Annotated in this window: 57 protein-coding genes (1 of these 57 running past the window's edge); 36 read left to right on the forward strand and 21 right to left on the reverse strand. The window is 37.7% G+C overall.

Features of this window, described 5'->3' with window-relative positions:
* Nucleotides 1-233: 233 nt before the first annotated feature.
* From A9996_RS09650 to xrtF, 5 genes are all read right to left on the reverse strand, one after another.
* Nucleotides 234-596, reverse strand: a complete 363-nt coding sequence (locus A9996_RS09650; protein ID WP_066433821.1) for a heavy-metal-associated domain-containing protein — start codon at nt 594-596, stop codon at nt 234-236.
* A gap of 130 nt (nt 597-726) precedes the next feature.
* Complete coding sequence (locus tag A9996_RS09655; protein WP_066433824.1) at nt 727-2,979, reverse strand: TonB-dependent receptor plug domain-containing protein; 2,253 nt, start codon at nt 2,977-2,979, stop codon at nt 727-729.
* Between the two features lie 77 nt (nt 2,980-3,056).
* Entirely contained in the window at nt 3,057-3,467 is a 411-nt protein-coding gene (locus A9996_RS09660) for an HYC_CC_PP family protein (RefSeq protein ID WP_066433827.1), read from the reverse strand.
* A 50-nt stretch (nt 3,468-3,517) separates the two neighbouring features.
* Entirely contained in the window at nt 3,518-3,955 is a 438-nt protein-coding gene (locus A9996_RS09665; RefSeq protein ID WP_066433831.1) for an exosortase F system-associated membrane protein, read from the reverse strand.
* Complete coding sequence (xrtF, locus tag A9996_RS09670; RefSeq protein ID WP_066434009.1) at nt 3,948-4,499, reverse strand: exosortase family protein XrtF; 552 nt, start codon at nt 4,497-4,499, stop codon at nt 3,948-3,950. The genes A9996_RS09665 and xrtF overlap by 8 nt, the downstream gene beginning before the upstream one ends.
* A 91-nt stretch (nt 4,500-4,590) precedes the next feature.
* Here xrtF and A9996_RS09675 point away from each other — a divergent pair, with 91 nt between their 5' ends.
* Nucleotides 4,591-5,046 carry a GAF domain-containing protein gene (locus tag A9996_RS09675; protein ID WP_066433834.1) on the forward strand — a complete coding sequence of 152 codons (456 nt, stop codon included), beginning with the start codon at nt 4,591-4,593 and terminating at the stop codon, nt 5,044-5,046.
* A gap of 141 nt (nt 5,047-5,187) precedes the next feature.
* Here the strand turns inward: A9996_RS09675 and A9996_RS09680 are convergent, their stop codons facing one another.
* Nucleotides 5,188-6,444: an ABC transporter permease gene (locus A9996_RS09680; RefSeq protein ID WP_066433842.1), complete on the reverse strand. Its 1,257-nt coding sequence runs from the start codon at nt 6,442-6,444 to the stop codon at nt 5,188-5,190.
* 206 nt (nt 6,445-6,650) lie between these two features.
* Here A9996_RS09680 and purH point away from each other — a divergent pair, with 206 nt between their 5' ends.
* The 3 genes from purH to mreC all read left to right on the forward strand — a co-directional run bounded on the left by purH (nt 6,651) and on the right by mreC (nt 10,232).
* On the forward strand, nt 6,651-8,180 hold the full coding sequence (gene purH, locus A9996_RS09685) for a bifunctional phosphoribosylaminoimidazolecarboxamide formyltransferase/IMP cyclohydrolase (protein WP_066434011.1): 1,530 nt from the start codon (nt 6,651-6,653) through the stop codon (nt 8,178-8,180).
* A 189-nt stretch (nt 8,181-8,369) separates the two neighbouring features.
* Entirely contained in the window at nt 8,370-9,398 is a 1,029-nt protein-coding gene (locus A9996_RS09690; protein WP_066433846.1) for a rod shape-determining protein, read from the forward strand.
* A gap of 9 nt (nt 9,399-9,407) precedes the next feature.
* Nucleotides 9,408-10,232: a rod shape-determining protein MreC gene (mreC, locus tag A9996_RS09695; RefSeq protein WP_066433851.1), complete on the forward strand. Its 825-nt coding sequence runs from the start codon at nt 9,408-9,410 to the stop codon at nt 10,230-10,232.
* Between the two features lie 199 nt (nt 10,233-10,431).
* Here the strand turns inward: mreC and A9996_RS20955 are convergent, their stop codons facing one another.
* On the reverse strand, nt 10,432-10,593 hold the full coding sequence (locus A9996_RS20955; protein WP_157487204.1) for a hypothetical protein: 162 nt from the start codon (nt 10,591-10,593) through the stop codon (nt 10,432-10,434).
* Nucleotides 10,594-10,727: 134 nt separating this feature from the next.
* On the opposite strand from A9996_RS20955, the gene A9996_RS09705 reads away from it, so the two are divergent.
* Complete coding sequence (locus A9996_RS09705; RefSeq protein ID WP_066433862.1) at nt 10,728-12,665, forward strand: peptidoglycan D,D-transpeptidase FtsI family protein; 1,938 nt, start codon at nt 10,728-10,730, stop codon at nt 12,663-12,665.
* A 6-nt stretch (nt 12,666-12,671) separates the two neighbouring features.
* A complete protein-coding gene (rodA, locus tag A9996_RS09710; RefSeq protein WP_066433864.1) occupies nt 12,672-13,949 on the forward strand; it encodes a rod shape-determining protein RodA in 1,278 nt (425 codons plus the stop codon).
* 120 nt (nt 13,950-14,069) lie between these two features.
* Here rodA and A9996_RS09715 read toward each other — a convergent pair whose 3' ends face one another.
* Nucleotides 14,070-16,700 (reverse strand): valine--tRNA ligase, encoded by a 2,631-nt coding sequence (locus A9996_RS09715; RefSeq protein WP_066433866.1) that lies wholly within the window; start codon nt 16,698-16,700, stop codon nt 14,070-14,072.
* A gap of 196 nt (nt 16,701-16,896) precedes the next feature.
* Here A9996_RS09715 and A9996_RS09720 point away from each other — a divergent pair, with 196 nt between their 5' ends.
* Nucleotides 16,897-17,322 (forward strand): DUF1573 domain-containing protein, encoded by a 426-nt coding sequence (locus A9996_RS09720; protein ID WP_066433869.1) that lies wholly within the window; start codon nt 16,897-16,899, stop codon nt 17,320-17,322.
* Here A9996_RS09720 and A9996_RS09725 read toward each other — a convergent pair.
* Nucleotides 17,309-18,664, reverse strand: a complete 1,356-nt coding sequence (locus A9996_RS09725; RefSeq protein WP_066433871.1) for a PDZ domain-containing protein — start codon at nt 18,662-18,664, stop codon at nt 17,309-17,311. The genes A9996_RS09720 and A9996_RS09725 overlap by 14 nt on opposite strands.
* A gap of 145 nt (nt 18,665-18,809) precedes the next feature.
* Between A9996_RS09725 and A9996_RS09730 the strand changes: the two genes are divergently transcribed.
* The 10 genes from A9996_RS09730 to A9996_RS09775 all read left to right on the forward strand — a co-directional run bounded on the left by A9996_RS09730 (nt 18,810) and on the right by A9996_RS09775 (nt 28,897).
* On the forward strand, nt 18,810-20,003 hold the full coding sequence (locus A9996_RS09730) for a pyridoxal phosphate-dependent aminotransferase (protein WP_066433874.1): 1,194 nt from the start codon (nt 18,810-18,812) through the stop codon (nt 20,001-20,003).
* Complete coding sequence (gene murB, locus A9996_RS09735; RefSeq protein WP_066433877.1) at nt 20,003-21,016, forward strand: UDP-N-acetylmuramate dehydrogenase; 1,014 nt, start codon at nt 20,003-20,005, stop codon at nt 21,014-21,016. Before A9996_RS09730 ends, murB begins: the two co-directional genes overlap by 1 nt.
* A gap of 226 nt (nt 21,017-21,242) precedes the next feature.
* Nucleotides 21,243-21,773: an RNA polymerase sigma factor gene (locus tag A9996_RS09740; protein ID WP_066433878.1), complete on the forward strand. Its 531-nt coding sequence runs from the start codon at nt 21,243-21,245 to the stop codon at nt 21,771-21,773.
* 211 nt (nt 21,774-21,984) lie between these two features.
* On the forward strand, nt 21,985-22,593 hold the full coding sequence (locus A9996_RS09745; RefSeq protein WP_248912339.1) for an anti-sigma factor: 609 nt from the start codon (nt 21,985-21,987) through the stop codon (nt 22,591-22,593).
* A gap of 133 nt (nt 22,594-22,726) precedes the next feature.
* A complete protein-coding gene (locus A9996_RS09750) occupies nt 22,727-22,930 on the forward strand; it encodes a membrane or secreted protein (RefSeq protein WP_066433880.1) in 204 nt (67 codons plus the stop codon).
* 6 nt (nt 22,931-22,936) lie between these two features.
* Entirely contained in the window at nt 22,937-24,049 is a 1,113-nt protein-coding gene (locus tag A9996_RS09755; RefSeq protein ID WP_111625919.1) for a glycosyltransferase, read from the forward strand.
* Nucleotides 24,040-24,588, forward strand: a complete 549-nt coding sequence (locus A9996_RS09760) for an RNA polymerase sigma factor (protein WP_066433883.1) — start codon at nt 24,040-24,042, stop codon at nt 24,586-24,588. The genes A9996_RS09755 and A9996_RS09760 overlap by 10 nt, the downstream gene beginning before the upstream one ends.
* Nucleotides 24,589-24,739: 151 nt before the next feature.
* A complete protein-coding gene (gene lipA, locus A9996_RS09765; RefSeq protein WP_066433886.1) occupies nt 24,740-25,618 on the forward strand; it encodes a lipoyl synthase in 879 nt (292 codons plus the stop codon).
* Complete coding sequence (gene gap, locus A9996_RS09770; RefSeq protein WP_066433893.1) at nt 25,618-26,613, forward strand: type I glyceraldehyde-3-phosphate dehydrogenase; 996 nt, start codon at nt 25,618-25,620, stop codon at nt 26,611-26,613. The genes lipA and gap overlap by 1 nt, the downstream gene beginning before the upstream one ends.
* Before the next feature lie 52 nt (nt 26,614-26,665).
* Nucleotides 26,666-28,897, forward strand: coding sequence for an ATP-binding protein (locus tag A9996_RS09775; protein WP_066433896.1), 2,232 nt, complete (start codon nt 26,666-26,668; stop codon nt 28,895-28,897).
* On the opposite strand, the gene lpxK is transcribed toward A9996_RS09775, so the two are convergent.
* Complete coding sequence (gene lpxK, locus A9996_RS09780) at nt 28,890-29,897, reverse strand: tetraacyldisaccharide 4'-kinase (RefSeq protein WP_317047116.1); 1,008 nt, start codon at nt 29,895-29,897, stop codon at nt 28,890-28,892. The two genes, A9996_RS09775 and lpxK, sit on opposite strands and share 8 nt — an antisense overlap.
* Before the next feature lie 52 nt (nt 29,898-29,949).
* On the opposite strand from lpxK, the gene A9996_RS09785 reads away from it, so the two are divergent.
* The 3 genes from A9996_RS09785 to msrA all read left to right on the forward strand — a co-directional run bounded on the left by A9996_RS09785 (nt 29,950) and on the right by msrA (nt 32,602).
* Nucleotides 29,950-31,044, forward strand: coding sequence for a Nif3-like dinuclear metal center hexameric protein (locus A9996_RS09785; protein ID WP_066433898.1), 1,095 nt, complete (start codon nt 29,950-29,952; stop codon nt 31,042-31,044).
* 2 nt (nt 31,045-31,046) lie between these two features.
* The gene (locus A9996_RS09790) at nt 31,047-31,829 is read left to right on the forward strand and encodes a zinc ribbon domain-containing protein (protein WP_066433901.1); all 783 of its coding nucleotides are present in this window, start codon (nt 31,047-31,049) and stop codon (nt 31,827-31,829) included.
* A 122-nt stretch (nt 31,830-31,951) separates the two neighbouring features.
* The gene (gene msrA, locus A9996_RS09795) at nt 31,952-32,602 is read left to right on the forward strand and encodes a peptide-methionine (S)-S-oxide reductase MsrA (protein ID WP_066433903.1); all 651 of its coding nucleotides are present in this window, start codon (nt 31,952-31,954) and stop codon (nt 32,600-32,602) included.
* 59 nt (nt 32,603-32,661) lie between these two features.
* Here the strand turns inward: msrA and A9996_RS09800 are convergent, their stop codons facing one another.
* Nucleotides 32,662-33,462, reverse strand: coding sequence for a class I SAM-dependent methyltransferase (locus A9996_RS09800; protein ID WP_066433906.1), 801 nt, complete (start codon nt 33,460-33,462; stop codon nt 32,662-32,664).
* A gap of 67 nt (nt 33,463-33,529) precedes the next feature.
* Here A9996_RS09800 and A9996_RS09805 point away from each other — a divergent pair, with 67 nt between their 5' ends.
* The 10 genes from A9996_RS09805 to A9996_RS09850 all read left to right on the forward strand — a co-directional run bounded on the left by A9996_RS09805 (nt 33,530) and on the right by A9996_RS09850 (nt 44,483).
* The gene (locus A9996_RS09805) at nt 33,530-34,198 is read left to right on the forward strand and encodes a hypothetical protein (RefSeq protein ID WP_066433910.1); all 669 of its coding nucleotides are present in this window, start codon (nt 33,530-33,532) and stop codon (nt 34,196-34,198) included.
* A gap of 316 nt (nt 34,199-34,514) precedes the next feature.
* Nucleotides 34,515-35,783, forward strand: a complete 1,269-nt coding sequence (gene kynU, locus A9996_RS09810; RefSeq protein WP_066433912.1) for a kynureninase — start codon at nt 34,515-34,517, stop codon at nt 35,781-35,783.
* Between the two features lie 15 nt (nt 35,784-35,798).
* Nucleotides 35,799-37,247, forward strand: coding sequence for an FAD-dependent oxidoreductase (locus A9996_RS09815; protein ID WP_083993906.1), 1,449 nt, complete (start codon nt 35,799-35,801; stop codon nt 37,245-37,247).
* A 57-nt stretch (nt 37,248-37,304) separates the two neighbouring features.
* A complete protein-coding gene (locus A9996_RS09820; protein ID WP_066433914.1) occupies nt 37,305-37,739 on the forward strand; it encodes a RidA family protein in 435 nt (144 codons plus the stop codon).
* Nucleotides 37,740-37,799: 60 nt separating this feature from the next.
* The gene (locus tag A9996_RS09825; protein WP_245905317.1) at nt 37,800-39,278 is read left to right on the forward strand and encodes an aldehyde dehydrogenase; all 1,479 of its coding nucleotides are present in this window, start codon (nt 37,800-37,802) and stop codon (nt 39,276-39,278) included.
* Between the two features lie 110 nt (nt 39,279-39,388).
* Entirely contained in the window at nt 39,389-40,171 is a 783-nt protein-coding gene (locus A9996_RS09830) for an SDR family oxidoreductase (RefSeq protein ID WP_066433916.1), read from the forward strand.
* Between the two features lie 271 nt (nt 40,172-40,442).
* Nucleotides 40,443-40,979, forward strand: a complete 537-nt coding sequence (locus tag A9996_RS09835) for a 3-hydroxyanthranilate 3,4-dioxygenase (protein WP_066433919.1) — start codon at nt 40,443-40,445, stop codon at nt 40,977-40,979.
* Nucleotides 40,980-41,119: 140 nt separating this feature from the next.
* A complete protein-coding gene (locus A9996_RS09840; protein WP_066433921.1) occupies nt 41,120-42,205 on the forward strand; it encodes an amidohydrolase family protein in 1,086 nt (361 codons plus the stop codon).
* Between the two features lie 126 nt (nt 42,206-42,331).
* A complete protein-coding gene (locus A9996_RS09845) occupies nt 42,332-42,973 on the forward strand; it encodes an O-methyltransferase (RefSeq protein WP_066433923.1) in 642 nt (213 codons plus the stop codon).
* Nucleotides 42,974-43,379: 406 nt separating this feature from the next.
* The gene (locus A9996_RS09850) at nt 43,380-44,483 is read left to right on the forward strand and encodes a transporter substrate-binding domain-containing protein (protein ID WP_066433925.1); all 1,104 of its coding nucleotides are present in this window, start codon (nt 43,380-43,382) and stop codon (nt 44,481-44,483) included.
* A 293-nt stretch (nt 44,484-44,776) separates the two neighbouring features.
* On the opposite strand, the gene A9996_RS09855 is transcribed toward A9996_RS09850, so the two are convergent.
* The 6 genes from A9996_RS09855 to A9996_RS09880 form a co-directional block, all read right to left on the reverse strand.
* Entirely contained in the window at nt 44,777-45,022 is a 246-nt protein-coding gene (locus A9996_RS09855) for a Sec-independent protein translocase subunit TatA/TatB (RefSeq protein WP_066433928.1), read from the reverse strand.
* A gap of 128 nt (nt 45,023-45,150) precedes the next feature.
* Entirely contained in the window at nt 45,151-47,457 is a 2,307-nt protein-coding gene (locus A9996_RS09860) for a M1 family metallopeptidase (RefSeq protein ID WP_066433931.1), read from the reverse strand.
* A gap of 69 nt (nt 47,458-47,526) precedes the next feature.
* Entirely contained in the window at nt 47,527-48,027 is a 501-nt protein-coding gene (locus tag A9996_RS09865) for a DUF6702 family protein (protein WP_066433934.1), read from the reverse strand.
* Nucleotides 48,028-48,089: 62 nt separating this feature from the next.
* Nucleotides 48,090-48,845 carry a hypothetical protein gene (locus tag A9996_RS09870; RefSeq protein WP_066434030.1) on the reverse strand — a complete coding sequence of 252 codons (756 nt, stop codon included), beginning with the start codon at nt 48,843-48,845 and terminating at the stop codon, nt 48,090-48,092.
* Nucleotides 48,846-48,856: 11 nt separating this feature from the next.
* Entirely contained in the window at nt 48,857-49,660 is an 804-nt protein-coding gene (locus A9996_RS09875) for a carboxypeptidase-like regulatory domain-containing protein (protein ID WP_157487205.1), read from the reverse strand.
* Nucleotides 49,647-50,459, reverse strand: coding sequence for a carboxypeptidase-like regulatory domain-containing protein (locus tag A9996_RS09880; protein ID WP_066433940.1), 813 nt, complete (start codon nt 50,457-50,459; stop codon nt 49,647-49,649). The genes A9996_RS09875 and A9996_RS09880 overlap by 14 nt, the downstream gene beginning before the upstream one ends.
* Before the next feature lie 214 nt (nt 50,460-50,673).
* On the opposite strand from A9996_RS09880, the gene pepE reads away from it, so the two are divergent.
* Nucleotides 50,674-51,381 (forward strand): dipeptidase PepE, encoded by a 708-nt coding sequence (pepE, locus tag A9996_RS09885; protein WP_066433943.1) that lies wholly within the window; start codon nt 50,674-50,676, stop codon nt 51,379-51,381.
* Between the two features lie 210 nt (nt 51,382-51,591).
* Here the strand turns inward: pepE and A9996_RS09890 are convergent, their stop codons facing one another.
* From A9996_RS09890 to A9996_RS09895, 3 genes are all read right to left on the reverse strand, one after another.
* Nucleotides 51,592-52,017 (reverse strand): GNAT family N-acetyltransferase, encoded by a 426-nt coding sequence (locus A9996_RS09890; protein ID WP_066433946.1) that lies wholly within the window; start codon nt 52,015-52,017, stop codon nt 51,592-51,594.
* A 3-nt stretch (nt 52,018-52,020) separates the two neighbouring features.
* Nucleotides 52,021-52,146, reverse strand: coding sequence for a hypothetical protein (locus tag A9996_RS20845; RefSeq protein ID WP_262510706.1), 126 nt, complete (start codon nt 52,144-52,146; stop codon nt 52,021-52,023).
* Nucleotides 52,147-52,286: 140 nt separating this feature from the next.
* Nucleotides 52,287-52,667, reverse strand: coding sequence for an ankyrin repeat domain-containing protein (locus tag A9996_RS09895; protein ID WP_066433949.1), 381 nt, complete (start codon nt 52,665-52,667; stop codon nt 52,287-52,289).
* A 260-nt stretch (nt 52,668-52,927) separates the two neighbouring features.
* On the opposite strand from A9996_RS09895, the gene gpmI reads away from it, so the two are divergent.
* Both gpmI and A9996_RS09905 read left to right on the forward strand, forming a co-directional pair.
* Nucleotides 52,928-54,445: a 2,3-bisphosphoglycerate-independent phosphoglycerate mutase gene (gene gpmI, locus A9996_RS09900; protein ID WP_066433951.1), complete on the forward strand. Its 1,518-nt coding sequence runs from the start codon at nt 52,928-52,930 to the stop codon at nt 54,443-54,445.
* Between the two features lie 54 nt (nt 54,446-54,499).
* Nucleotides 54,500-54,907: a BT0820 family HAD-type phosphatase gene (locus tag A9996_RS09905; RefSeq protein WP_066433952.1), complete on the forward strand. Its 408-nt coding sequence runs from the start codon at nt 54,500-54,502 to the stop codon at nt 54,905-54,907.
* A 3-nt stretch (nt 54,908-54,910) separates the two neighbouring features.
* Here A9996_RS09905 and A9996_RS09910 read toward each other — a convergent pair whose 3' ends face one another.
* On the reverse strand, nt 54,911-56,182 hold the full coding sequence (locus A9996_RS09910; protein ID WP_066433954.1) for an acetyl-CoA hydrolase/transferase family protein: 1,272 nt from the start codon (nt 56,180-56,182) through the stop codon (nt 54,911-54,913).
* A 122-nt stretch (nt 56,183-56,304) separates the two neighbouring features.
* On the opposite strand from A9996_RS09910, the gene map reads away from it, so the two are divergent.
* The 3 genes in view from map to A9996_RS09925 are tightly spaced (at most 47 nt apart) and all read left to right on the forward strand, a layout consistent with a single transcriptional unit that may run on beyond the window.
* The gene (gene map / locus A9996_RS09915) at nt 56,305-57,123 is read left to right on the forward strand and encodes a type I methionyl aminopeptidase (RefSeq protein WP_066434035.1); all 819 of its coding nucleotides are present in this window, start codon (nt 56,305-56,307) and stop codon (nt 57,121-57,123) included.
* A 47-nt stretch (nt 57,124-57,170) separates the two neighbouring features.
* On the forward strand, nt 57,171-57,548 hold the full coding sequence (locus A9996_RS09920; protein WP_066433957.1) for a GxxExxY protein: 378 nt from the start codon (nt 57,171-57,173) through the stop codon (nt 57,546-57,548).
* Between the two features lie 37 nt (nt 57,549-57,585).
* On the forward strand, nt 57,586-57,671 hold the beginning of the coding sequence (locus tag A9996_RS09925; RefSeq protein WP_066433960.1) for a class I SAM-dependent methyltransferase. Its footprint extends 688 nt past the window's final position; only the first 86 of its 774 coding nucleotides appear in the window; the start codon lies at nt 57,586-57,588; the stop codon falls past the right edge of the window.

Consider the following 57,671-nt stretch of genomic DNA (forward strand, 5'->3'; position numbering starts at 1 on the left):
TTTTTAATTTGTTTTTTTGAAACGGCTTATCTAAATAAACCGTGTTACAAACTACTTCTTTTTTGGAGCAGCTTGTGGAGCCTTTTTTGCTGGTTGTTTATCAGCAGGCTTAGCTTGTGGTTTCCCACCTGGATTTGATTGTGCCATAATAGTATCTGATTTAAAATCTATCCTAAATATACAACCGGCAGACATGCCGTTATTCTCTCATTAGCAAACATTTAACTAAACGTTTACTGCTTATCGTTTTTATGATCCTCCTTAATGGCTTCATCTCTATAATAACAACAGGCATGTAAACTATTGTAAGCTTCGTCGGTTGCTTTGATTTCTTTAGTATCGTGCCCTACGTCAGCAATACTTTGCTGTATGGCTTTCAAACTAGTTTTACGCTCATCAAAAATCAATTTCAGTTCATGGGTGTTGACGTCCCAATTGGCAATTTTAACCCCTTTGGCCTTTATAGCCGCTTTTTCAATTCGCTCTTTACACATGGTGCACACACCGTCTACTTCAATGGTTGCTTTGGCATTTTTATTCTGTGCGAAGCTTACTGTTCCTATTAATACTGTTAATACAAAGACTATTTTTTTCATAATTTTAATTTTTGTTATTGTTTGTTTTTGCAAAAAATACACGCCTAATTTTTTCTAAATATATTCGTGTATTCGTGGCTTTTTAATAAATTAGTTCGAATGAAGAGGTTCCTGTCTCCGCAGGAATTGGTTACTTTATTTTGAACCGCAACCCTGCGTAATACATACTTCCAAAAATTGGACCGTAAACATAGGTGGTGTCAAAATTTGGTCCAAAAGGATCATCGGCCCCCAAAATTGGGTTGTCTTGTCTCACATTGGTCATGTTTTCTCCACCTAAATATACCTCAAATTTTTCAGAAAACACTTTGGTAATTTGAGCATTCAACGTGCCCACAGTTGGTGTGTATGTTGGTAATTGGTATTGCCGAGGATTTGAAGCGGTTGAAGAAAAACGCTGTTCTCCCAACCAATTGTAGGTAGCATCAAACTTCCACTGTGCAAGATTCTCGTTTGGTTTTGTCTCATAAGACATGTTTGCAAAAATCCGATGCTTGGGTGTCAATGGTTTCTCCAACTTTCCAGAATTGTATTGTGTTTTGATATCATAATATTTATAGGCCGTTCTAAAATCAAACCCTTCAAAAACGTTATAATTCAATTCGACTTGAAAACTATTTGCATAACTAGCGCCGTCAAGGTTGTAGAAATTTATTTCTCGTGGATTTTCATAATCGACCACAATCTGGTTTTGGAAGTCGGTTCTGTAGTAATCCAACGTAATATCTGCTTTATTCCCAAATAGATTAAAACCCTGCAAAAATGAAACACCGTAATTCCAAGCGATCTCGGGATCCAGACCATTGTCATTTCTAGAACTTCCCATAATTGCTGAACGCTCTATGAGTAAGTCCCTTGACGTCGCAAAAATATTCTGGTTTTCAGCAAAAATATTGGCACTGCGCTTTCCTCTACCAAAAGACACTCTAAACGCCGATTTTTCCCAAGGGGTATATCTTCCGTGGAACCTAGGGGTAACAAAGGTTCCCAACACATTGTGTCTATCAATACGGATGCCGGCAGTCAAATTGATCTTTTCTAAATTATCAAAATTATATTCCATAAATGCTCCCACTGAATTTTCAGTCCGCTCAAAATCTTCTGTCTGCACCAGTTCATCATAATGGTCATACGTATAACTCACGCCCGTTTTGATCTTATGTCGTGAATCACTGATGATCGTATTGTAAATACCATTCACATATAAGCTATTATGTAAAATATCATATTGGTTCAACCCAAAATAAGACTCTTGTTTATGGCTGCTGAACGCGGTTTGCACCCCAATACTTTGCCAAGGAATATTAGGATTCACGAAGCCTGATTTCACCGCAACATCAAATCTTCTGGTATCAATTTCACTTCCCCAAGCGTTGGTTGTCAATTTATCAGTATCAGGATTGAAGTTGAGCTGCCCAGTTTGTTTGGAATCGTCCAAATAGCCCAAATTGATAAAACTCACAAAACCTTTTTCTGGGTTGGTATATTGCCAACGGTTCATGATGTTGACTTGTTTGTAGATGGGCATATCCATAAATCCATCGTCATTAACGTCATGTTTTTTATCCTGGGTATTCCCATGCAGATACAAACCGGTACTCCATTTCTCACTGACTTTCGTATTTAAATGCACGTTGCCTTCAAAGCGTTCACTATTTGCGCCATACAGATTGACGAAGAGCTTATTGTCGGTTGTTGGTTTTACAAGCTCCACGTTAATTTGACCCGCAATACTTTCAAATCCGTTGACCACACTTCCTGCACCTTTAGTAATTTGGATACTTTCCACCCAAGTTCCGGGCGTGAAACTCAGTCCGTAGGCTTGCGAAGCACCACGGATAGTAGGAATATTTTCGGCCGTAATCAAAATATAAGGGCTGGTCAATCCCAGCATTTTTATCTGACGTGTGCCAGTCACGGCATCGGCAAAATTAACGTCAATGGAAGGATTGGTTTCAAAACTCTCAGATAGATTACAGCAGGCGGCTTTCAGCAATTCATCACTACTTACAAACATCACATTGGCAGATTGTAAGTACGATTTTGAAGTGGCTTGCTTACGCGATGTCACCGTAATTTCATCGAGTTCACTAGTTGATTTTAACGCGTGTTTGATAAATGTTTTGGCATTAATGCTTAGCGTATCCGTTTTAAAACCTACATAGCTAATCACCAATTTAGTATAATTTTCCTGATAAGGAATACTGAATTTCCCGTTGATGTCCGTAGTGGCGCCAACAGTAGAATCCAACCAATATACATTGGCTCCGGGGAGCGGGATGGTAGTATTCTGTTCAGTAATTTCAACAATAATGCCTTCAATTTTTTCTTGTGAAAAAATAAAGGATGGCACCAATAATAGGATGCAAACTACAATTTTCATGAGGTGATAAGGTATTTGATTTGACAATTCTTAAATAATAAGCGCGTGATGCGCAGCACTACAATATGAATTGCATATCAAATGATGAAGACTTGGTCCAATACCTGAATATCGACGACCAAATTGGGTGGAGTATAATTTTTATGAGGGATCACCTGTTCTGATAATCCTTCAAAGAGATTGATGTAATTATAAAGTAAAGCGGTAAGCGTTAATTGTTGATCGAAGTTGAAGTCTTCAAAAGAAGCTTTTTTCAACTGGTCCTGACCTTTAACATGTTCTACTTCATTTTTGCAGCATGATTGCTCTTCTGAAGTAATTGAAGTACCTTCCACATCCATGCCACAGGTATCTGCTTGAGAGAAAATGGCAGTATCAATTAATGTATCTCCACAGAAATGCTTTTCCATAGTAAAGGAAACAGTAGACAACAGCACTAAAAAGCCTAGTGCTACGGAAAAGATTTTATGACTGCTATTTTGATACATCGCCGCAAAAGTACGGAAAAAAGTAGTGACCAACACAGTTTAGAGACTCCTTAACTTTTTTTCGATTTCAATTTATGATAGTAGAATGCGGGCAGTAATAAAAGCAACAGTAATGGCTGGATTAAGAATCGTCTGATATTGAAGAAAATGTAGTAATCTTCCTGACTTGGATTGATAACGAAATATAAAAAGAAAGCCAACAAAATCAAGAATGAAACCACATAAATAAGTGTTGAAAATTTAACAATGTTCCAATCATTAAAGAAGATAAAAATGATGCCCAATGAAATTGCTGAATTGAGAACATATCTTAAGGTCGTAAACAGAGTGAGCTTTAATATTTCCCTACGCGGATTGTCAACATATAGGTAATCATTCTTAAAAAAAGTGAGATAAGGATCGTAGAACAATTCATTCTCAAAAGCACGAATCAGGATCAACAACCCGAAAAGTACCAACAGCAATATCATCTTGAATACGTTACTCATTTGCCGCTTTTAAACTTGAAAACCTATTGATCCAGAACATCCAAAGCAAAAACACCATTCCGTAAATGATCAACGGAAATATTACCGTGTGCAATTCTTCCCTTCGCCATGGGTAATGATACAGCCCTATGGATAAGATGACGATTCTAAAAAGATTGACCACATATATAAGAACGCTTCCTGCCAAGATATAAAAGAAGGTGGTTTTGAACTTTCCTGCAAATGCGATCACAAAAGACGCAAACAAAATAATAACACTTAAGGAGTTGCATCCTTCCACCACACGCGCCAAATATTTAGAATTAATGATAAGCTTCATGGAGGGCTCATCAGGATGCCGTTCTATCCTGGCCTCATAGCCAAAATTATTCAAAAGCGCTTCCGTTTGTTTAGCGACCAAATTGGTCATGTAATCAGGATAATATTCAGAACCGTCAGAATAGTCCAAATACAATTTATATGCAAATGTCAGCACGGCGTAAACCAATAAAAAAGTCACTATAAACTTGATAACCGATTTGTATTTTTTAACTAATTCCTTCAACAATAAGAGATTTTATAAAGCGTGTTAAAATTATATAAAAAGCCTATTTCAAGCGGTCGTTTTTAAATACTTTTGCCAAAACTTTTAAACAATGACCCTAGAACAACTCAGACCACAAATATCAACAATAATTTCTGAACATACTGCAACCGTTGATGAACGTTTGCTATCCATTTGCGAGGTTCTTGAATCTAACGTTCCCTATTATAATTGGGTAGGTTTTTATTTTAGAAATGGCGATAAGGAAGAATTGAAGTTAGGACCCTATGTGGGCGCCCCAACTGACCATACCATTATTCCGTTTGGAAAAGGAATTTGCGGACAAGTGGCGGTGAGCAACCAGAATTTTGTGGTGCCAGATGTTTCAGCTCAGGATAATTACATCGCCTGTAGTATGACCGTAAAAGCAGAAATTGTGGTTCCAATTTTTGTGAATGGCGAAAACATTGGTCAGATTGATATTGACTCCAACACACCAGATCCTTTTTCAGAAGAAGATGAACGGTTTTTGGAGTTTGTATGTACTCAAGTTGCATCGCTCTTATAAAACTATTCTCGCAGAGACGCTAAGGATTTACTAAAGTCGCTACGTTACTTTCGTAAAATACACTATAAAAATTCCAAATTCCAATACTGAGTAAATGTATTGGAATTTGGAATTTTAGTTTTTTTTACACCTTGTCTTTGATTAAATACCTGTTCTAATTGCCTCTACAGGATCTAACCGTGATGCAGAAATAGCTGGAATCACGCCAGAAATCAGTCCGATAATAGTGGACAATATAAATCCTAAAAACATATTACCTGCAGAAAGAACAAATTTGAAATCCCCCGTAATTTCAGATAGATTTACAATTATGGAAGTGAGCCAAACAAATACTAGTCCAACCAAACCTCCAATGATTGCCAAAATTGTTGCTTCAAACAAAAACTGCAACAAAATAAAACGGTTTTTAGCACCGAGCGATTTTTGAATCCCAATAAGATTGGTACGTTCCTTAACACTCACAAACATAATATTTGCAATTCCGAAACCACCAACCAACAATGAGAAACCACTAATAATCCAACCCATGATATTCATGGTGCCGATAATACCATCAATAGCGTCAGTAAAACCTGAAATTTTGTTGATAAAAAAGTTATCTGGATCTCCAGCTTTTAAGCCTCTGTAGGCTCTAAATTTTTGTTTTAAAACGTCTTCAAAAGCACCAATATCTACCCCTTTTTCAGGTTTTATAAGGATTGCCCCTGGGATACCGTCAACGCCCCCATTTTGAAAACGTCTCACAAAGTTGGCGGGCAAGTATGCTTTATCATCAGGGTTACCGCCAAACCCAGCACCCATTTTTTTCATCACCCCAATCACTGTCAATTTTCGACCGTAGATTCTAATTTGTTTACCTAATGGGCTCACATTACCGAACAAATTTTCAGCAATGGAATATCCCAAAACTACTACTGGAGAGCCATTAATAGATTCTGATTCTGTGTAAAATCGTCCATCTTCAATTTTTATATTCTCGATCTCATAAATTTCGTTGGAGGCCGGATTAACTGAGACTCCAGCAATCGTTTCAGACTCATACCTGACGGTTTCCGAATTTCCAAAAATAACATAGGCGGAGGCTGCAATGTCTGGCACAGTGCGTCTGATATAATCAAAATCATCGTACTCGGTTTGAGGAAAATTATCACGCTGCCAACGTGGCACCTCAGTTGGTCCAAAGGAAAACTTAGTCAAATAAATGGTATTTTTATCTAAACCAGATAATTGATCCTGAATATTTCTATCCAAGGAATCTACGGCTGCCAAAACGGCGATGATGGAGAAAATACCAATAGTGACACCCAAAAGAGATAAAAAGGTACGCAGCTTATTGTTGGTAAGAGCGTTTATGGCAAAGGAGAAACTTTCTTTGAATAGGCGTAAGTAAAGCAACATGTATTTTTGGTGGTTTTAAGACAAATTTAAAGATAGGACGTTTTCAACAATTTTTTGTTACAAAAAACACAAATAAACTCCCCCCGCTTACCTCAAATTGTCTTCTATATATTGTACTTTTGCGGTTAACAAAAAACTTTTTTTATTAATATTTAATTTTCTATCGCTTACATTGCAAAATGGGGCCAAACCATACACAACACAGCATGCATAACAAAACTATTTCTTCTGCCTTGATTTCTGTTTTCAGTAAAGACGGCTTAGAACCTATTGTAAAACAATTAAACCAATTAGGCGTTACAATTTACTCTACTGGAGGCACTGAAAAATTTATTAAAGACCTGGGCATTGACGTGGTTCCTGTAGAAGATGTAACCTCTTACCCTTCCATTTTAGGCGGCCGTGTCAAGACCTTGCACCCAAAGGTTTTTGGGGGAATTTTAAACCGTCAAAATAACTCTAAAGATTTAGCAGAACTGGCAGAGTTTTCAATCCCACAAATTGACTTGGTAATTGTGGATCTTTATCCGTTTGAAAAAACGGTGGCTTCTGATTCAAGTCATGAAGATATCATTGAAAAAATTGACATTGGAGGTATTTCCTTGATTAGAGCTGCTGCCAAAAACTACTCTGATGTGGTTTGCGTTTCATCTGTTGATGATTATAATGAATTTTTGGAGCTTTTAGCGTCGAAAAACGGTGAAACTTCAGAAGAAGATCGTAAACGTTTTGCAGCTAAAGCCTTCAACGTCTCCTCTCATTACGATACTGCAATTTTTAATTATTTCAACAAAAACCAAGAAGAACCTGTTTTCAAGATCAGTGAAACAAATGGCAAGGCTCTCCGCTATGGTGAAAACCCTCATCAAAAAGGATTTTTCTATGGCGATTTTGAAGCGATGTTTACCCAATTGCACGGTAAAGAATTAAGCTATAACAATTTATTGGATGTGGACGCCGCTGTCAATTTGATGAACGAGTTTAAAGGAGAAGCACCAACCTTTGCTATCTTGAAACATAATAATGCTTGCGGATTTGCGCAAAGAGACACCCTGCACCAAGCTTATTTAGATGCTTTGGCGGGGGACCCAGTTTCGGCATTTGGTGGTGTTTTAATTGCAAACACTGAAATTGATAAGACCACCGCTGAAGAAATTCACAGTTTGTTCTGTGAAGTGGTGATTGCCCCTAGTTTTTCTGCGGAAGCGCAACAACTGTTAGAAGGCAAGAAAAACAGAATCCTATTAATACAAAAAGAAGTGGAGCTTCCACAAACAACCGTAAGAACATGTTTGAACGGCATTTTGGTTCAGGACAAGAACACTAAAACAGATGTCGTTTCTGATTTAAGTTATACTACCAACAATAAACCTTCTCAAAACGAGTTAGAAGATTTGATATTCGCTTCAAAAATTTGCAAGCACACCAAATCTAACACCATTGTATTGGCAAAAAACAAACAATTGTGTGCCAGTGGAACCGGACAGACCAGTCGTGTCGACGCTCTTAACCAAGCCATCCACAAAGCGCAATCTTTCAGTTTTGATTTAAATGGCGCTGTGATGGCAAGCGATGCCTTTTTCCCTTTTCCTGATTGTGTGGAAATTGCCAAAAATGCAGGTGTTACTGCGGTAATTCAACCAGGAGGCTCTATCAAGGACAACTTGAGCATTGCCTATTGTAATGACAACAATGTAGCCATGGTATTTACCGGCACACGTCATTTTAAGCATTAATACAAACCTGAAAATAAAAATTACAGCGAATTTTTGAGATAGATTTTTTAATTAAAAAAACATAACGGAAACTCAACTAAAATCAGGAGAAACACGTATATAATAAAATCGTTGATATTTATTAACTTTTATTACTTTTACATCAATATCAGCAAACATCTAATATCAACCTACAATCAATAATAGCACATGGGATTTTTTGATTTCTTAACAGAAGAAATAGCCATAGACTTAGGAACCGCAAACACCTTGATTATTCACAACGACAAAGTAGTTGTAGATAGTCCATCCATAGTTGCAAGAGACCGAATTTCGGGAAAAATAATCGCTGTTGGTAAAGAAGCCAGCATGATGCAAGGAAAAACGCATGAAAACATCAAAACGATAAGGCCATTAAAAGATGGTGTTATTGCTGATTTTGACGCGTCTGAACAGATGATTAATTTGTTTATCAAGAACATCCCTGCATTAAAGAAGAGGTTTTTTACCCCTGCATTACGCATGGTGGTGTGTATCCCTTCCGGAATTACTGAGGTAGAGATGCGCGCTGTTAAAGAATCGTGTGAACGTGTTAATGGCAAAGAGGTGTATTTGATACATGAACCAATGGCCGCAGCTATTGGTATTGGTATTGATATCATGCAACCAAAAGGGAATATGATTGTAGATATAGGTGGCGGAACTACAGAAATTGCCGTTATTGCCCTGGGCGGGATTGTTTGTGACAAATCTGTTAAGGTTGCTGGTGATGTGTTTACGAACGATATTGTATACTATATGCGCACCCAACACAACCTTTATGTGGGTGAGCGTACAGCTGAAAAAATTAAGATACAGATTGGTGCTGCAACCGAAGATTTAGAATTACCACCTGATGAAATGAGCGTTCAAGGGCGTGATCTTTTAACAGGAAAACCAAAGCAGGTTCAAATTTCTTACCGAGAAATTGCAAAAGCACTTGACAAATCCATTTTACGTATTGAAGATTCGGTGATGGAAACCCTATCACAAACGCCACCTGAATTGGCGGCAGATATTTACAATACTGGAATTTATTTGGCTGGTGGAGGCTCCATGCTTAGAGGCTTGGACAAGCGTTTGTCTCAAAAAACAGATTTACCTGTGTATATTGCTGAAGATCCTTTAAGAGCTGTGGTTAGAGGAACGGGAATTGTATTGAAAAATCTTCCTAAATTCAAAAGTATATTGATAAAATAGTAAGCCCCAATGCAACAAATTATAAACTTTGTACTTCGGAACAAAACTTTCCTCGTGTTTTTGTTGCTCTTCGGGTTGTCTCTATTTTTCACCATCCAGTCACACTCCTATCACAAAAGTAAGTTTATCAATTCTTCCAATATGGTTACGGGAAGCATCTATAAAGTAGCCAACGGGGTTGGACAATACTTCAATCTTGTAGAGCAAAACAAGGCTTTGTTGGAAGAGAACCGTATGTTAAAATCTATTGTGCATAATTTTGACCGAGATACTTCAAAAATAAGCTTTACAGATAGTCTCAAGTTTAACTCACACTACAAGTTTAGGACTGCTGATGTTTATAAAAACAGTTATTCCCAAACCGCTAATTATTTGACCATCAATAAAGGAAAAAAAGACAGTATCAAGATTGATTATGGCGTCATAACCTCACAAGGTATTGTTGGTATTATTGAAAACACCTCACAAAATTTCTCTTCGGTGCTATCCATTTTAAATACGCGAAGCCGGATCAATGCCCAATTAAAGAAGACCAATCACATTGGGTCATTAGTATGGAATACGGAATCAGCTGAGTTTGCGCAGCTTATTGACATTTCAAAATTTGCACCTGTAGCTATTGGAGATACTATTGTTACTGGCGGGCAATCGACTATTTTTCCAAAAGGCGTTTTAATTGGTACGGTCAATTCCTATAAAATAGATAATGGTGGTGATAGCTATACCGTAAATGTGAAACTTTTCAATGACATGACCAATATTGGTCACGTTTATGTTGTTGAAAATTTACAGGCTGCCGAAATAAAATCCTTACAAAAACCAAAAGATGACTAAAGTTGCCCTTAATATGGCCGCAAGGTTTGTCGTTTTGATTTTGGTGCAAGTACTGATCTTTAACCATATCAACTTTATGGGGTATATCAATCCCTATATTTACATCCTATTTATCATTTTATTTCCGGTGAACAATAATCGAACGCTATTTGTTTTCTTAGCATTTTTACTCGGTTTTTGTGTGGACGTGTTTTCGGACTCAGGAGGTATTCATGCCGCTGCTTGCGTGACCTTGGCTTTTATAAGGCCTGTCTTTCTCAAGTTTTCGTTTGGTATGGTTTACGATTATCAATCTATCAAGTTCAGCCAAACAGATTTTAGCAGTAGGCTCATCTATTTTTCTGCGCTGATTTTTATCCATCACTTTATAATGTATTCCTTAGAAATTTTTAACATTTCTAAAATAATTTTAATCTTGCAAAAAACGTTATTCTCTAGTATTTTCACTATACTCCTTTGTTTGATTATCACAATACTTTTTAGCAAAAAACGTAAATGAGAAAATTGTTGCTCCTTTCTATTATTGTTGTTGTAGGTTTAGTTTTTATTTCACGCTTATTTTATCTTCAGGTTTATAATGAAGAACCATACAGCTTGTATGATGACAACGCCATAAGAAAGGTTTATGACTACCCAAAACGTGGTTATGTTTATGACCGAAACAACAAATTACTTGTGGCCAACCAACCGTCTTACGATGTGATGTTTATACCTCGTGAGGTAAAACCGTTGGACACTTTAGAATTTTGCAACCTGTTGAGAATTACCAAAGAAGATTTTATAAATTTCTACAATAAAGCTTACCAATACTCACCGCGATTACCCTCTGTTTTTATTCCACAACTATCAAGAATTGAATATGCCGTTTTGCAGGAGAAGATCCGTAAATACGAAGGTTTTTATATTCAAAAACGTTCTCTAAGAGATTACCAGACCACAATAGGCGCTAATGTATTGGGAGATATTGGAGAAGTCAACAATTATATTATTGAAAACGATCCTTATTATGAGAGTGGCGATTTAATTGGCAAACAAGGGGTAGAATTATCCTATGAAGAAGTTCTGCGAGGTGTGAAAGGTATAAAATTCATACAGAAAGATCGATTCAATAGAGATATTGGCGCATACAAAGATGGTATTTATGACACCTTGCCTCAACCTGGACATGACATCACTATTACCATAGATTCTGAACTTCAGGAATATGGTGAGCTACTGATGCGGCATAAGCGCGGCGGGATCATAGCCATAGAACCAAGTTCTGGCGAAATTATCGCCATGGTATCCGCACCTTCCTATAATCCAAATTTGTTGGTGGGCAGACAGCGCTCAAGAAATTTTTCCAAACTGTATACAGATACAATCGCAAAACCGCTATTTGATAGAAGTTTAAAAGCACAATATCCACCAGGGTCACCTTTTAAAGTATTAAATGCATTGATAGGCCTTCAAGAAAACGTCGTCACAACAGAGGAGAAGTTCCATTGTAGAAATGGTTATTATTTGGGAAGCAGAAAACTCACCGGATGTCACAGTCACGCAAGTCCTTTAGCTATGAATGGTGGCATTGCTCAATCTTGCAACGCCTATTTTGCTAACGTATATAGACGCATCATCGATAAATATGATAAGCCACATGATGGAATGGATGTGTGGAGTAACCATCTTAAAAGTTTCGGATTGGGAGACTATTTGGGATATGACCTCAAAATAGGAAATAAAGGACGTATTCCTGACGGCGATTTCTATGATAAATGGTATGGCGAAAATAGGTGGGCTTCTACCTATAACATCTCTAACGCCATTGGCCAAGGAGAAGTTGAGGCAACGCCTATCCAATTGGCAAATATGGTAGCTGCCATTAGCAATCGTGGATATTATTACACCCCTCATATCATTAAAAACATTGAAGGAGAAACTATTGACGAAAAATATACCACACGTAATTACACCACTATTGACAAAGAAAATTTTGAACCTGTGGTACAAGGGATGTTTGATGTTTACAATTCAGGTACAGCTTACAGCCTTCAGGTGCCCGGAATTGAAATTTGCGGAAAGACTGGAACGGCTGAAAACTTCATGAATATAGACGGGCAACGCACCCAATTGACAGACCACTCCATATTTGTTGCCTTTGCGCCAAAAGACAATCCTAAAATTGCTATTGCTGTTTTTGTTGAAAACGGGTATTGGGGAAGCCGCTTTGCAGGGCGTATAGCCAGTTTGATGATTGAGCAGTACATTAATAAGGAAGTGACCATGACCTCTATGGAAAATTGGATTTTAACCCATAGCTTGGAAAATGAATATGAAAAACCTTATTCTGGTGCACCTTTTGGGATCAACCGGGAATCTGCTTTACAGGTCATAGATAAAATCACAAAAGATACTGTTCCAAATCCTGTCACCTCATTATCCCCATTTAAGTAATAATACATGCAAAGAGATCACAGAGGATTAAATTTTGATTGGATTACGATTGCCCTGTTTCTGCTGCTTGTTGGTTTTGGATGGCTCAACATCATGTCTGCCTCCCATTCTGGAGAAATAACCAACTATTTTGACATGAGTCAACCCTACGGCAAACAATCAGTATTTATTCTTTTCACAATCGGCTTGATCATTCTTATCCTAGCATTAGACGCCAAGTTTTATGAACGTTTTGCCAGTGTTATTTTTTTCGTATCGATGTTGTCTTTGGTAGGCCTCTTTATTTTTGGAAAAAATGTGAATGGTGCTACTGCTTGGTATGCTATTGGTGGCATGACGCTTCAACCAAGTGAGTTCGCCAAGTTTGCGACTTCTTTGGCCGTAGCAAAATACATAAGCGATCTTCAAACAAATATAAAAACCTTTAAAGACCAAATCAAAACGATAGCTATTATTGTGCTACCTGCGGTCTTGATTCTATTGCAAAATGATGCAGGAAGTACTGTGGTTTACGCAGCCTTCTTTTTTGTGTTTTACAGAGAAGGGCTACAACAGATTTATCTTGTAATTGCTGTCTTCTTAATCCTATTATCTGTTTTAGCACTTAAGTTCAACGTGGTTATTGCCAGCTCAGTTGCTGCACTATTAATATTTGGGCACCACTTTTTAGGACGAAAAAAACGTCCGCAGCTTATTCAGCCCATTGCCATCGTTTTACTATGTGTGGGGGTTTCCTTTGGGATAACATATTTTTACAACAGCATACTTCAAGAGCATCAAAAGGACCGAATTAGTTTATGGTTGCGTTTGGAAAAGGATCCTGAGAAGCTACAGCAAATGAAGCAGACCATTCTTTACAATCTTAATGAGTCTGAAAAAGCCATCAGTTCTGGAGGATTAACTGGAAAAGGATTTTTAGAAGGCACAAGAACAACTGGTAAGTTTGTGCCTGAACAACACACAGATTATATTTTTAGCACCGTCGGAGAGGAATGGGGCTTTCTGGGCAGTGCCCTTGTGATCCTTCTATTTGTTGCACTCATGCTTCGTATCCTTTATTTGGCAGAGCTACAAAAATCACAATTTAGCCGAGTTTATGGGTACTGTGTTGCCTCAATCCTATTTCTACATTTTATGATCAACATCGGCATGGTGATGGGCTTGATCCCAACCATAGGCATCCCGCTCCCCTTCTTTAGTTACGGAGGCTCCGGACTTTGGGCATTTACGATTTTGCTCTTTATTTTTATAAAACTCGATTCCAACCGGATCAACGAGTGGTAGGGAATTCATTATCCAGGATTTAGATTTTAAAGTACATAATCTCAATTAAAAGTTAGTGTTTACATAAAGAAACCTGCTTAATAAAGGCAGGTTCTTATCAAAAAATGGTAGTAATCCATTCTATTTCAAATTGGCTAAACTCGCTGTAATCGTTTCTATTTTTGCCAAAGCGTCAGCTTCTTTATTGCGCTCATTCTGCAACACTTGTTCCGGAGCATTGTTTACAAAACGTTCATTTGATAATTTACTCTGTACCGATTTTAGGAATCCTTGAGTATAGTGCAATTCATCTTTCAGTTTCTTGATTTCTTCTTCCACATTAATGGCTCCAGAAATTGGGATAAAATATTCATTGGCGTTTACTCTGAAACTCAATGCACCATTTACAGCATCACTAACAGCGTCCATTTTAGAAATATTTCCCATTTTCGCAATGACTGAATTATAGCGCTCTGACAAACTTTCGTTATTGATGACTGATAATTCAATGCTGTCTTTAAAGGAAATGTTTTTGTCCTTTCTAATAGTTCTAATTCCTGAAATCACCTCTTTTACCATTTCAAAGTCAGAAATTAGCTGGGCATCAAACGATTTCACTTTAGGATATTTTGCAACGATCAATGCTTCTTCTGGCGTTCTTTCTGCAATAAAATGCCAAATTTCTTCGGTCAAAAACGGCATGAACGGATGTAATATTTTTAAATTAGATTCGAAGATTTCAATCACACTCTTAAATGTTTTTGAATCTATAGGTTGCTGATATTCTGGCTTGATCATTTCCAATAACCATGAACAGAAATCGTCCCACACCAACTTATAAATGCCCATCAATGCATCAGAGAGTCTGTATTTACTATAGTGATCTTCTATTTCAGCCAAGGCATACTGAAACTTAGATTGGTACCATTCTACCGCAATCTTCGAGGCTTCCGGCTGGTCAATTTCTGCAACTTCCCATCCTGTTACCAATCTGAAGGCATTCCAAATTTTATTGGCAAACCCTTTTCCTTGGTTGCACAACTCTTCATCAAACATCAAATCGTTTCCGGCCGCAGAGCTCAATAAAAGTCCCACACGCACCCCATCAGCCCCGTAATCGTCAATCAATTTTAAGGCATCAGGAGAATTTCCTAATGATTTACTCATCTTCCGACGTTGCTTATCACGCACCAACCCGGTTAAATATACATTTTCAAATGGTTTTTTATCTCTGTATTCATACCCAGCCACGATCATACGTGCCACCCAAAAAAACAAAATATCTGGTCCTGTGACTAAATCATTGGTAGGATAGTAATAGTCAATTTCAGGATTGTCAGGATTGCGGATGCCATCAAAAACACTTATTGGCCACAACCATGAGGAGAACCACGTATCTAATGCATCTTTATCCTGTATTAAATCAGCTGTTGTAAGCTGAGGATTGTTTGCTTTTTGTCGTGCTAAGGTCAAGGCTTCCTCTGGAGTTTCCGCCACGACAAAATCATCTTTCCCATCGCCATAGAAATAAGCAGGAATCTGTTGGCCCCAAAGTAACTGACGTGAAATATTCCAGTCGCGAATGTTCTCCATCCAATGGCGGTAGGTATTATTGAAACGTTTTGGAAATAGTTTCACCTCTTCATCTTCCAACACCGCTTTGATAGCAGGCTTTACAAGATCTTCCATTTTCAAAAACCATTGATCAGAAAGTCGAGGCTCTATAACCGCTCTGGTCCGTTCACTTGTGCCTACTTTATGAGTGATGTCTTCCGTTTTTACAAGAATGCCCATTTCTTTCAATTCTTTGGTCACATCTTTACGGGCCACAACGCGATCTTTTCCTTGATGATGTAAACCGAAACTATTCAGCGTTGCATCATCATTAAGGATATCTACAACCTCCAATTGATGTCTATCACCAATTTCCTTATCATTTACATCATGTGCAGGGGTAATCTTCAAACACCCTGTCCCAAATTCCATATCCACATAGTCATCTGCTATAATGGGCACAACTCTATTACATATTGGCACTATGACATTTTTGCCGATCAAATGTTGAAAGCGCTCATCATTTGGATTCACGCAAATTGCTGTATCACCCAAAATGGTTTCCGGACGCGTGGTAGCAATGGTTACAAAATCCTCTTGATTTTCTATTTGATAGTTGACGTAGTACAATGCATCAGTGCGCTCAACATGAATCACCTCTTCATCAGACAAGGTGGTTTTAGCTTCCGGATCCCAATTGACCATTCGGTAGCCACGATAAATTAAACCTTTGTTGTATAAATCCACAAAAACCTTGATGACAGATTCGCTCATCTCATCATCCATTGTAAATTTGGTGCGGTCCCAATCACAGGAACACCCCAACTTTTTCAATTGCTCAAGAATCACCCCACCATACTCCTGCGTCCAATCCCATGCGTGACTTAAAAACTCTTCACGGGATAGCTTGTTTTTATCAATACCTTGCTCCTTCAATTTAGCCACTACTTTAGCTTCCGTTGCAATGGAGGCGTGGTCTGTACCTGGCACCCAGCAGGCATTTTTGCCTTGTAAGCGCGCTCTTCGAATGAGCACATCTTGAATGGTATTGTTCAACATATGCCCCATATGCAATACTCCAGTAACATTTGGCGGTGGAATCACAATAGTATACGGCTCACGCTCATCTGGAACGGACCTAAAATACTTGTGTTCCAACCAATAGGAATACCATTTATCTTCGACACTAGACGCGGAATATTTTGCTGGGATTTGCATACTTTGGTACTGTTTTTGTTTCTTTGAATGTTAACAGGCAAAGTTACTTATATTTCTGTTTTTGTGAAATTATAAAAACAATTATTAACCCAATTTAAGACGTCACTTTTAAACAGATTGATGTCATACGTCTAATAAATTTTGCAAAACGATTAAAAGTAAGTAATTTTGACGCTATCAATTTAAATATAAAATGATGAAAAATTTAATAGCAATAGTTTTTGTAGGAATGCTGAGCATTTCTGCATTTGCACAAGACAAAGTAGCAAAGATTGAGTTTAAAACTGATGTCATAGACTATGGCACAATAGAAAAAGGTGCTGATGGGGTTCGTGTTTTTGAATTTACGAACACTGGTAATGCTCCATTGATCATTTCAAAAGTTTCTTCAACTTGCGGTTGCACTGTACCAAAAAAACCTGAAGGACCAATCCTTCCAGGACAGAAAGGTGAAATACAAGTAAAATATGACACACAACGTGTCAACCCAATACGCAAGACTATTACTGTCTTGTCAAATGCTGAAACGCCAACGGTTGCTCTAAAAATCAAAGGTGATGTTATCGATTCTAGCAAAACTAGTGTTTTAGAGAAACAAGATAAAAGTGTCATGGAACAATAACATTGTTCTTTAGTTTACAATACAGAGCTCTCAATTTGAGGGCTTTTTTTTTTAAAAATAAACTTTCCAATTTAAAACGAAAGGTCATGATCACGCCATCCCTTTCAATAACAAGCTTAATAGGCTTTCCTTCTTCCTCTCTAAAAAATGTGTTGACCTCCTGTAGTTTGAGCGGATGCGTTTCTCTACCATTAACCGAAAGAATGATATCCCCCAACAGTAAACCTGCTCTTTCTGCGGGAGAGTCAGGTCTCAATTCCACAATACTGAACGCGGGTTTAAGTTCATATTTATAGGCTTCTATAATCATAAGCTTATCCGAAGATTGGTCATCTTTAAACCGATTGCTTTCACGCTCCTTCACTATTCTAACTCCAGCCTGTTCTAAAATAATGCCACTTTTATTGTATTCAAATGGAGCATTGAAATACTTATTCTTCTTGAAGGTCACCTTCCCATTTCCATAATCCATTATGATGTTAAACCGTTTCAATAATTCCCCCGCCATACTGCCACTACGCTCCTTAAATTTTCTTGCGAAACTCACTGAAGCCGAATCAGGATAAGCCACATTCAGGTTTTTAAGATGGAAATCATTGATGGAAAACTCCTCTAATTTTGACCGTTTACCATGCACACTGCCGCTCAATCCCTTCCCTAAAAAATCCACGAAGTACTGATTGTTTTCAGGAACCAGTCCTAATGAATCATCTTCAAAAAGCCAAAGTGCATCGCTCCCACCTGAGTCCATTAATAATTTTACAGGTACTTTTTTGTTGTTAGCTACAACACTAGCATCAATAAATGGTTTATTGTTGACCAATGTGAGATTAAGAGTTTCACATGTTCTGCAGTTTTTATATTTAAAAGTTTTAGGATTGTTTAACCTTAGAAATTTGGAGCCATAATTGATTTCAACAATAAAATCCTTAAAAATATCATACCCTATAATCCCATGCACTTGAACGCCCAATCTTGGTGTGAAATTAATTGAGGCATCAGTAATTATATAAACGTCCTGATTGACATTTGTAGCAGCACCAATTTTGAAAAGATTTTGCTCTGACTTTAAAGCTACCACATAATCACCGTCTCCCAAACCGCGCAAATAAATGCTTTCAAGATTTGTAAATTCCAACCCATCCGATGAGTTGATAATATTGAACAATATCGGTTTGCTCACACCTGAATCTAACAGAAACGACAGGGCAACACCATTTATCTCCACTGGAATAATAATAAGGTTGTCAATCAATTGAAAATTCACTTTTGTACGCTCTGTTCTAATCAAATTGAATTGACTCTGCGCATAGGTAAAATCGCAAAATACCATGAAAAACATAAAGACTAAAAATCTAAAAAACAATAAAAAAGTGATAGGGTTACAGCAATTTACAATTCTTTAGCACCACATTCTTTATTTACATCCTCATTTTCAAAAATCTTCGAGATAATTTTCAGAACTTTGCCTCTTAAATTTTATTCTTATGCCAAAAATTTCTCAAAAAGGGCAGTTGATGCCGTCTTCTCCTATAAGAAAACTAGTACCATACGCTGAACAAGCCTATAAAGATGGTAAAACTGTATATCATTTAAACATTGGGCAGCCTGATATCAAAACGCCCGAAGTTGCTTTGGATGCTGTTAGAGTGCATTCTTTGGACATATTGGCCTATACACGCTCTGAAGGTTCTGAAGATTACAGAAAAAAAATAGCGCAATACTATGCTAAAAACAATATCAATGTAAGTCATACCGATATTATTGTAACCACAGGCGGTAGTGAAGCTTTGCTGTTTGCCTTTGGGAGTGTAATGGACTCAGACGATGAGATCATAATTCCTGAACCTTTTTATGCCAATTACAACGGATTCTCCATAGCGTCTGACATCAAAGTTGTGCCTGTGATTTCTAAAATAGAGGACAACTTTGCGTTGCCTCCTATTGAAGAATTTGAAAAACTGATTACAGATAAAACAAAAGCCATTTTAATTTGTAACCCAGGTAATCCTACAGGGTATCTTTATTCTAGAGAAGAAATCAAAAAACTAGCCGTCATTGTAAAAAAACATGACCTCTTCTTAATTGCTGATGAAGTTTATAGAGAATTTGTGTATGAAGGCAATGAGTTTTACTCCATTATGCAGGAAGAAGGCTTAGAAGATTACGCTATTATGATTGATTCTGTATCTAAGCGTTACAGTATGTGCGGTGCCAGAATTGGATATTTGGTTTCTAAAAACAAGGAAGTTATCCAAACGGCATTAAAATTTGCACAAGCACGTTTGAGCCCTCCTACCCTAGCACAAATTGCTAGTGAAGCAGCCTTAAATACCCCTCAGAGTTATTTTGATGATGTTATTGTAGAGTACGAGAAAAGAAGAAATACGCTAATTAGAGAATTGAAGACAATTGACGGCCTTAAAGTTGCAGAGCCAAAAGGCGCCTTCTACTGTATTGTAGAATTGCCAATTAAAAATGCAGATCATTTTGCCCAATGGCTTTTGGAAAGTTATGATTATAACAAAGAAACAGTAATGGTTGCTCCTGCAGCAGGGTTTTATTCTACACCAAATGTAGGATTGAATCAAATCAGAATAGCATACGTTCTCAATGAACAAAGTCTCATTAGAGCAGTTCATATTTTAAAGGAAGCCTTAAAAGTTTACCCCAATAACTAGTGCAAATCCAAAAAAACATATCACTTAAAACCTATAATACTTTTGGGCTAGACGCTCGTGCAAAGTATTTTATAAAGGTTGAAAGTCTAGCAGAATTAATAGAGGCATTGAGCTTAGATGCTTATCCAGATAAATTCATTCTTGGTGGCGGCAGTAATATGTTGCTCACCAAGGATTTGGATTGCTTGGTGATTCAAGTAGCACTCAAGGGTATTGAAATCATTGACCATCAAGAAGATTTCGTTCTTGTTAAAGCAAATGCTGGTGAAAACTGGCATGAGTTTGTGTTATGGTGTTTAGAACATGATTTTGGAGGCCTTGAGAATTTGTCCTTAATCCCTGGAAATGTGGGCACCGCTCCCATTCAAAACATCGGCGCCTATGGGGTTGAGATCAAAGATGTTTTTGTGTCTTGCGACGCCTTAAACATAAAAACCAATAAATTGGAAACTTTTACTAAAGAGGCCTGTCAATTTGGATATCGTGAATCTATATTCAAACAGGCTAAAAAAGATCAATATATTATTTTGGATGCCACCTTCAAATTGACCAAAGTCGAGCACCAACTCCATACGGAATACGGTGCCATTGCTACAGAATTAGAAGCCATGGGCATCGTGAAACCTACCATACAGGATATTTCAAAGGCAGTAATAAACATACGGGAAAGCAAACTCCCCAACCCTAAAGAAATAGGCAATAGCGGCAGTTTCTTTAAAAATCCAATCATTTCCAAAAGTCATTATGAAAAGTTAAAAATTAACTTTCCTGAGATTCCAAGCTATAGTATTTCTCCTAGTGAAGTGAAAATCCCTGCAGGTTGGCTAATTGAAAAATCAGGGTTTAAGGGTAAAACCTTTGATCAATATGGCGTCCACAAAAAACAAGCTCTAGTTTTGGTCAATTACGGTAACGCCAAAGGCTCAGACATCTTAAATCTAGCCAAGCTCATTCAAAAAACAATACAGCAAATTTTTGGGATCACCATAGAAATGGAAGTCAACATCATATAAAAAGGCTTCAACTATTTAAGTTGAAGCCTTGATATAATCACTGTAGTGTCAATTGAAAAAGCTATTAATCAATCCCTTTGAAAAGAAGAAATTTCAACGCTACAGATATAAAAACAATATTTAAATGTAAGGTAGTTTCTTTGTAATTTTACCACCTTATAGTTGATATACGAAAGAAAAACGTATCTGGACTTTATAACCTGATATTAAATTAAATTTTAACTTTTTGAGCTACTCATTAGAAGAACATATTGTTCAACTTCTTGGAAAAGGAGACAAAGCTGCGATTAATTTACTTTATGAAAATTATTCTGATAGCCTTTATGGTGTTATTTTAAAAATAACCAATAACGAAGAACTCGCCCAAGATGCCTTACAGGAGAGTTTTGTGAAAATCTGGAAAAACTCCAAAAAATACGATTCTAAGAAAGCAAAACTTTTTACTTGGCTCTACCGGATTGCACGCAACACGGCCATTGATAAATTAAGAAGTTTCAACAATCGTTTCGAAAAAGAAGTCCAAATCGACAAATCTAACGTATATATTTTACCAACCGCAAGTTTAAATCAAGACGTTATAGATTTGAAAATGCATGTTACCAAACTAGATGAAAAGTACCAGATTGTGCTAAATGCCTTGTTTTTTGAGGGCATGACACAACAGGAAGCTAGTGATGAGCTAGACATACCGCTTGGGACAATAAAATCTCGTTTGAAAATTGGGTTGAGAGATCTACGAAAACTTTTCAACGATTAAAGTTTAGGAATAATGGAAAAAAAATTACACAATTTTATGGAATCGGGCCTATTGGATAGCTATATCTTGGGCACCACTTCTCCTAATAGAAAATTTAGAAGTCGAAAGTTATATAGCTGAGTTTCATGAAGTTGCATTAGAATATGATAGACTTCAAGACAATTTAGAGATTTTAGCAAAAGCGAGCCTAGTCGAAGCTCCAAGGTTTATTTTGGATGACATTCAACTGGAAATTTCAGATGAGACACCAGTGGTACAAATGTCTCCACGCATTAAGCAAAAACGCACACCTTGGTTCAGCATAGCAGCTAGCATTGCTGCCCTAATATTTGCAGGATCCTCTTTTTTACTTTACGAACAAAACATGTCTTTAAATACTGAGAATCAAGTTGTCGTAGATGAGATTTTTGATCTTAGAAGTGATATTGAGGAAAACAACCATAGACTAGAAAATGTGATGCTTCAGTTTATGAAATTGAACAATCCAGAAACTGAAAAATATGTCTTAAGAGGAAATTCAAGAGCCAAGAATCTCAAAACTGTGGCGTATATCAATGCTGTAGATAAAACATCAATGATTGATGTGGTGTCGTTGCCTAGATTACCTGAAAACCAGACCTACCAAATTTGGGCAGAATTACAGGACAGAATGGTCAACCTCGGGATTTTAGATGAATCTGAGCGTAAGCTAAAAACGATTCCCTACATGGAAAATGCACTTGGCTTAAGCATTACTATAGAGCCTAAATCAGGATCACAAATCAATAAAGCACATGCCGAGAACTCGGTAGCAGAAATTATTCTCAAAAACAATCAATAGAAATTTATAAATTATTTAGTTCAAAACCACCTCAAAAGGGTGGTTTTTTGTTTGTTAGTAATCCTACTGAACTCTTGCGCTCAAAGTACTTAAAATTGTTTAAAAGCCTTATCTTTGTAAAAATTTTAAGCTCATGAAACTTTTACTCATAACATTTATTCTCTTAGGTCTTGGAATTGCTGGTATTGCCATTAAATTATGGGCAAAAAAAGACGGAAAATTTGCAGGCACTTGTGCCAGCCAAAATCCAATGCTCAACAAAGATGGTAACGCATGTGGGTTTTGTGGAAAATCTGCTGATCAATTTGAAACTTGCAGTGAACCTAAACATTCTTAAAGGTTAATGATTATTTTACATGTGCTTTTCTACATTTTTGTTGCAGTCTTTTGTGTTCAAATATTCTTTTATGGTTATGTTTTTTCCAAAGTAAAACAGAAAGATCATATACGCAATTCATCCCACAAACCTCATATCTCTGTTATTGTATGTGCGAAAAATGAAGCCAAAAATCTAAACCGTTTTTTACCTTATATTTTGGATCAAGACTATCCCAATTTTGAATTGGTATTGATCAATGACAGTTCAAAGGATAGCACCTTAAAGGTTATGCAACGTTTCAAGACGGACCATAGCAATGTTAAGATTATAAATGTAAAAAACATTGAAACTTTTTGGGGAAATAAAAAATATGCCCTCACTTTAGGCATTAAGGCAGCAACACATAATCATCTTTTATTTACAGATGCCGACTGTAAGCCGGTTTCCAACCAATGGATCAGCGAAATGAGCAATCATTTCTCAACAGACCATCATATCGTCTTAGGATATGGTGCTTATGCCAAAGTCAAAAAATCATTTCTAAACAAACTGATCAGGTTTGAAACTTTAATGACGGCCGTTCAATACTTTTCGTATTCTAAATTGGGAACTCCCTATATGGGCGTGGGTAGAAATTTGGCCTACACCAAAGATCTATTTTTTAAAGCTCGAGGTTTTATGGATCATATGCACATCAAATCTGGGGATGATGATTTGTTTGTCAATCAAATTGGTGAAGCAAATAATACGACAATCTCATTATCTAAAGTCAGTTTCACTGAATCTCTTTCTAAAAAAACTTATAGTGAGTGGATAACTCAAAAGAGCAGACATGTATCTACCGCAAAACATTATAAGCCAAAACACAAAGCTGCTTTGGCCCTGTTTTTTATATCACAAATTTTATTTTTTATTATAGGCATTGCACTACTCAGCACATTATTCTACTTGAAAATTGTAGTGGGATTAATAGTGGCAAGATATCTTACCTTGTTTATCAATTTAACCTTGGCTTCTAAAAAGTTGAATGAAAAAGACTTGATTCCTTATTTTCCACTTCTCGAAATATTTTTAATTGTAACACAATTCTCTATCTTTATAAAAAATCTCATTTCAAGACCGACGTATTGGAAATAAAGCAAATCATTGAAAAAGCAAAAAAAAATGACCAATCTGCATTTAATGTGTTATTAGATTTTTTCTGGAATGATGTTTATGGTTTTCAATTGAAACGCACCGAAAACGAGAATGATGCAGAAGACATCACCATACAAACCTTTTCAAAAGCCTTTGATAAAATTAGCTCCTATAATGACACCTATGAGTTCAAAACATGGCTGATTACGATTTCCAAGAATATTCATATTGATTTCATAAGGAAAAGAAAATCATCGTTTCAAACCAGATCCCGTTACAACAATACCGACGATTTTAATGATATTATTGACGAATCACCTTCTCCTGAAGATAAGCTCATCACTGAGCAGAATTTGGCAAAACTACTGCGTGATATTAAGAAGCTTAAACCCCACTACCAAGAAGTTATCAACTTAAGATACTTCCAAGAGTTGAGTTATAAGGAAATTTCAGAAGAACTTAATGAACCTATAAATAACGTCAAAGTCAAGCTCTTAAGAGCTAAAAAGTTATTGGCAGAGATAATTGCCAAAAAATAAAGACTCAAAGGAAAATTGAAACCATAAATTTTACATCCATTTATGTCACAGCTCTTTTAATTAAGCAGATTTATCATTAGCTATCTGACCACACGATGATATAGTTTTACAATTATACTTTGTATCTTTGTCATTGAAAAATTTCGAATCAATGAGTACAGAAACCATTTCAAAAACAATTCCAGAACGTCAACCCAAACCAAAGTGGCTAAGAGTAAAATTACCCACCGGTAAAAAATATACTGAGCTTAGAAGTTTAGTGGACAAATACAGTTTAAATACTATTTGTACCTCCGGAAGTTGTCCAAATATGGGCGAATGTTGGGGAGAAGGTACAGCTACCTTCATGATTTTAGGAAATATTTGTACACGCTCTTGCGGATTTTGCGGCGTCAAAACGGGGCGTCCAGAAGTTTTGGATTGGGATGAACCTGAAAAAGTAGCCCGTTCTATAAAATTAATGGAAATCAAGCATGCCGTTCTCACAAGTGTAGACCGCGATGATTTGAAAGATATGGGAAGTATCATGTGGTCAGAGACAGTCAAAGCTGTGCGTCGGATGAATCCTGAAACAACGCTAGAAACACTGATTCCTGATTTTCAAGGCATAGAACAACATATTGACAGAATCATAGATGTGGCTCCTGAAGTGGTTTCCCATAATATTGAAACCGTTAGAAGACTGACCAGAGAAGTTAGAATCCAGGCCAAATATGATCGAAGTTTAGGTGTTCTCAAATACCTGAAAGATCAAGGTCAACGCAGAACAAAATCTGGCATTATGCTGGGTCTTGGAGAAACCCGCGAAGAGGTTATTGAAACCCTACATGATTTGAGAGCCAATGATGTTGACGTAGTTACTATTGGACAATATTTGCAACCTAGTAAAAAACATTTACCTGTAAAACAGTTTATCCTTCCTGATCAATTCAAGGAGTATGAAGCTATTGGATTGGATCTTGGGTTTAGACATGTGGAAAGTAGCGCTTTAGTAAGGTCGTCATACAAAGCGCAAAAACACATCAATTAATGATAAACATTGCCATTAATGGATTTGGACGCATTGGTCGGCGCGTATTCCGACTGATCCAGGAACGAAATGATATGCAAGTTGTTGCCATTAATGATTTAGCAGATGCTCGAACCTTGAGCCATTTGTTAAAATATGACAGCATCCACGGGGTTTTAAAAACGAAGACTTCCTATGATGATGAACATATTATTTTTGAAGATCAACACATTCGCTTACTGAATCACAAACAAATCGGAGATATCGATTGGGCACCCTTCAATGTTGATTTTGTGATTGAAGCTACTGGTAAGTTTAGAACTTTTGAAGTTTTAGAAAATCATATCAAAAACGGTGCGAAGAAGGTGATTCTATCGGTTCCTCCTGCCGATGATTCTATAAAAACTATTGTCCTAGGCGTCAACGATAGTATCCTAACCGGAGACGAAACAATCATTTCAAACGCTTCCTGTACCACTAATAATGCAGCACCTATGATTGCTGTTATTGATGATCTTTGTGGCATTAAACAGGCTTACATCACCACCGTACATTCTTATACTACTGACCAGAGCTTACATGACCAACCGCATAAAGATTTAAGACGTGCCAGAGCCGCTGGTCAATCGATCGTGCCCACAACAACGGGAGCAGCAAAAGCACTGACCAAGATTTTTCCGAAACTCAATGATGTTATTGGTGGTTGCGGCATTAGAGTTCCTGTACCTAACGGCTCCTTGACTGACATCACGCTAAATGTTGAAAAAACAGTCTCCATTGAAGACATTAATTTAGCCTTCAAAAAAGCTTCAGAAACACATCTTAAAGGTATCTTGGAATATACTGAAGATCCTATTGTATCTATTGATATTGTTGGCAATCAGCATTCGTGTGTTTTCGATTCCCAAATGACCTCTGTTATCGGAAATATGATAAAAATTATAGGTTGGTATGATAATGAAACTGGATATTCCAGTAGAATTCTCGATTTAATTCGCAATATAGCGATGAAATAGACACTTTTGTCGAATAAATAATTATATTTGTTTTTATAAAGTGACCAAAAAAATGTCCCAATCAAATTATTATATAGTTGCTTTTTTTGTTTTAATATCCTCTGCACTATTTTCCCAAAATGCTGCAGATGATGATATTGACATTCTTCAAATGCGAATTCAAAACTACATTTCCCAATCTGGTTTTGAAACCGAACGCGGTGACTATTACAATGCCAAAGATAATTTAGAAAAAGCTCTCGTGATTGCCAGTAATATTGGCGACAAAAAAAGTGAAGGGAGCATTCATACAAAAATTGCGAAAGTCCAATTTATAGTTGAGGAGCCCGAGAGCGCTTTGATATCTCTTACGAAAGCCGCTGAACTGCAAAGAGAAACCAATGATTACGCCAATTTAGCCATTACCTATAACGTCCGTGGTATTTTACATACCAGTAAAAAGGAATATCAAGTTGCTCTAGACTATTTTAATTCTGCCAAAACCAAATTTGAAGAAGAAGGTCTAGAACGCTTTATTGCAGATGTTAATTTAAATGAAGCCAAGGTTTATATTGAATTGGAAGACTATAAAATTGCCAAGGCAAAGCTCGAAAAAACGATCATTCTAACAAAAAAATACAATCAAGTAGGTCTTTTGAGCAGTGCCCTGATCAATAGCGGTAAAGTCCATCAAAAATTAGGGAATCAGGAATTAGCTTTATCAATGGCTAAAGAAGGATTGGAACTTGCTGAACGAAACAGTATTTATGAATATATCAACGACGGCTATTTGACCTTGAGTGAAATTTATCAAGAAAATGAAGATTACAAACTCGCCAATCAATATTTAAAGAAACACATACAACTGTCAGATTCACTACTGGACATTAAACGTGAAAACCTATCCCCTGAAAAAAAATCCCAATTTATTAATGAATATAAGGATTCAGAGCGGAAAAAAATGGCAGTCGAGCTTGAAGAAGCGGATGCCTCAAATAACCTGACAAGAATTACTACAATTTTGAGCATTGCCTTGATCACCATTTTATCACTGCTAACATTATCATTATATAAAAACAATAACATAAGGCTCAAAACTAACAACATGCTCCATAAAAAGAATGATGAGCTTATTGTTGCAAAGGAAAAAGCGGAATTGGCCTCTAAAACAAAAGCCAATTTTTTATCAACAGTAACACATGAGCTGAGAACACCTTTGTATGCGGTGACAGGTTTAACCAACATGCTTCTGGACGAAGAACCAAAACCTGACCAAATTTCGCATTTGAAATCCCTCAAATTCTCTGGAGACTATTTATTGACGTTCATTAACGACATTCTGCAGATCAATAAAATAGAGGCTAACAAGGTTGATTTGGATCCTGAGATATTTAATCTGAGGAAAAAAGTCGAAAATGTCATTTCAGCGTTGAGCAACTCTGCCCTTGACAATAATACCAAGCTCCATTACGAATACGACAAGGATTTACCTTCGACGTTTACAGCAGATCAATTGAAAATTTCTCAAATTTTGATCAACCTGATAGGTAACGCCATTAAGTTTACAAAAGATGGTGACATTTGGGTAAGACTGAAAAAGCTCAATCAAACCGATGATGTTTTTACCATCAGATTTGAAATACAGGATAATGGTATTGGCATCACAAAAGAGAAGCAAGAACACATGTTTGAAAGTTTCTCCCAGGGCTCCATACAAATCAACAGAAAATACGGTGGAACTGGCCTTGGACTTTCCATTGTAAAAGGTCTCATCGAAATTTTGAAGGGGAAAATATATCTGAAAAGTGAACTCGGAAAAGGATCGAGTTTCTTTTTTGAAATCCCCCTAACCTATTCTCCTGAACCTATAATCACTGAAAAACCAAAAAACCCTAACGAAATCAATGCTTTGGACTTAACAAATATCAAAATTTTGGTTGTTGAAGACAACAAGATCAACCAAATGATAACCCGTAAGATTTTAAACAAAATGAGCCTTTATTGTGATGTTGTTGATAATGGCGAAGATGCAGTGGAACGCGTTAAAGAAGTACAATATGACGTTGTATTGATGGACATCCACATGCCTGGTATCAGTGGTCTTGAAGCCACCAAAATCATTAGAACGTTTGATAAGGAACTCACCATATTTGCATTAACCGCGGTGACTTTAGAGGATAAAATGCACGAGTTTGACGAGGCTGGTTTTGATGATATTATCTCTAAACCTTTTAAGCAGGAAGATTTTGAAAAGAAACTGTTCACTGCCCTAAAGTCGAACCAAAAACCAACCGCGTCTATTTAACAAAATTATTTATCAACGTATCGAATTCTGTTTTTCTATCTATTTTCATTTCAATAGGCAAGTAATAAAGGGCTTCTTGATTTATGAAATGAGACTGTAAACGCCCCATATCTTTTTCGGTAGTGACAATCAATGTTTTCTTTTTTAAATTGATAAGATCACTCTCGGTAAAATCGTGATGATCTTTAAATTTTAAATGCTCAAACTGCAATCCCAACGCTTTTAAATAGCCCACCAGCGGTTTAGGATTTGCAATACCGGTCACCAAAGTAAAGTTTTGATTTTTAAGAGTCTCCAAATCCACTATGCCTCCATTATTGTGCATGTTTTTTGAGTAAGCAATACTTCCAAAAAATACCTGTTGGTGCGCTAATGGCTTTATCTTTTCTAAAATCTCCTGCTTTATCATATCAGTTATATTCTCAGGGCATTTGGTTACCACAATAAGATCTGCACGTTTGGCACCATCTCGCGGCTCTCTCAAATTTCCAGTAGGCAACAACATATCGTCAGTATAAAGATCATCAAAGGCGGTCAAGAGAATATTGAAACCTGCGTCAACCTTCCGGTGCTGAAATGCATCATCCAATAAAATAAGTTCAGGAGGATGCGCTAAGACCATTAATTGAGAAATCCCATGCACCCGATCAGCATCCACACTCACAATGATATCATTAAATTTCTGATAAAATTGAAAAGGCTCGTCACCAATACTGCTTGCGCTGGCACTTTGATCTGCGACAATAAAACCACTAGTCTGCCTTTTGTAGCCCCTGCTTAGGGTTGCAATATGATGTCGCGGACTTAACAATCGAATTAAGTATTCAATCATTGGCGTTTTCCCGGTCCCACCCACGCTAAGGTTACCTACACAAATGACAGGAAAACTGTAAGATGTTGATTTCTTTATGCCAAAATCATAGAATTTATTTCGTAGCCATGTTACCAAATAATAAATGGGAACTATCGGGAAAAGGAGATACCTAATTAATTTCATCATAACGAAAATATAATATTTTATCTTTGCTTTGAACCCAAAAACAAAAAAATCTATGATTATCCAAGATGTCATCAACCATCTCGAAAAATTAGCCCCTCTGGCATATGCTGAAGATTTTGACAACGTGGGTTTGTTAATTGGTGATCGAAACACTCAACTAACAGGGGTTATGGTGACGCTAGACACACTAGAAAGTGTGGTTGATGAGGCTATTGAGCGTCAGTGCAACTTAATTGTCAGCTTTCATCCCATCATTTTTAAAGGTTTAAAAAAGATCAACGGTGCTAATTATGTAGAACGCGTGGTCCTAAAGGCCATAAAGCATGATATTTCCATCTACGCCATTCACACTGCTTTGGATAATTCTTTACAAGGGGTCAATGACATTATTTGTGACACTTTAGGCATTGGTAATAAAAAAATACTTTTGCCTCAAAAAGGCACGATCAAGAAACTCACCACTTACGTTCCGAAAAAAGATGCTGATGGGTTGCGTGTAGCCTTGTTCAAATCTGGCGCTGGCCAAATAGGCAATTATGAAGATTGCAGTTTCAATACAGAAGGTGTTGGCACTTTTAGAGGTAATGACGCATCAGACCCAAAAGTTGGAGAACGCTTTGAATACCGCCAAGAACAGGAAACACAAATATCAATAACCTTTCAAAAGCATCTGGAACATCATATTCTCAAAACACTTCTAGAACATCATCCTTATGAAGAGGTGGCTTATGAAGTAACCACATTAGACAATTACAACCAACATATTGGTATAGGCATGGTTGGGGAACTTGCAAATGACATGGCAACCGAAGATTTTTTACAGTTTGTAAAGCAAAAAATGAATGTTTCTTGTATAAAACATTCTGAACTCACTACAGACAAGGTCAAACGGATTGCTGTATTGGGAGGTTCGGGTAGTTTTGCAATTGCCGCAGCAAAGTCGGCCAAAGCTGATGTTTTCATTACTGCAGATTTAAAATACCACGACTTCTTCTCGGCCGAAAACCAAATAATTCTAGCAGATATTGGTCATTATGAAAGCGAACAGTTCACAAAAACCTTTTTAGCTCACTATCTCTCAAAAAAAATTACTAATTTTGCAGTCGTTTTATCGACGATAAACACCAATCCTGTAAAGTATTTATAATTATGGCAAAAAAAGCTGAACTTTCTGTTGAAGACCGATTAAGATCGTTGTATGATTTACAACTAATTGATTCAAGAGTTGACGAAATCAGAAATATTAGAGGGGAACTTCCTTTAGAAGTAAGAGATTTAGAAGATGAAGTTGAAGGACTGAATACTAGACTTGAAAAATTAAATGGTGGCCTTACCGTGGTTGATGAAGAAATCAAATCAAAAAAGAATCTGATTGAGGAAGCTAAAACTTTGATCAAAAAATACGCTGAGCAGCAAAAAAATGTTAGAAATAACAGAGAATTCAATTCCATAACCAAAGAAATTGAATTTCAGGAATTAGAAATTGAATTGGCTGAAAAGCACATTAAGGAATTCAAAGTTCAAACAGAGCAGAAAAAAGAAATCATTTCTGAAACTAAAGACCGTTTGAAAGACCGTCAAGCACACTTAAAGCACAAGAAAAGTGAATTGAATGCTATTTTGGCTGAAACCGAAAAGGAAGAAACCGCTTTGGTCAAAAAATCTGAAGAGTATCAAGAATCTCTTGATGAACGTTTGGTAAATGCTTACCACAGAATTAGAGCAAACGTTAAGAATGGCTTAGCAGTTGTTGCTATTGAGAGAGGCGCTTCCGGAGGATCTTTTTTCACCATTCCCCCACAAGTGCAAGTTGAGATCGCATCACGTAAAAAAGTAATTACAGATGAGCATAGTGGACGTATCTTGGTTGACGCGCAATTGGCCGAAGAGCAAAAAGAAAAAATGCAAAAATTGTTTGCTAAATTAAGCTAAACACGATTTTTATTATACTTAAAAAGCCTTTACGAATTGTAAAGGCTTTTTTTTTAACATAATTTTCATATTTACTTTTTAAGGTTCAATACCCTTTAACGACTACCTACAAAATCAAACTTATGAAATCACTTATTTTATCACTCACCCTTATATTTCTCTTTAGTTGTCAAAATAAGGCACAGAACAGTCCCAAACAGCAGGCCGTTAAAACTGCTGAACCTATTGAAGTACCAATGTCTAACGGCAAAGCAAAGGCTTATTTTGCGAGTGGTTGTTTTTGGTGCGTAGAGAATATTTACCAACACGTAAAGGGTGTGGAAGAGGTTATTAGTGGTTATGCAGGTGGCCATACCAAAAACCCTACGTACGAATCCAGTAACACTGGTAACACAGGCCATGCAGAGGCCGTAGAGGTTATTTATGATCCAAGCGTGGTGAGTTTTGCAACCTTGGTAGATGTCTATTTTGGCTCCCAAAACCCAACACAAGTCAATGGTCAAGGTCCTGACAGGGGTTCACAATACCGTTCTATTATTTTTTATCAGAATGATGCACAGAAAAAAATTATTGATGAAAAGAAATCGGCGTTGTCCAATAAATTGAATGAAACCGTTGCTGCTGAAGTGTATCCATTTCAGGAATTCTGGATAGCAGAAGGTTACCATCAAGACTACGAGGTAAAGAATCCTCAGAATCCATACATTCAAAACGTATCCATCCCGAGGTATGAACGTTTTGAGGCCAAATTTCCAGAATTGATTAAGAATTAACCGTCTTTCAACGGTCCCTATAAAAGCTTGCAAACTATACATTTGCAAGTCTTTTTTATTTAAACTTTTGTTGCTTTCAAAGTGAAAATTAAAGGATATAATCTATCCTTGGTAACAAACATTCCAGACTCAGTTTTCACCAAAGCAGGTAATACGTTGTAAGGGCTCTCGTCATACTCTTTCAAATAGTCAATGCGTAAGCCAGCTTCAGATAAAGCAGAAACAACCTCCCCCAGCCCATGATTCCAACCATATTCTTTACTCTTCATTTTTGAATTAGTGTTGGCGTACGTGCCTTGATACTCTTCATAAATAACGGCATCCTGCATATAACCATATTTCAAATCGGCTTTTCCGTCTAGATAATCAAACATCCAAACAATAGGGTGAAATTCTGCCATAAAAAAAGTCCCGCCATTTTTCAAACGTTTTGCAATCATTTGTCCCCAAGGTTTTAAATCGGGCAACCAACCTATTACGCCATAACTTGTAAAAACAAAATCAAAACGGTCAGAAATAAAACTAGAGGTTTCAAGGACATTGCAGCATACAAATTTAGCGTCCAATTGCAATTCCGCGTTCAGTTGCTGTGCTAAAGCTATGCCTTCATCGCTAATATCAACGCCCACGCACTTGGCTCCTAGTCTACTCCAACTCAAGGTATCCTGACCAAAATGGCACTGCAAATGCAATAAACTCTTTCCACTGACATCTTTAAGGGCTTCCAGTTCATAGCACATCAATGACGATTTGCCGTTTTTAAAAGCTTCCAGATCATACATATCACTTTGTGCATGGATTTTCACTTTTTCATTCCAGGTAGCTCTATTGACCTTAAAGTAATCATCATTGTTTTTCATAATCGCTGTTTAAATCTAAATTAAAACTTTTGCAGCATTCTTCCTTATCTTTACAAAAAAATTAAAAATGAAAAACATACTGATTTTAATCGTCTTAACGAGCTTCGTTTTATCTTGCAAGCAAAAAGAAGACACTAAAAAAGTTGCCGAAAAAGAATGGTCAACAGCCGAAAAAATTGCAAATGCCCACGGATTTGAAAATTGGAAAGATGTTTCTGAATTGCATTTTACCTTCAATGTAGAAAGGGATACCGCACATTTTGAACGTTCATGGATTTGGAAGCCCAAAACAGATGATGTCATGATGATTTCTGGCAAGGATACGATTGCATATAATCGAAAAACTGTAGACAGCATCACTCTAAATGCCGATAAAAGCTTCATCAATGATAAGTATTGGCTATTGGCTCCTTTTCAATTAGTATGGGATAAAGGCATTCAAATTTCTGAGGCGTCTAAAGAGGCGGCACCAATAAGTAACAAAGAAATGAACAAGATTTCTGTAACTTATCCTTCTTATGGCGGCTACACTCCAGGAGATGCCTATGATTTTTATTATGATGATAACTACATGATCAGCGAATGGATCTATAGAAAAGGAAATTCAACTGAGCCTTCCATGATGACTACTTGGGAAGACTATGAAGATTTCAACGGCATTACGATTGGTAAAGCCCACAACAAACCTGACGCCAACTGGAAACTTCATTTCACAAACATCAAGGTCATCAAATAAGAGGTGTGTTAAAATAGTATTAAAACCATGGATGTCATAATCCAAAGCGCATTTTTGGGACGTATATAAGACATCAAAAGAATATTCCGCAGTATGCGCCTCTATATATTCAAAGAGCTTCCACTTAAAAAGTTGAAGCTCTTTTTTTTTATGTCATATCAGTATTCATAAGCTTTTTCAACTATTGAAAATTTAAGATTGCACTGCGCTGTGGTTCTATTCTAAATCCTCTTCACTCACCAATAATCTCTCTTTTCTGTAATTCTTTCTAAGCTTATAATCCTTATTTTTGTGTACAACCCAAAAACAACACGCCTTGTCACATTATAAAATAGGATTGGAATACGCTCAACAGCAAGATGAAAATGACCCTCTGGCAACTTTTAGAGATCGCTTTCACATTCCAAAAGACAAAGAGGGAACCGATTTGATCTATATGACCGGGAATTCCCTGGGACTCCAACCTAAAGCAACAAAAGCGTACATCCACCAAGAACTGGAAGATTGGGCAAACTTAGGGGTTGAAGGTCATACCGAAGCAAAAAACCCTTGGTTGCACTACCACGAATTACTGACAGAAAGTATGTCAAACGTAGTGGGTGCGAAACCTATTGAAGTTATCGTCATGAATACCTTAACGGTCAATCTCCATTTGATGATGGTGTCCTTTTATAAACCCACGCCAAAACGTTATAAAATACTGATTGAAGCTGACGCTTTCCCATCAGACAAATACGCCGTAGAATCACAATTGCGCTACCATGGTTTTGATGAGAAAGAAGGCGTCGTTTTATGGAAAGCCAGAAAAGGCGAAGAATTGGCAAACTATGAAGATTTAGAAACTATTTTAGAAACCCAAGGTGATGAAATTGCTTTGGTCATGATTGGTGGCGTTAATTATTATACAGGACAGTTTTTTGATTTAAAGCGCATTACCCAACTTGGCCATCAGCATGGCTGTGTTGTCGGATTTGACTGTGCGCATGGTGCAGGAAACGTGGCGTTGAACCTTCATGATTCAGGCGCTGATTTTGCGGTGTGGTGTACCTATAAATATTTGAATTCCGGACCAGGCAGTTTGGGAGGCTGCTTTATTCATGAGCGTCATGCACATAACAAAAACCTCAACCGTTTTACAGGTTGGTGGAGCCATAACAAAGAAACCCGTTTTAAAATGCGTGATGAATTTGATCAACTTGCAGGCGCTGAAGGTTGGCAATTAAGCAATCCGCCTATTTTATCAATGGCAGCTATTAGAGCGTCATTGGATATGTTTGCAGAAGTTGGCATGGACAAGTTGACCAAAAAATCGAAACAGCTTACGGGGTATTTTGAATTTTTAATTGAGGAAATGAACAATGCCAACATCAAAATAATGACACCTTCAAACCCAGAAGAACGTGGATGCCAATTGTCAATTCAAGTAAAAAATGCCGATAAAAAATTACATCATCAATTGACAGAAGCAGGCGTTATCAGTGATTGGCGAGAGCCTGATGTGATCCGTTGTGCACCTGTCCCGTTGTACAATTCATTTCAGGATGTATACTATTTGGTGGAGAAACTAAAAGAGATATTAAAATAATTTGAACATTTAAAAATGAACGTTACAAATAAAAAAGTCCGCTCCTTTGGAGATGATTTAGGGGAGGTCAAACAAAATGTACTCGTTATCGGGGCAGGATTATGCGGAAGCTTACTCGCTTTGCGCTTGGGCCAACGGGGCTATAACGTATCGGTTTACGAAATGCGTCCAGACCTTCGAAAAGTGGAGATCAGTGCAGGACGTTCTATAAATTTAGCGCTGTCGGATAGAGGTTTTAAAGCGATGCGGCTCGCTGGAATTGAAGATAAAGTTAAAGCATTATGCATCCCGATGAATGGACGCATGTTGCATGATATGGAGGGCAACACCATATTGGCTCCTTACAGTGGACGAGAACATGAATACATCAACTCCATTTCTCGTGGTCAGTTAAACGCCCTACTCTTGGATGAAGCGGAAAAGCATGAGAACGTCAAAATTCATTTTAATAAAAAATGTAAATCGGTCGATTTTGAAAAAACGACGGTCTCCTTTGAAGATTATAAAACTAAAGACGAATTTATAGAAGATGCTGATATCATTATTGCCACAGATGGTGCAGGTTCAGCCATGCGACAAAGCTATTTTTTAGGAAAGAAGTTTTTATTCAGTTTTTCACAAGATTGGTTGACCCATGGTTATAAGGAACTAAGCATTCTTCCTGCAGAAAATGGAGGCTATAAAACCTATAAAAACGCCTTACATATTTGGGGACGTGATAGCTTTATGTTGATTGCTTTGCCTAATATGGACGGCAGCTTTACGGTGACTCTATTTTTAAGTTATGAGGAAGGCGAATACAATTTCAATAATTTAACCTCTCAAGAAAAGGTGGTTGAATTTTTTCAGAAATATTTTAAAGATGCTTTGCAATTAATGCCAAACCTTGCTGAAGATTTTTTCACAAATCCGACAGCACCTTTGGGCACCGTCAAATGTTCGCCATGGCATTATAAAGGTAATACCCTATTAATGGGCGATGCCGCACATGCTATTGTCCCTTTTTACGGACAAGGCATGAACGCTTCTTTTGAAGATGTGGTAGAATTTGACAAGGTTTTGGATGCAGGCCATCAGGACTGGGAAAGCGTTTTTAAAGCGTACGAAAAGAATCGTAAAAAAGATACAGATGCCATTGCTGATTTAGCGATTGACAATTTCCATGAGATGAAAGGTCATGTCAACAACGTTATTTTTAGAGAAAAGCGTAACTTGGAGATGTCACTGGAAAAACAATTCCCCAAGGATTACTCTTCAAAATATTCATTGGTAACTTTTAATGAAGATATCGGATATAGAGAAGCCATGCTAAGAGGTCGTGCACAGGACAAAGCCATTCTGAACATGCTAACAGATAAAGAGCTAGATCTCAATGACGATTTAAAAACCAATTTAGAAAAAGTAAAAACAGCCACAGAAGAAATTTTGGATGACGACCGGGTGGCAAAGAATTTCAAGCATTAAAAATACAACCTCACAGGTTTTGAAAACCTGTGAGGTTTGAAAAAATAAAGAATAATCATGAGCAAAGACCAAAATGAGGTTCCTGCCTCCGCAGGAACTGGTGTAACACCAAGAGGCGCCTACCCACATACCAAACGTGTTGGCGATTTTATTTTTGTGTCCGGTACAAGTTCGAGACGGGCCGATAATACTATAGCAGGCGTTGATATTATTGATAATATGGGCACAAAGCATCTAAACGCCGAAGTCCAAACCCGTGAAGTCATCAAGAATATCGAAAAAAATCTCGCTAAAGAAGGAGCAACTTTGAATGATATTGTGGATGTCACCTCATTTTTAGTCAATATGAACGATTTTGCCGGCTACAATAAAGCCTATGCCGAGTTTTTTGATAAAGAAACAGGACCTACCAGAACCACTGTGGCAGTCCATCAGTTGCCCCACCCAGATTTGGTGGTGGAGATTAAGGTGATGGCTTATAAAAAACTATAAATGAACCAATCGTTCAGGTTTTAAAAACCTGAACGATCTAAAAATAAAATTCGTGAATTAGTGGCAAACCGAAAAAAACAAGATGAGATTCCTGCTTTCGCAAGAATACAGAACTACATCAACGGTCAATACGAGAACCCGTCGTCAAACGAATGGCTAGACAACTATTGTCCAGCTAATGGCGAAGTTTACGGACAAATTCCAAACTCCTCAAAGGAAGATGTAGAAAATGCGTATACAGCTGCCAAATCTGCTTTTAAGCAGTGGTCACAAACTACTTTGGAAGAGCGCAGCAGAATCCTGATCAAGATTTCAGAATTGTTGGAGGAAAATCTGCATCGGTTTGCTGAAGCTGAAAGCAAAGACAATGGCAAACCGGTGGCGTTGGCAAAAGAAGTGGACATCCCGAGAGCAGCGAGTAATTTTCGGTTTTTTGGAAATGCCATTACGCAATTTGCTAGTGAAAGCCACGAAAGTGTGGGTCAAGACGCCATTAATTTCACCTTGCGTCAACCTATAGGTGTGGTGGGCTGTATTTCGCCTTGGAATCTTCCACTCTATCTCTTTACGTGGAAAATTGCGCCAGCTATTGCCGCAGGTAATTGTGTGGTTGCCAAACCTAGTGAAGTCACCCCAGTGACGGCATTCCTTTTAGGCGAAATTTGTACGGAAGCAGGGTTGCCAAAAGGTGTGCTTAACATTGTTCACGGCTTAGGTACTTCCACAGGACAAGCCATTGTTGAACATCCAGATATTAAAGCGATAAGTTTTACAGGAGGCACAGCAACAGGTGCCCATATTGCTAAAGTGGCTGCACCACTATTCAAAAAACTGTCTTTGGAATTGGGCGGAAAAAACCCTAACATCATTTTTTCAGATTGTGAGTATCAGGATATGTTGGAAACAACGGTACGTTCGTCTTTTGCTAATCAAGGGCAGATTTGCTTGTGCGGGAGCCGCATTTTTGTAGAAGCTCCGATTTATGAAAAATTTAAAAATGATTTTGTTGCGAAGGTAAAAGCACTTAAAGTGGGTCACCCATCTGACGACAGCACAAAAATTGGCGCATTGGTTTCTAAAGCGCATCTTGAAAAAGTGATGACATATATCAAAATTGCAAAAACAGAAAACGGCAAAATTCTGTGCGGTGGGAACAAAGTGGTTCTTAAAAATTACGAAAACGGTTATTATTTGGAACCGACCGTTATTGAAGTCGGATCAAATAACTGTCGCGCCAATCAAGAAGAAATATTCGGACCTGTGGTGACCATCATGCCTTTTGAGAGCGAGGATGAAGTTTTGGAAATGGCCAACAGCGTCAAATACGGATTGTCGGCGACACTTTGGACCAACGATTTAAAACGGACCATGCGGATGAGTAACCAATTACAAGTAGGAATTGTTTGGGTAAATACATGGATGATGCGCGATTTACGCACCCCTTTTGGTGGAATAAAAGCTTCCGGCGTGGGCAGAGAAGGCGGATTTGAGGCGCTACGTTTTTTTACGGAAGCGAAGAATGTGTGTATAAAATATTAGATTCCCACCCCACCCCTCCCGAAGGGAGGGAGCTCATTAGTAGATAAAATTAAATTTAACATTTTAACAGATAAAAAAAAACGCCTTTCCTCAGGAAAGGTCAGAATAGGATGGATTTAAAACTAAATAACAAATACGCATTAGTATGCGGCAGTACAGCGGGAATAGGGAAAGCGACGGCCATGTCATTGGCTTCAGAGGGTGCGCATGTCACCTTAGTGGCAAGAAATGAGGAAAAACTCAAGCAGACAGTTTTGGAGCTCGCCAATCCAGAACGTCATAGTTACATTGTTGCTGATTTTTCAAATCCTGAAGAACTGCAACGTAAAGTTTCTGAATTTATCACGCAGAACCATGGATTTCACATCTTGTTGAACAATACCGGCGGACCAGCGGGTGGACCTATTTTTTCAGCAGAACTTGAGGAATTTGAAAACGCTTTCACGCAACATCTCAAGTGCAATCATGTATTGGTGCAAACAGTCGTTCCTTTTATGAAAGATGAACATTACGGACGTATTATCAATATTATTTCTACTTCCGTGAAACAACCTTTGGATGGACTCGGCGTGAGCAATACCATTCGTGGAGCAGTTGCCAATTGGAGCAAAACATTAGCCAATGAACTTGGTCAGTTTGGCATTACCGTAAATAACGTACTTCCGGGAGCTACAGGGACGGATCGTTTGACGGAAATTATTAAAAATAAATCAAACAAATCTGGAACTACTGAAGAGGAGGCTGCCAATGCCATGAAAAGTGCAGTCCCTGCAAAACGTTTTGCAAAGCCCGAGGAACTTGCCTATGCCGTTACTTTTTTGGCTAGTGAGCGTGCAGGTTATATCAACGGCATCAACCTTCCTGTGGATGGCGGACGGACGAAGTCTTTGTAATTCCTAAAATCCCATCCCTAACCCTTCCCGAGGGGAAGGGAACTGATATGGAGAACTTAAATTTCAAATTATACAAAATCGAAAAAAATAGACCTCACAGGTTTTCAAAACCTGTGGGGTCTTTGTATATTAGTGGGATCATTTTGAAACGAGGTATTTCATCTTTAAATGTCTTAATTTTCACACTTGAAATACATCAGTGTTTAATAAAATTCTTAACTGCCCAGTTAAGAGTTCCTTCCCTTCGGGAAGGTTAGGAAGGGATTTTATCATGAGCAAATTAGTTTCTCCTTTGAATTTTAAAGCTTGGATTGAAGAAAATAGACATCTTCTAAAACCGCCAGTTGGCAATAAAGTCGTTTGGAAAGACGGCGATTTTATCGTTATGGTTGTTGGTGGTCCCAACAATAGAAAAGATTATCACTATAATGAAACTCCAGAATTTTTCTATCAGATTGAAGGCGATATCGTCTTAAAAATAATCGACAATGGGAAGCCAATTGATGTCCATATCAAAGAAGGTGACATTTATTTATTGCCTCCAAAAGTGCCCCATTCCCCACAGCGCGGTGAAAATACCGTCGGTTTGGTAATTGAATACAAACGACCTGAAGGCATGCGTGACGCACTCCTTTGGTTTTGTGAAAATTGCACTACAAAATTATACGAAGAAGATTTTACAGTTGAAAATATTGAAACCGATATGCCTGTTATTTTTGACAAGTATTATGGAGACAAGGACAAACGTAAATGTCCCAATTGTGGAGAATTGATGGAGCCACCCCAAAAGGTGAAAATTGATAGCTAAGTATTGATTTAAAAAAAATAAAATTCCTTTCCTTTTTAAGGCAAAGTGGATTATTCAGAATAAACGGATTGAAGATGGAAGGATCACCCCTTTAATCTAAAACAACTAAAAATAGAGTTCCACTATCGTGGTAAGTCAACATGGAAAAACGAAAACTTCGCATCAACGGTCATTCTCATCTACTTCCCTATCCGGAGGAAATCCCTCAGTTCATGAAAGACAAAGGTATTTTTTGGGTGGACAAGGACCGTAAATTTATGCTTCAAAAAGATTGGAGCCGTCCAGTGACGGATTCAAGTTTCTTTTTGGACGAGAAATTAGCGTGGATGGAGCGTTTTAAGATAGACCATGCCGTAGTATTAAATCTGTCACAGCTTTATGGCAATGGCTTGCGTTTAGAAGAAATGAAACAGGCGCTAAGGTTCCAGAATGATTTTAATGCCAAAATTCAAAGAGAAAATCCGAGTAAATTCACCTGTGGCTTTGTGGTTCATCCTGGATTTGTTCGTGGTGCCTGTTGGGAAATTAAGCGTTGCGTTGAAGAATTGGGGATGCAACTCCTCTGTTTGCCTACGCATTATATGGACACCATCGGGACATGGCGCTGTATTTTTGACGAAGAGAACGAGCCCATCTTTGAGCTGGCGAATAAATACAATCTAGCCGTAGAAATCCATCCTTATGATGGTGAAAAATTTATAAAATTAGAAAACACGTCTTGGCGTTTCCATTTAATTTGGATGTTGGCACAATGTGCAGATGCGTACCATTTTTTGACGCTAAATGGCTATCAAGACAAATATCCAAATATGCGCACCTGTTTTGCTCATGGTGGACAATTAGCGCAGATAAATTTAGGCCGACGTATTCAAGGTTTTGACGGCAGGCCAGATTTATTTGAAGGCAAAAGTCACCCAAGAAAAGCCGTAGGCCATAAAAACATTTTCTTTGACACTTTGGTACACGATACCGGAGGATTGCAACTATTGATTAAAAACCAAGGCTCCAGACAGGTGCTTATGGGACTCGATGACCCTTATCCATTGGGTGAAATGGAAAGTGCACAACAATCTTCATATCCTGGTAAAATTTTGGATTTAGCCGTTAAACAAGAAATAATTACAGAGAACCAGCGTGATGCCATTTGGGAAGACAACGTTATTAGATGGTTGTGCGGTGATGATGAAACAGCAAAGCAAAATTTAATGAACAGAATATTAAGTTGAGCGTAATCCCATAAGTGATCACTTCTGACTTTTTGTAAAACGAAGCATGCTGTTACTTTTTGTTATGGTGTAAAAAAATCCTTTGACCATTTAAGTCACGAGTGCCCTCATTCAGACATAAAAATTATGCATTTTATATCAGATCAATTAGACCAATATATCGAAAATCATTCTGAAAACGAACCAGAATTATTGCAACAACTCTCACGGGAAACACATCAAAAAATTTTACAGCCACGTATGCTCAGCGGCCATTATCAGGGTCGTGTATTGAGCATGTTCTCTAAATTATTGCATCCAAAATCCATATTGGAGATTGGTACTTACACGGGATATTCTGCATTGTGCTTGGCTGAAGGACTTCACAAAGATGGCGTATTGCACACTATTGACATCAATGAGGAGTTGGTCGATTTTCAGAGAAAATATTTTGACCAATCCCAACAAGGTCATCAGATCCATCAACATTTAGGTGATGCTTTAGAAATTATTCCAACATTGGAAACTCACTTCGATATCGTGTTTATAGATGCCGACAAAGACAATTACGCCAAATACTTCCATTTAATCATAAACAAGCTGAATCCGGGAGGGATTATTCTTTCTGACAATGTCTTGTGGAGCGGCAAGGTAATGGAGCCTGTAAAAAAAGACGATCGGTCTACTGAGGCTTTGATAGCCTATAACAAACTGCTGAAGGATGATGCTCGGGTAGAAACTATTGTATTGCCTATCCGCGATGGTTTAACGGTAAGCAGAAAAACATAAGATGAAGACCAAATTACACCTATCTAAAATTGGCACAGCGTAACTTGGTTTCAAAAAAGCTATAAAACTTCTGATTTTAAAGTCGCTGACCCCTCAGATATTATATTCTATTTCAGTATTGTCCGGTTAAACACCATATGAAGTCCCTACGGGACATTGAACTCATTTTAACTTTATGATTACCAATATTTTGTACCCCTGGGACAATATGCTGTTAGGCATTTAATATGGGTAACTAAATAGAACCCCTGCAAAGGCTAGTTCCGTAGGGACTAATTATAGAATGGGGTTTCCCAGAATCATGTATTACTTTTATCGGACAACACTGATTCTATTTATATAAAAACTTGGATACAAGCGAAAACTTTAGTATTATCAAGGATACAAAAATCACTCACCATATTTTATGACATTAAAATCAAAAGTTGCATCAGTAGTTCTTTTTTGCACCACGCTAACAATTTTTACCTATACACTACATGCCCAAGAAACCGAGAAAACTTCCAACACCACTGAACTACTAGTAGGGGTTGCTGGCAGCGAACCTTTTGTGTTTGGAAAAAATTCTTCATCAAAAGGAATTGCGATAGAAATATGGGAAGATGTAGCTAATAAGAAATCATGGGACTATACTTATAAGATCTTTGATACTGTTGAGGACGCGCTTTATGCCTTGAACAAAGGCGATTTAAATGTAGTGGTCGGACCTATCAGCATTACCTCACAGCGGCTTGAATATATGCGATTTTCACAACCCTTTTACAATTCAAGTTTAGCCGTGGTGTCACGTGTGGATGATTTGACCATTTGGCAAAAAATAAAACCGCTTTTTAGTGTCAAATTACTATTGGCCGTTGGTATTTTCCTAATTATACTTGCCATTGTAGGCACCTTGCTATGGCTGGCAGAACGAAAAAAATCGCCAGACCAATTTCCTTCCAAACCTGCAGATGGCATCGGCACTGGCATGTGGCTTGCCATCGTCACCATGAGTACTACCGGTTATGGTGACAAGGCACCCATTACATTGTGGGGACGGATTATTGCAGGAAGCTGGATGATTATCTCTATTATTTTTGCGACGTCGATGGTGGCTGGAATTGCAAGCACTCTGACGCTTACTTCTCTTGGCACATCAACGGTTTCCAATGTTGAACAGTTGGCAGGACGTAAGGTTGCTACTATTGCTGCGTCACCTTCAGAAGCCTTTTTAAAAGCCTACAAAACCAAAATTACAGCTGTCAATAACCTCAACTCTGCCATGACAAAATTGACAAATAGAGAGGTGGACGCTGTGGTTTATGACCGACCACAACTGTTATATTATTTGAAAAACAATAAAGATGAAGCGCTCTACATTGCCAAAGCTGAATATTATAAACAAGGATATGGTTTTGCTTTTCCTGTAGATTCAGATCTTATTTATGAGGCCAACAGAGCCTTATTGGAGCTTGCAGAAGATCAAGAAATCTCAACCATTGTGGACTATTATTTGGATAAAGACGAATAGCGATCGCAAAACATTACACGCTTTAATCTAAAAGATTTTTATAGAATAAAAAATTCTTCCTACCTGTGAAGAATATTTTTTATGTTTTTTTTCACAGTACTCAACCTCCTCGCCATTTGGAATATTTCAATCAAAACAATGCAGTAATTTTTGCTGCAGTTACCGCCGCTACTGAGTTTCATTTTAGTAAATATATAGACGTGAATGACTTTTAAGTATAATAACTTATCAGCTTGAGATATTTTAAATTTTAAAAAATATTAGATAAAAGGGAAGATTACTATTGAAACAGATTACATTTTACGCTTGACGGAGCCCACGGCATCTTCTACCTCATCTTTAACCTTTTTTACTTCTTCTGTAAAGGTTTTGGTATATTCTGATGTATTGATCCCATTTTTATCTGCGCTTTTAGTAATCTCAGACTTCAGATCATTAGTGGCGTCTTTGAGCGTGCGCATGCCTTTGCCCAAACCTTTTGCAATGTCTGGTACCTTATCTGCACCAAAAACCATCACCACTATAAGTAGTATGAACATGATTTCAGTGGTTCCGATAAATAGAAATGTAGATTGTAGTATCACAGTGCAAATATAGTGAGATGTTTTGAATACAATAAAAAAGCCGACAGTTAAATTAGTCGGCTCTTATAGTTAAAGTTTTAGGCTCATTCTCTAATTTTATTTTTAAAGCTATCAAACTGACTTTTCTCTTCTTTTCTAGGCCAAGAATTATTGGAGGTATCAATATCTGCAGTTTCAGCATTAGGGTCTACTACAATTGATATGATTTCCTTTTGAGATGGAATGGCCTTACTGACTTGATTGTCATTTAACCTCCAAATCTCTGCTGGATAGGTTTCTGTTTTTGAAGTGCCATCCACATAATTATACTGAACGATGATAGGCATGACCAATCCTCCTGGTTTCTCGAAAGTAACATTGTAAAAATACTTTGGCGTTTTAATGTTTTTGCGCTCTGCTTCAGTAAAATTATCCATTACATATTCTTTAAGTGATGGAATATCATTTACTTGAATACCTTTTTTCATGGTTTCGGTCAATTCTTCGCTGCCCTCTTCCACCATATATACCATAGGTTCCAACGTATCAATGTCCAAACCTCTTCGGGAAGCGACATCTTTGATGTATTGGTTAGGTTCTGAAGACACATAAAACTTGGTCACTTCCTTCACGCCAATATCTACCCAGTCTGTCGTGTAAAACCAACCTCTCCAATACCAATCCAAATCAAAGGCAGAAGCATCTTCCATCGTTCTAAAAAAGTCTTCGGGTGTAGGGTGTTTAAACATCCAGCGATGTGAATATTCTTTAAACGCATAATCAAACAACTCACGGCCCATGACGGTTTCTCTTAAAATATTAAGCGCCGTGGCAGGTTTTCCGTAGGCATTATTTCCAAATTGGTAGGTATTTAAACCTTTGCTCATAATTGGCGCAATATAATCTTGATTCCCTTCCATGTAAGGCACGATGTTGGCAGCTGGCCCACGGCGAGATGGGAATGTTTTATCGTTTGGAGATAAGGCGTCAGGATACCACTCACCAAAATCCTGTTCGGCAACATATTGAAGGAAGGTGTTCAAACCTTCATCCATCCAAGTCCATTGGCGTTCATCACTATTGACGATCATTGGGAAAAAGTTATGCCCTACCTCGTGGATGATCACGCCCATCATACCATACTTGACACGGTCACTATAAGATCCATCTTTTTCAGGACGTCCATAATTCCAGCAAATCATTGGGTATTCCATGCCCTGCCGTTGTGCATGCACAGAAATGGCTTTGTGGTATGGGTAATCAAAAGTCATTCTTGAATATGATTTCAGAGTACTTGCAACTGCTTTAGTGGACCATTCTTCCCATAGTGGATTGCCTTCTTTGGCATATAATGACACGGCCATCACATCTTTGTCGCCCACTTTAACGGCCATCATATCCCAAATATATTTGCGGGAGGTGGCAAAACCAAAGTCACGCACATTTTCAGCATATAACTTCCAAGTTTTTTTAGCTTTTGAATGACCTTTCTCCGCCTTTTCAGCTTCTGCCTGAGTTACAATCAAAACAGGTTTGTCATAAGATTTTTTAGCCTTTTCATAGCGCGACATCATGTCTTTGGAAAATACGTCTTCTCTATTCATCAATTTTCCGGTGGCATCTAAAATATGATCAGCCGGCACAGTGATATTCACCTCAAAATTCCCAAATGGCAAAGCAAATTCATCACGTCCCCAAAATTGTGAGTTTTGCCAACCTTCAACATCATTATATACAGCCATTCGTGGATAGAATTGCGCTATAACATACGCTCTATTGCCATCTTCAGGAAAATACTCGTAGCCAGAACGCCCGCCATCTTTTACATGGTCGTTAATATTGTACCACCATTTGATGCCGAAAGAGAATTTCTCTCCTGATTTCAAAGGTTGTGGTAACTCTACACGCATCATCGTTTGATTGATGGTGTATTGCAATGGTTTTCCTTTAGTGTCTTTGACTTCTAAAATATTGAATCCGCCATCAAAGTTTTCAGCCAAATAAGTCGATGCAAATTGTGAGGTTGTAGCCGCTTTTGCCACCCCACTACTTTCAATTAAAGGCGACTTCGAGTCTTTGGCGCGTTGGTTTTGATCTAATTGGACCCATAGGTAAGTCAATACATCTGGCGAATTATTGCTATATGTAATGACCTCATCACCAGAGATTTTTGCTTCCTCATCATCAAGCTCAATATTCATCTTATAATCTGCTTGTTGCTGATAATAAGCTACACCAGGAGCTCCAGATGCCGCCCTGTACATATTGGGCGTAGAAAACTCATTGTACAATTGTCTAAATTTGTTAGTGTTGACGTGACCGGGTTTTCGGTCTTGCTTGATGTCTTCTTGAGCAGACGTGCTCACAGAAATAAATAGGAATGCGAGGCAAAAAAATTGATATACTTTCATTTGAGATAGTTAAATATTTTATAAACAGTTTGGGAAATTAATTAATTTGAAGTTATAAGCCTTGGGTAGTTAAAAATTTAACATAGCTTTATCATTCCGATCCATTAAAATGAAACTTTTCTTTTCACCATTAATTTTGAGTTTTACAATATTCTGTTGGTCATCAAAACTATCAAATAGCAAGGTATTAGAGATTTCGAATGTCTTGATGTCCTTAACATCAGCAACTTCCAAATAACAAAATAGAATATCATTGTCATACTCTTTACCTATAAATTTGAGGTCTGCTATTTTGCCGTTAATTTTAACGGTAATTTTATCTTTTAAATAACGCTCCAGGTACACGCCAACTTCTTCGGCTTCATTTTTTGGAGAGAATGTCAAGCGTTTTTCATAACGTTTCCGAAATGTGTTTTCCAAATCGTCGATAAAAATTCTGGAGATTATTTGAACTGACTTCTTCTCTTTCACATATTCAACTTCAGTGACACTCACATAAAACTTATGCGCACTAACTGAAAGTAGTAGTGGTAAAAGAATTGCTAAAACAAGAATTTTAATGGTTTTCATAAATCATTTGTATGTTCAAAAATATAGTTTTGGGAGGTGCAATAACAGTGCCAACCATAGTTCTACTCTTTTGGGGTTTGTAGAATGACCTTATAGGCTTTTAATTTAGTTTCTAAGAACGTCAGGGTAGACATGTCATTCTTGATTTTACACAGATTTTCAAATTCTGGATCATCCTGACAAAAATAGAAAAACTCTACCCGATGTTCTTCCTCTAAGTCATGCGTACTGAAAAAAAGTTCAGAAAAATCAGCTTTCATCTTATCAAGGCAGTTGTCCATTTTCTCCAACTTCACAAATTGCTTTAATCGTTTGGTACGGCCACTTATGGCATTGATGATAGGCACTATTGGGATGAGACCTCCGCCCGATGTTGCTTCATATAAACGCCTTTCAGTTTGAGTCTTCAACTTTCCAGTATATCCCGGGATGCCCAAATCATAAAAATTAAGATCGCGCTTTAGTTCAGCATTTTCGATATCGAACATTAAATTACCCGTAAGGATTTTGCCTACCACCACTTCATCCAAGGCAGTGACCAATTCTTCCAAGTCCACAAGCATTTGTTTCGATGCGATGATCAGTTTGGTCACCACAATCTCCTTTGGTTGGTAAGAAATACCAGAAAAAAGAATGGTATCATTCAATTTTGCCGGAATTGTAAACCCGCCATTGCTATTGCTAATAGAGAATCTGCTCGCGGTTTTATTGATAATGTGGATGCCCTCCACCTCATCAGTCGCCGTTATTTTTCCGGTAATCTCAACGGCTTGTGCGGAGGCCTCTATCGCACAAAGCAACAGGAATAGGCTAAACATAAAAATAGGTCTCACTCTTCGGTTTTAGTTTGGAGATTCGATTTATAACTTATCAGTTTTTCCTTTAGAAAGTCGAGCATTTTAAAATCATCATTAATTATACATAGGGGTTCAAACTGGGTGTCATCTGCACAGAAATAGAAAAATTCATTGTGGTAACGTTCTTCTAAAGGATGTGCAGTAAATAAAATTTTGGCAAGATTGGACTTTGTTTTGCTGATGCATTGGTCTAGATTTTCAAGATAAACTCTATGTTTTAGTTCTTTCGTTCTGCCTGAAATTGCATTAAAAATAGGATCCAAAGGAAGTGATCCGCCCAATAAAGCCAACAAGTGAATGGGTTTAAAATCGCCTGCCGTATACAAACGGCGTTCACTCTGGGTTTTTGGTTTACCTTGATATCCCGATATTCCCAAATCATAGAAATTGATACTGCGCTCCACTCCAGAATTGGCCAAGTCTGCACTCAAATCGCCCGTCAATATTTTACCCAACACCACTTCATCCAAAGCAGTTATGTTCTCAGTGAGATAAATGGTCAATGATTTTGAATTGATCATATCCTTACCAACCATCACTTTTTTCAATGTGTAAGAAACTCCGGAAAATGTCAAGGTATCATTCAATTTAACGGGTATGGAAAATTCACCTCTGCTGTTTGAAATGGTAAAAGTATTGGAGGTATTATTGAGGATATGGATGCCTTCTACATCATCTTTCGCAAGGATTTGACCTTTGATGTCAACAGTTTGGGCCATCATAAAGTGCATTCCAAAGACCATAAAAATAGAATAAACGTACTTATTCTTTCCCACCTTCTGTTTCTAAGAAATCTTTACTTTTAACGCTGATGAATTCTAAAAACTGAAACTCCTTTCCAGAGTTCAATAACGAATAATCAATGCCATGATCTTCTACATAAGTTATAAATTCGCCCACTTTATCTTCTGGGATATTGAAGTTCTCTACTAAAAACTTGGCACTGTAGTGTTCTGTAAAATCGTCGTAAGAAATTAGAGGGGTCATCTTCGCTCTGTCCTTGTTTTTATCGGTATTAAAGATGGGTCTTAAAAACAGGTCCACAATCCCGATGATGTTAAGACCGTATGGGATGTTGTTCCCTGTTCCTGGCATTGCAACGTTAACTACTTTCGACTTGTAATCATCAGGAAATTCATAATCGTTCATGTTTGCCAAACCAAAGTATATAGCGTCCAAATCTGGGTTAAAGGTTTTGACACTTTCTATATCAACCAATAAATTTCCTGTAAGGTCATACGGTAAAAGAATAATTTCATCCAGTTTATTAATTTTCTCTACCAAAAACACGGTCATCTTTTTGGTTTGCATGATATTTTTATCAATGGTAACCGTAAAATCCTGGAACTGCAAGGCTCTGAACTCGACAATATCATTGAGCGCCACATTGAGTTTAAACAAACCATTTTCATCTGTAAGTGTACCCTTTTTAACAGATGTATTATAAACCGTAATACCTTCCAAATCATTGCTGTCCACAACAATCTTTCCTGAAATTTCAATGCGCTTGATGTTTTGTGACGTCACCAAGAAGATGGGTACCGTTATAAAGAGATAAAGTAAAGCTGTTTTCATAAGAGTTAATTTTAGTTAGGCTGCATAAAGAAAGGATGAACTCTCTTAATTAAAATCTAAAGTCTGACTAAATTTTTGTTAAAGTGGCAGATTACTTAAATTTACGACAAAATACTTGAGATGACATGTCTTCATCCAAGAATTAAGTTCTTTCTTACAGGCAAGAATCTTATGAAAAGATGTACGGACATTATATTGTATAAAAACTGACCCTATGAAAAAAATGATAATTGCCAGTACGTCTACAGTACATGGCAGCGGTTATTTAAATTACCTTTTAGAAGAATTGATGTTCTTTTTTGCGGATACTGATACCATTTTATTTATTCCTTATGCACGGCCAGGAGGCATTAGCCATGAGGAATACACAGAAAAAGCCAAAGCGACTTTTTTACAAATTGGAAAAAAGGTAAAGGGCATTCACGAGTTCGACAACCCTAAAGAGGCTCTAAAAAGTGCCAAAGGAATTTTTGTTGGCGGCGGCAATACTTTTGTGCTGGTCAACCAACTGTATAAAAATAATTTGATAAGCACTTTACAAGATGTGATTAACAATGGAACCCCATATTTGGGTACGAGCGCTGGCAGTAACATCTGCGGACTCACCATACACACCACCAACGACATGCCTATTGTATACCCACCAAGTTTTAAAACTTTGGCGATGGTACCATTTAATATCAATCCGCATTATTTGGATCCTGACCTAAGCAGTAAACACATGGGAGAAACCAGGGAGACACGGATACAAGAATTTCATGCCTTTAACTCACCACCCGTTATTGGCCTCAGGGAGGGCAGTTGGCTTGAAGTGAATGGTGATCGTATTATTTTAGAAGGGGAATTGGATGCGCGTATCTTTGAATATAATAAAGCGCCGTATGAGGTGAAGACTGGAACAGATTTGAGTGGATTGAACTAATGTTTGGAAGTTAGAAGGTAGATTTTAGATATTAGATGCTAGATTATAGATACTAGATGCTAGATGCTAGATTATAGACTAACCAATTTTTTTTGATAGACATGTGCCATTATACCTTAATCCTGACATTTTTTTAAGCTCCATAATTCATGACATCCGTGCAATCCGTGCAATCCGTGTCTAAAAAAATAAAAAATTCGTAACTGAGTCCTATAGCTTCTTCAAAAAATGATAGCCCAAAATCTCAAAGCCCTCATTGTAGTAAAACTTATGTGAGGGATAATTCTGCACATAGGTATTCAGCTCTACAGATTGACAGCCCTTTTGTGCCACATAATCATAAATACATTTCATAAACTGTTTGCCCAAACCCTTTTTTCTGTAAGCATCCTCAATAAAAACGTGATCCAGTTCTACACTTTTTCCAGAATAATGACGCGTACAAAACCACATGCCTGCTATTCCGATAAGCTTTTCACGATCATAAATGGCCGCACATTCGTAATTCTGGGTGACTATTTCAGCAAAACGCTGTTTGAGCACAGCTTCAGTAATTTTCTGATTGTTCAATTTTAGCATCAACGGAATGATGGTATTGATGTTGGATGGATCAATAATTTTGAACGAAATGGGCATAGGCTAAATTTTGAGTAAAAATAAATAAATAACTTCATATCTACTTGGCTTAAGTTTGATTGATTTACTCTGATTGCTTGGACAGACATCTTTTAATCCTTTGCGGAAACCCATTTGCTTTTTTTCCATGATTTCAAGTTTTAGAATTCCAATTTGAGATATTAGGAATTGACCGGGCAAGGACTCCAAATTCAACAGCAACGGATTTAAAACATGAAAAAGCCTCTCAAAATAAGAGGCCTTTTCAAATACTAACTCAATATGTTCTGCTATGAAAGTTTATTCAAATACGCTACCGTATCTAATGCTTTAAATTGTTTGGCATAGTCCATAGCCGTCATGCCTTTAATTGATTTCTTTTTAAGTTCTGCTCCACTTTTAACGAGCACCTCTAAAATCTCTTTCCTATTATACTTTGCCGCATACATTGCCGGTGTCATGCCATTGGATTTCAAATTGACATCAGCACCTAATTGAATCAGTTTTTTGACAGTTTCAAGGTCACCTTTTACAATAGCCATACAAAACGGACTGATTGAAACGTTCGAGGTAGTAATGCCAGATGGCACCACCTCAATTGTTGTAGCTGCATTTGTGCTGTTTAAAGCAAACCCTAATGCAATTGCAGAAATAATAAATGTTTTTTTCATGATGAATGATTTTTGATTAATGAATGTTTTTTTGATTCTATAAGACAGACGATTTAAAAATATAAGTGTTACAGTATCTCCAATTAAATAAGGTTTTATTAACTTTTTAATCCAGAATCATGTTAGTTTTGTGAATTACATAAAATCGCTATTTGCCAGATAGACTCAAAGATTTAACCGCGGCAATATTTTCAATTTTAAATGATATATTACCGTTTGAGGTTATAAACTTTTATCTTTGAAACTCAAAACCATTCACCATGAACAAAAAAGTCATCCTTATGATTCTTGACGGTTGGGGGAAATCTCCAGACCCAAAAGTTTCAGCTATAGATAATGCCAACACGCCATTTATTGATTCGCTTTATACCAAATATCCCAACGCATCTTTGAGAACTGATGGGCTTCATGTAGGGTTGCCTGAAGGTCAAATGGGGAATAGTGAAGTTGGCCATATGAATTTAGGGGCTGGCAGAATTGTATATCAGGATTTGGTAAAAATCAATTTAGCGGTTCAAAATAATACCATTGCACAAGAAAAAGTCTTGGTAGATGCCTTTACATATGCTCGAGACAATCATAAACCGGTGCACTTTTTAGGCTTGTTGAGTGATGGTGGCGTGCATTCACATATCAATCATTTATTTGGGTTACTGGACGCTGCAAAAAAATATGATCTTGATAATGTATTTGTCCATGCCTTTACGGATGGGCGTGACGTAGATCCAAAATCGGGTTTAGGCTTTATTTCGCAACTTCAAAATAAAATCAAGGATACTTCCGCCCAATTGGCAACGGTAACCGGACGCTATTATGCCATGGACCGCGACAATCGTTGGGAACGTATCAAATTGGCCTATGATGCACTCGTTAACGGGATTGGTGAACCTTCTACGGATGTTATTCACTCCATTCAAGAGAGTTATAATAACGAGGTGACCGATGAATTTATAGAACCCATTGTGATGACAGACCACAACGGGATTCCTAAAACCACAATAAAAGATGGCGATGTCGTTATTTTCTTCAATTTCAGAACCGATAGAGGGAGACAATTAACAGAAGCTTTATCTCAATATGATTTTCATGAGCAAAACATGCACAAACTCGATTTGCACTATGTAACTATGACCAATTATGACGCTATTTTTACTGGGATCAACGTTGTTTTTGAAAAAGATAATCTGACAGAAACTTTAGGTGAAGTCTTGGAAAAATATCACAAAAAACAAATCCGTATTGCGGAAACTGAAAAATACCCGCATGTAACCTTTTTCTTTTCTGGAGGAAGAGAAATTCCATTTGATGGTGAGAAGCGTGTTTTGCGGAACTCGCCCAAAGTGGCTACCTACGACCTAAAACCAGAAATGAGTGCTTATGAACTGCGCGACGCTTTAATTCCTGAATTGGAAAGTGAAGATGTCGATTTTGTATGCCTCAACTTCGCCAACGGTGATATGGTGGGCCACACAGGCGTGATGGATGCTGCCATTAAAGCTTGTGAAGCGGTTGATGTGGTCGTGAAAGATGTGATCACTACTGCCTTAGCGCACAATTATACAACACTTTTAATTGCAGACCACGGGAACTGTGAAACCATGATCAACCCTGATGGTTCACCAAATACAGCGCATACCACCAATCCGGTACCCGTCATATTAATCGATAAAGATTTGAAACACATCGATGACGGAATTTTAGCTGATTTAGCGCCGACCATTTTAAAATTAATGGGAGTGCCACAACCAGAGATCATGACGCGTCATTCACTTATTTAATGCTTTCAAATCGGTAAAAGTTTTATTGTATTTTTGACCCCAAAATAGTAACTCATGAATTTTCAGAACAGACTCATCATAGGCGTTGATTTTGACGGTACCATCGTAGAAGATGGCTACCCAAAAATCGGGAAACCACGTATTTTTGCCTTTGAAACACTTAAACGTCTTCAAGAAGATGGGCACCGCCTAATTTTATGGACTTACAGAAGTGGTAGAAGTCTTGATGAAGCTGTTGAATTCTGCGAACAAAACGGCATCACCTTTTATGCCGTCAACAAAAGTTTCCCTGAAGAGCAGTATGATGCTACCAAAAGCCGAAAAATTTACGCTGATCTTTTTATTGATGACCGCAATATTGGCGGCGTTCTCGGCTGGGGCGAAATCTATCAAATGATTACCAATGAAGACCCCAATATTCCTGAAAAGCAGAAAAAGGGGTTCTTTTCGTTTTTTAGATAAAGTTTAATTTGTCATCAGATCAAAATATTGTCTGTCAATAGCTTCCCGATGATTGGGATGCGCGATATCTACCAAGGCTTTAACACGATTTTTAATTGTTTTTCCAAATAATTCAGCAATACCATATTCCGTCACCACATAATGCACATGGGCACGGGTGGTCACAACGCCCGCTCCAGGTTTTAAACTTGGCACAATTCGGCTGATGCCCGATTTCGTTTCAGACGGCAATGCAATAATCGCCTTGCCACCATCACTTAATGAAGCGCCTCTGATAAAATCCATTTGTCCACCAACACCTGAATATATATTTGAGCCCATAGAATCGGCACACACCTGTCCCGTCACATCAACCTCAATGGCGGAGTTGATGGCCACCATTCGCGGATTTTGTTTAATGATGGACACATCATTGGTATAATTAGAGGCTCGCATTTCAATAAACGGATTGTCATCTACATAATCATACAAACGTTTGGAACCCATTAAAAATGTCGCCAAAGCCCTGCCTCTATTGATGTTTTTATAATTACCGTTGATGACATCCTTTAAGATAAGATCAATCACACCATCACTGAACATCTCGGTGTGCAATCCCAAATCCTTATGATTGGTCAATCTTGTCAATACCGCGTTTGGAATGCTCCCAATGCCCATTTGCAAGGTACTTCTGTCTTCAATCAGGCCGGCCACATAATCGCCTATCTTTCCTTCAATAGCGGTTGGTTCAGCCATTTCATGGATTGGTAGCGGCTCATCACACTCTACAAACGCATCAATCTCAGAGCAATGGATAATTCCAGCCCCATGGGTTCTTGGCATTTGCTTGTTGACCTGTGCAATCACATATTTAGCATTGTCTATGGCTGCCAATGTGGCTTCCACAGAAACTCCAAGAGAACAATACCCATGTTTGTCAGGAACGGAGACGTGAATCAACGACACGTCCAATTCTAATATCCGACGTTTAAAAAGCAAGGGCACCTCGCTTAAAAAAACTGGGGTATAAGAGCCATTTCCTGCTTTGATGGTATGCCTTACGTTTTTACCTATAAAGAAGGAATTGACATGAAAACTATCTTTCAATTCGGGGTTGGCATAAGGTGCCACACCTTCAGTATGGAGCTGACAAATTTCGACATTTCTAAGTTCTTCATGACGGTTGGCCAAAGCCTTGATTAATAGTTGAGGAGCCGCAGCGGCTGCATGCAAATAGATTCGGTCATTCGATTTTACAGCCTTTAGGGCTTCTTCCGCAGTGATTGATTTATACATCATTTACTATTTAAGAGGATAAAATTATCTAATAAATTACATTTAAAAACTGTCAAAGGTCATGTTCCATAAAAATGTCCACCCCAGTAATTTTAAGTATCTTTGCCCATATTTTTTTTACTATGATCATACAAAAAACAAGAGAAGAAATAGAGTTGATGCGCGAAAGCGCCCTTATTGTTTCCAAAACATTGGGTATGTTGGCCAAAGAAGTCAAACCTGGAGTTACCACCATGCAATTGGATAAAATGGCCGAAGAATTCATTCGTGCACAAGGCGCCATACCAGGATTTTTGGGACTTTATGATTGTCCGTCTACCTTACTTTGTAGTACCAATGAAGCCGTTGTTCACGGATTACCAACTGATGTCCCTTTAAAAGAGGGTGATGTGGTGGCCATTGACTGTGGTGCGATAAAAAACGATTATTACGGAGACCATGCCTACACCTTTGAAATAGGCGAAGTGGCTCCGGAAGTAAAAAAACTCCTTCAAATTACCAAGGAATCTCTGTATGTGGGCATCCGAGAGTTAAAAGTGGGCAATCGTGTGGGTGATGTGGGTTACGCCATTCAGAATTATTGTGAAGCCCAAGGTTATGGTGTGGTTAGAGAATTAGTAGGACATGGCCTAGGCAAAAAAATGCACGAAGATCCTGAAATGCCAAATTATGGCAAACGCGGACGTGGCAAAAAATTCATTGAAGGGATGGTCGTGGCTATTGAGCCTATGATCAATTTAGGAACGTACAAAATTAAGCAACTCAGTGATGGTTGGACGATTGTGACTTTAGATGGAAAACCAAGCGCGCATTTTGAACATGATGTGGCCATTATAGATGGAAAACCAGAAATTCTGTCCACTTTTGGGTATGTTTATGAGGCTTTGGGGATTGTGTCTGATGAGGAGGATGAGTTTAGGCGAGAGGCGTTGGTGCTTTAATTATTTCACAGAGATGCACAGAGTTTCACAGAGATACACTGAGGGAAATGGAAGATAAACTGACTAAAAAAATCATTGGCGCTGCTATAGAAGTTCACAGAGCTTTGGGTCCTGGGTTGTTGGAGTCTGCATATCAAAAGTGTTTGTTTTTTGAGCTTAAATCTCAAGGTCTTAAAGTAGAACAAGAAATTTCTTTGCCAATTATTTATAAAGACATCAAATTAGACCATGGCTATCGGATTGATTTATTGGTCGAAAATGACGTTGTTGTTGAAATCAAAACTGTTGAAAAATTTACTGACGTACATTACGCTCAAATATTAACCTATTTAAAATTAGGCGATTTCCCTAAAGGATTACTAATTAATTTTCATACAAAACTTTTAACCTCAGGAATCAAACGTTTTATTAATTCATCTCTGTGAAATTCTGCGTTTTCTCCGTGCATCTCTGTGAAATAACTTGAAAAAACTCTTCAAATTCATCCTCAACACCATCCCAAGACCTATCCTCATCAGGTTGAGCTACGTGGCACGTCCTGTTTTGGC

This window comes from Gelidibacter algens (assembly GCF_001678675.1).
In the GTDB taxonomy this organism is placed as follows: domain Bacteria; phylum Bacteroidota; class Bacteroidia; order Flavobacteriales; family Flavobacteriaceae; genus Gelidibacter; species Gelidibacter algens.

Excerpts from the sequence above, each read along its gene's own strand:
- A9996_RS09650 (WP_066433821.1), bottom strand. The coding sequence starts at position 596 with ATGAAAAAAATAGTCTTTGTATTAACAGTATTAATAGGAACAGTAAGC.
- A9996_RS09655 (WP_066433824.1), bottom strand. The coding sequence starts at position 2,979 with ATGAAAATTGTAGTTTGCATCCTATTATTGGTGCCATCCTTTATTTTT.
- A9996_RS09660 (WP_066433827.1), bottom strand. The coding sequence starts at position 3,467 with ATGTATCAAAATAGCAGTCATAAAATCTTTTCCGTAGCACTAGGCTTT.
- A9996_RS09665 (WP_066433831.1), bottom strand. The coding sequence starts at position 3,955 with ATGAGTAACGTATTCAAGATGATATTGCTGTTGGTACTTTTCGGGTTG.
- A9996_RS09675 (WP_066433834.1), top strand. The coding sequence starts at position 4,591 with ATGACCCTAGAACAACTCAGACCACAAATATCAACAATAATTTCTGAA.
- A9996_RS09680 (WP_066433842.1), bottom strand. The coding sequence starts at position 6,444 with ATGTTGCTTTACTTACGCCTATTCAAAGAAAGTTTCTCCTTTGCCATA.
- purH (WP_066434011.1), top strand. The coding sequence starts at position 6,651 with ATGCATAACAAAACTATTTCTTCTGCCTTGATTTCTGTTTTCAGTAAA.
- A9996_RS09690 (WP_066433846.1), top strand. The coding sequence starts at position 8,370 with ATGGGATTTTTTGATTTCTTAACAGAAGAAATAGCCATAGACTTAGGA.
- mreC (WP_066433851.1), top strand. The coding sequence starts at position 9,408 with ATGCAACAAATTATAAACTTTGTACTTCGGAACAAAACTTTCCTCGTG.
- A9996_RS20955 (WP_157487204.1), bottom strand. The coding sequence starts at position 10,593 with ATGGATAAAAATCAGCGCAGAAAAATAGATGAGCCTACTGCTAAAATC.
- A9996_RS09705 (WP_066433862.1), top strand. The coding sequence starts at position 10,728 with ATGAGAAAATTGTTGCTCCTTTCTATTATTGTTGTTGTAGGTTTAGTT.
- rodA (WP_066433864.1), top strand. The coding sequence starts at position 12,672 with ATGCAAAGAGATCACAGAGGATTAAATTTTGATTGGATTACGATTGCC.
- A9996_RS09715 (WP_066433866.1), bottom strand. The coding sequence starts at position 16,700 with ATGCAAATCCCAGCAAAATATTCCGCGTCTAGTGTCGAAGATAAATGG.
- A9996_RS09720 (WP_066433869.1), top strand. The coding sequence starts at position 16,897 with ATGAAAAATTTAATAGCAATAGTTTTTGTAGGAATGCTGAGCATTTCT.
- A9996_RS09725 (WP_066433871.1), bottom strand. The coding sequence starts at position 18,664 with ATGTTTTTCATGGTATTTTGCGATTTTACCTATGCGCAGAGTCAATTC.
- A9996_RS09730 (WP_066433874.1), top strand. The coding sequence starts at position 18,810 with ATGCCAAAAATTTCTCAAAAAGGGCAGTTGATGCCGTCTTCTCCTATA.
- A9996_RS09750 (WP_066433880.1), top strand. The coding sequence starts at position 22,727 with ATGAAACTTTTACTCATAACATTTATTCTCTTAGGTCTTGGAATTGCT.
- A9996_RS09755 (WP_111625919.1), top strand. The coding sequence starts at position 22,937 with ATGATTATTTTACATGTGCTTTTCTACATTTTTGTTGCAGTCTTTTGT.
- lipA (WP_066433886.1), top strand. The coding sequence starts at position 24,740 with ATGAGTACAGAAACCATTTCAAAAACAATTCCAGAACGTCAACCCAAA.
- gap (WP_066433893.1), top strand. The coding sequence starts at position 25,618 with ATGATAAACATTGCCATTAATGGATTTGGACGCATTGGTCGGCGCGTA.
- A9996_RS09775 (WP_066433896.1), top strand. The coding sequence starts at position 26,666 with ATGTCCCAATCAAATTATTATATAGTTGCTTTTTTTGTTTTAATATCC.
- lpxK (WP_317047116.1), bottom strand. The coding sequence starts at position 29,897 with ATGATGAAATTAATTAGGTATCTCCTTTTCCCGATAGTTCCCATTTAT.
- A9996_RS09785 (WP_066433898.1), top strand. The coding sequence starts at position 29,950 with ATGATTATCCAAGATGTCATCAACCATCTCGAAAAATTAGCCCCTCTG.
- A9996_RS09790 (WP_066433901.1), top strand. The coding sequence starts at position 31,047 with ATGGCAAAAAAAGCTGAACTTTCTGTTGAAGACCGATTAAGATCGTTG.
- msrA (WP_066433903.1), top strand. The coding sequence starts at position 31,952 with ATGAAATCACTTATTTTATCACTCACCCTTATATTTCTCTTTAGTTGT.
- A9996_RS09800 (WP_066433906.1), bottom strand. The coding sequence starts at position 33,462 with ATGAAAAACAATGATGATTACTTTAAGGTCAATAGAGCTACCTGGAAT.
- A9996_RS09805 (WP_066433910.1), top strand. The coding sequence starts at position 33,530 with ATGAAAAACATACTGATTTTAATCGTCTTAACGAGCTTCGTTTTATCT.
- A9996_RS09815 (WP_083993906.1), top strand. The coding sequence starts at position 35,799 with ATGAACGTTACAAATAAAAAAGTCCGCTCCTTTGGAGATGATTTAGGG.
- A9996_RS09820 (WP_066433914.1), top strand. The coding sequence starts at position 37,305 with ATGAGCAAAGACCAAAATGAGGTTCCTGCCTCCGCAGGAACTGGTGTA.
- A9996_RS09830 (WP_066433916.1), top strand. The coding sequence starts at position 39,389 with ATGGATTTAAAACTAAATAACAAATACGCATTAGTATGCGGCAGTACA.
- A9996_RS09835 (WP_066433919.1), top strand. The coding sequence starts at position 40,443 with ATGAGCAAATTAGTTTCTCCTTTGAATTTTAAAGCTTGGATTGAAGAA.
- A9996_RS09840 (WP_066433921.1), top strand. The coding sequence starts at position 41,120 with ATGGAAAAACGAAAACTTCGCATCAACGGTCATTCTCATCTACTTCCC.
- A9996_RS09845 (WP_066433923.1), top strand. The coding sequence starts at position 42,332 with ATGCATTTTATATCAGATCAATTAGACCAATATATCGAAAATCATTCT.
- A9996_RS09850 (WP_066433925.1), top strand. The coding sequence starts at position 43,380 with ATGACATTAAAATCAAAAGTTGCATCAGTAGTTCTTTTTTGCACCACG.
- A9996_RS09855 (WP_066433928.1), bottom strand. The coding sequence starts at position 45,022 with ATGTTCATACTACTTATAGTGGTGATGGTTTTTGGTGCAGATAAGGTA.
- A9996_RS09860 (WP_066433931.1), bottom strand. The coding sequence starts at position 47,457 with ATGAAAGTATATCAATTTTTTTGCCTCGCATTCCTATTTATTTCTGTG.
- A9996_RS09865 (WP_066433934.1), bottom strand. The coding sequence starts at position 48,027 with ATGAAAACCATTAAAATTCTTGTTTTAGCAATTCTTTTACCACTACTA.
- A9996_RS09870 (WP_066434030.1), bottom strand. The coding sequence starts at position 48,845 with ATGTTTAGCCTATTCCTGTTGCTTTGTGCGATAGAGGCCTCCGCACAA.
- A9996_RS09880 (WP_066433940.1), bottom strand. The coding sequence starts at position 50,459 with ATGAAAACAGCTTTACTTTATCTCTTTATAACGGTACCCATCTTCTTG.
- pepE (WP_066433943.1), top strand. The coding sequence starts at position 50,674 with ATGAAAAAAATGATAATTGCCAGTACGTCTACAGTACATGGCAGCGGT.
- A9996_RS09890 (WP_066433946.1), bottom strand. The coding sequence starts at position 52,017 with ATGCCCATTTCGTTCAAAATTATTGATCCATCCAACATCAATACCATC.
- A9996_RS20845 (WP_262510706.1), bottom strand. The coding sequence starts at position 52,146 with ATGGAAAAAAAGCAAATGGGTTTCCGCAAAGGATTAAAAGATGTCTGT.
- A9996_RS09895 (WP_066433949.1), bottom strand. The coding sequence starts at position 52,667 with ATGAAAAAAACATTTATTATTTCTGCAATTGCATTAGGGTTTGCTTTA.
- gpmI (WP_066433951.1), top strand. The coding sequence starts at position 52,928 with ATGAACAAAAAAGTCATCCTTATGATTCTTGACGGTTGGGGGAAATCT.
- A9996_RS09905 (WP_066433952.1), top strand. The coding sequence starts at position 54,500 with ATGAATTTTCAGAACAGACTCATCATAGGCGTTGATTTTGACGGTACC.
- A9996_RS09910 (WP_066433954.1), bottom strand. The coding sequence starts at position 56,182 with ATGTATAAATCAATCACTGCGGAAGAAGCCCTAAAGGCTGTAAAATCG.
- map (WP_066434035.1), top strand. The coding sequence starts at position 56,305 with ATGATCATACAAAAAACAAGAGAAGAAATAGAGTTGATGCGCGAAAGC.
- A9996_RS09920 (WP_066433957.1), top strand. The coding sequence starts at position 57,171 with ATGGAAGATAAACTGACTAAAAAAATCATTGGCGCTGCTATAGAAGTT.